Here is a 57,671-nt window from a genome sequence, read left to right as displayed (position 1 = left end):
CTGCAGGTCCAGGTTCGCGAGATCGTCGCAGGCCGAGTGGTAGCAGGGGTCGTACGCCTCCCCCCGCCGTCCCGCCGTAGCGCGCCGCCTGCTCGGGGGTCTTGACGCCCTCGGCGCCGGTGAACAGGCCACCGGACGGGATGCCGGCCGACGCGAACGCGTCGTAGTCGCTGCGGCCGTCGAACTCGGTGTCCTCGTGCGCCAGCCCGCGGGCGTCGTAGAACTCCTCGAAGAGCCGCTCGATCGCGCCGGACTCCGGCGTCACGAAGCCCTCGGGCGCCTCGAAGTCCGAGCCGTCACCGTCGTAGACGAAGCGGGCGAAGTTCGGCGAGCCGACCATGTCGAAGTTCAGGTAGGAGCCGATGCGGGCGAGCTCGTCCTCGGGCAGCGAGTCGACGTAGTGCTGCGAGCCGACCAGGCCCAGCTCCTCGGCACCCCACCAGGCGAACCGCACCGGGTGGTCCGGCCGGGTCTTCCGCAGGTTCTCGGCGACCTCGAGGATCGCCGCGCTGCCGCTGCCGTTGTCGTTGATCCCCGGGCCCTCGGTGACCGAGTCGAGGTGGCCACCGACCACGACGACGCCGTCCGGGTCCTTGCCGGGCAGCTCGGCGACGACGTTCTCGGTGGTGCGCAGCTCGCTGACGGCCTGCAGGTCGATGGCGAGCGTCGTCCCCACCAGGGTCGGGCCGAGGGCCGCGGTGGTGTCGAGGACCGGGATGCCGACGGGGGTCCCGACGGTGCCGCCGATCAGCCCCTCGCGGTCCGGCGCCGCGCCGTCGTTGAAGATGACCGCGCCGGCCGCCCCGGCGGCCTCGGCGTTGGCCGCCTTGACCCCGAAGTCGCAGGTGCCACGCTTGATCAGCGCGATCGCGCCGGCGACCTCGGGGCCGAAGTCGGCCGCCTCGCAGCCGCTGTCGGCGCCGGCGATGTCCACCGCGACGGCGACCGCCTCGACCGCGCCGGAGCCGGAGAGGCTCATGTCCTGGAAGTCGGTGCCGTAGGCGTACGTGGCCGGCGCCGGCGCCGTCTGGCGCAGCGTCGGCTCCGCGGTGAGCTGGTAGAAGGGGAACTCGAACTCCTGCCGGTGCACGGTGTAGCCCGCGGCCTCCAGCCGGGACTCCACGTAGTCCGCGGACGCCGTGTAGCCGGTGGTGCCGGATGCGCGGTTGCCGTCGTGCGCGTCGGCGATGCCCTGGAAGGCCGCGAGGTGCTCCTGCACCCCCGCGACGGTCACGCACTCCAGCAGCTTGTCGATGCTGTTGTTGGTCCGCTGCTCGCACGCGTTGCCGCCGGCCTGCGCCGGCCCGGCGGCGACGATCGCCCCGGTGGCCGCCAGCAGCCCGGCCGCGGAGGTGGCGACGAGCCGCGCTCGGCGGCTCGGACGGGCATGGGTCATGGGGTCCCCCGGGGATCGTCTCGTCGGTCGCGCTCGTACGGACGGCTCAACGAGCCCGGCGCGCGGGGGTGACGGACGGAGTGCCCCCGGTCGGGTTCGAACCGACACTCGGACCCTTTTAAGGGGTCTGCCTCTGCCAGTTGGGCTACGGGGGCGGGCGGGCCGCGGTGCAGGGCTGCACGCTAGCGCCGCTGCGGGTCAGCCGGCCGACCCGGCCAGCTCCGTCGCCCGGGCGAGGACGGCGTCGAGCATCGGTTCGGTCAGCTTCCCGGTGAAGGTGTTCTGCTGGCTGACGTGGTAGCTGCCCAGCACGGTGAGCGGGCCGCGGGTGCCGGTCAGCTGCACCTCGGCGCCGTGCCCGAACACCGGCCGCGGCCGCGGGATCGCGTAGCCGGCCGCGGCGAGCACCGGCCAGAGCGCGGTCCACCCGAAGCCGCCCAGGACGACGACCACCTGCAGCCGGGGCAGCAGGTCCAGTTCGCGGGCCAGCCACGGCGTGCAGGTGTCGCGCTCCTCGGGCGTGGGCTTGTTGTCCGGCGGGGCGCAGCGCACGGTCGCGGCGACGCGGACATCGGTGAGCTCGAGGCCGTCGCCGACGTGCGTGGACGTGGGCTGGTTGGCCAGGCCTGCCCGCCACAGGGCGGCGAAGATCCAGTCGCCGCTGCGGTCGCCGGTGAACACCCGGCCGGTGCGGTTGCCGCCGTGGGCCGCCGGCGCCAGGCCGACGACGGCGATCCGCGCGTCGGCCGGGCCGAGGCCGGGCACCGGCCGGCCCCAGTAGTCCTCGTCGCGGAAGGAGGCGCGCTTGACCCGCGCGACCTCCTCGCGCCAGGCCACCAGGCGCGGACAGGCGTAGCAGCCGGAGATGCGCTGGTCGAGGACGGTGAGCTCACGGGTGGCCCGCGCCGACCGGACCACCCCGGCGGGCGTCCGCGTCACGGGGAACCCCCCGGCGTCGACGGCCACGGTTCAGCCCCGGGCGAGGCGCAGCGCGATGCCGTCGAGGATGTCGTGCTCGCTGACCACGACCTCGTCCATGCCGAACTCGTCGACGATGACCCGCAGGATGAGCGCGCCGGCGCCGATCACGTCGACCCGCCCGGGGTGCATGACCGGCAGCGCGGCCCGCTCCGTCCGCGGCATCGCGAGCAGCGACCCGCTCACCCGCCGCACGTCGGCGGCCGGGATGCGCGACCCGTGGATGACGTCGGCGTCGTAGGCGGGCAGGTCGAGGGCGAGCGCGGCGACGGTCGTGACCGAGCCGGCCAGACCGACCAGGCTCACTGCCTCGGCGACCGGCACCTCCTCGGTGACCAGGGCCAGGGCGGCGCGGATGTCGTCGACGGTGGCCTGCACCTCGGCGGGCGACGGCGGGTCGCCGTGCAGCCGCCGCTCGGTGAGCCGAACGCAGCCGATGTCGACCGAGCGGGCCGCGCGCAGGCCGTCCCCGTCGCCGAGGACGAACTCCGTCGACCCGCCCCCGATGTCGACGACGAGGAACGGGGGGCGGGGCGCGGCCGAGCCGTGCGCCGCGGCGGCCGTCTCCAGCGACGCCGTCGCCCCCAGGAAGGAGAGCTCGGCCTCCTCGCGGCCCGGGACGACGTCGGGGAGCCGGCCCAGGGTGCTGAGCACCATCTGCTCGAAGTCGCTCCGGTTGGCGGCGTCCCGGGTGGCGCTGGTCGCGACCATGCGGACGTCCTCGGCGCCGAGCTCGCGGGCGGTGGCCGCGTACTCGGCGAGCACGACGCGGGTGCGCTCGATGGCCTCGGGCGCCAGCCGGCCGGTGGCGTCGACGCCCTGGCCGAGCCGGACGACCTCCATCCGCCGCACCAGGTCGGTGGCGCCGCCGGTGGGCGGCACGTCGGCGACGAGCAGCCGGATGGAGTTGGTCCCGCAGTCGATGGCGGCGACCCGGGTCACGCGTCGTCCCCCGGGCCTTCGGGCAGCGCGCACGGCCCCTTGGCCCACCACTCCCCCATCTCGGCGACCGCGCGGTCGCCGATCGGGTTCACCCCGGGGCCGGCGGCCAGCGCGTGGCCGGCCAGGGCGTGCAGGCACTTGACCCGGTCGGGCATCCCGCCGGCCGTCATGCGGGTGGGCAGGACGTCCTTGGCGTCCCGCTCCGCGAGGTAGGCCTCGTGCGCCGCCCGGTAGCCGGCGGCCAGCTCCTCGTCGGTGGCCAGCTCCTCCTGCCACTCGCGCATCCGGCCGGCCGACTCCAGCCGGCTCGCGGCCGCCGACGCCCGCGGGCAGGTCAGGTAGTACAGCGTCGGGAACGGGGTCCCTTCCTCGAGCCGCGGTGCGGTCTCGACGACGTCGGGCTGCCCGCACGGGCAGCGGTGCGCGACCCCCTCCAGGGCGCGGGGCGTCCGGCCCAGCTGCCGCTCGACGACGTCGCGGTCGGCCGGGGTGATCGGCTCGCTCACTCCTCGGGCTCCTCGGGCAGGTCGCCGTCGGCGCGGGCCACCGACTCCATGAGGCCCTCGAACCAGGGCTGCTGCTCGGCGGGTGCGGCCGCCTCGTCCAGGGTGCCGGCGTCGCCCTCGACGGCCTTGCCGTCGACGACCACGACCAGCCGGTCACCGGGCAGCACGTAGGTGAGCCGCTCGCGGGCCTGCCGCTGGGTCCACGCCGGGTCGCGCTGCTGCTCGATCTGCGCCTCGAGCTCGGCGCCCCGGCGGTCCAGCTCCCGGCCCTCGGCCGTGAGCTCGGCGATCTCCTGCTGCCCCTCCATGTACTGGCGGACGGGGCCGGCCAGGGTGAGGGCGAGCAGCAGGACCAGCGCGAACAGCAGCACCGCCCGGCCGGTGAGCGGCGGGCGGCGGCGGGCGGTCGGCGTGGTCGTGGGCCGGGCGGGCCGGCGCGCGGCGCGGCGCTCCCCCGGCCGGCGGGTGGGGTTCGGCGTCCCCGTCCGCAGCCCGGTGCGCACCGGACGGGTCGTGTGGACCCGCGGTGCGCGACCGGTGCTGCGGGAGCCGGGCGGCGGTGTCCCGCCGCGCCGGCCGCGGACGCTGCTCACGACGGCCCGGTCAGCCCCGGGCCAGGCGCGGGAACGCGGCGGCGCCGGCGTAGCGCGCGGCGTCGTCGAGCTCCTCCTCGATGCGCAGCAGCTGGTTGTACTTGGCGACCCGCTCGCTGCGGGCCGGGGCACCGGTCTTGATCTGCCCGCAGTCGGTGGCGACGGCGAGGTCGGCGATCGTGGTGTCCTCGGTCTCGCCCGAGCGGTGGCTCATCATGCTGCGGTAGCCGTTGCGGTGCGCGAGGTTGACCGCGTCGAGGGTCTCGGTGAGCGTGCCGATCTGGTTCACCTTGACCAGCAGCGCGTTGGCCGCGCCGCGGGCGATGCCGTCGGCCAGGCGCGCCGGGTTGGTGACGAAGAGGTCGTCGCCGACCAGCTGCACCCGGTCGCCGAGGGCCTGGGTCAGCGAGATCCAGCCGTCCCAGTCCTCCTCGTCCAGCGGGTCCTCGATCGAGACGATCGGGTAGGCGTCGACCAGGCCGGTGTAGTACTCGGCCATCTCCGCGGCGGACAGCTGCTTGCCCTCGAAAGCGTAGGAGCCGCCGGAGTGGAACTCGGTGGCGGCGACGTCCAGGGCGAAGGCGACGTCGGTGCCGACGGTGTACCCGGCCTGCTCGACGGCGCGGACGATGAGGTCCAGGGCCGCCCGGTTGCTGGACAGGTTCGGCGCGAAGCCACCCTCGTCACCGAGGCCGGTGGACAGGCCGTCCTTCTTCAGCACGGCCTTGAGCGCGTGGTAGGTCTCGGTGCCCATGGCCAGCGCCTCGGCGAAGGTCGCCGCGCCGATCGGGGCGATCATGAACTCCTGCACGTCGACGTTGCTGTCGGCGTGGGCGCCACCGTTGAGGATGTTCATCATCGGCACCGGCAGCAGGTGCGCCGAGGGGCCGCCGACGTAGCGGAACAGCGGGAGGCCGGCGGAGTCGGCCGCGGCGCGGGCGACGGCGAGGCTCACGCCGAGCAGCGCGTTGGCGCCCAGGCGGGACTTGTCCGGCGTGCCGTCGAGGTCGATCAGCCGCTGGTCGACCAGCCGCTGCTCGCTGGCCTCGAAGCCCAGCAGCTCCGGCCCGATGACGTCGAGGACGCCGTCCACGGCCTTGGTCACGCCCTTGCCGCCGTAGCGGCTGCCGCCGTCGCGCAGCTCCACCGCCTCGAAGGCGCCGGTGGAGGCACCGCTCGGCACCGCCGCGCGGGCGATCGTCCCGTCGTCGAGGGCGACCTCGACCTCAACGGTGGGGTTTCCGCGCGAGTCGAGGATCTCCCGCGCGCCTACGGCATCGATGCTCGGCACGGGGGGCAGCCTAACCAGGAGACCTCTTCCGTCACGACAGCCTCGCCCGACGCCCGACCCGTCGGGGGGACCGATCACGATCCGTGAGCGCGTGGCACCCATCACGACCCCCGATCGAGGGACATCGGCCCGGATCGCTACTCACAGCGACGGTGCGTCGGTCAGCCTTGGTCGTCGGCGGCTCGGGGGAAGACCGTCGGCACTGGGGGAACAGCAATGCCATCGACCGCTGCGGCCGTGCTCGCGCCGCACCGCGGAACGCCGACCGCCGGCTCCGTCCGGCCGTCCGCGACCGTTCCGCACGCCCGCCGGGCGCCGGCGGGACCGCCCGCGCCCACCGTCACGGTGCTGGTGCCGGCCCACGACGAGGGTGCCCGCATCCTCGCCACGCTGGCCGGCCTCCGGGAGCAGACCCTGCGCCCGGACCGCGTCCTCGTCGTCGCCGACAACTGCTCCGACGACACCGCCACCCTCGCCCGGGCGGCCGGCGCCGAGGTCTACGAGACGGTGGGCAACCGCGACAAGAAGGCCGGGGCGCTCAACCAGGCGTGGGCGCTGCGGTTCCGGCGGGCCGCGGTCGGCGATCGGCGGGGCACCGACCGGCGCGGGTTCGACCGCCGCACGTCGGCCCTGCCTCTCGACGCCCCCGACCGGCGGTCCGGCGGACGGCGGCAGCAGGCGCGACGCGGTGTGATCGCGCGCCGCCGGTACACCGGCCCGGTGCGCCCCGACCGCAGCGACGACTCGCTCGTCGTGGTCCAGGACGCCGACTCGACGCTGGACCGTGGCTTCCTCGCCGGCGCGGCGCGGCACATCCGCCGCGACGAGCGCATGGGCGCGGTCGGCGGCACCTTCCGCGGCGACCCCGGAGGCGGCCTGGTCGGCCACCTCCAGCGCAACGAGTACGCCCGCTACGCCCGCGACGTCCGCCGGCTCAAGGGCAAGTGCCTGGTGGTCACCGGCACCGCGGCCATGTTCCGGGCCGGCACCCTGCGCCGGATCAGCGAGGCCCGGCAGAACGGTGAGCTCCCCCGCGGCGACGGCGCCGGCGGCATCTACGACACCACCGTGCTCACCGAGGACAACGAGCTGACCTTCGCGATCCTGCACCTGGGCTACACGGTCCTCAGCCCGCAGGAGTGCACGCTCACGACCGAGGTGATGCCCACCTGGCGGGCGCTGTGGCACCAGCGGCTGCGCTGGAAACGCGGCGCGGTGGAGAACTGCTTCCAGTACGGCGTCACGTCGATCACCTGGCGGTACTGGGGGCGGCAGCTGCTCACGCTGGCCGGCGTCCTGGTGACGCTGCTCTACCTGGGCTCGCTGGCGGCCTCGCTGGCGGTGTCCGGCTCCGTGCGGGTCGAGCCGTTCTGGCTGGCCGTCACCGGGATCTTCGTGCTCGAGCGCGTGGTCACGATCGCCGACCGCGGCTGGCGGCACATGCTCCTCGCCGCCAGCATGTACGAGCTGCTCTACGACGTCTTCCTCCAACTGGTCCACGCCAAGGCGTACCTGGACTCGGCGCTGCGTCGCGAGAGGAGGTGGTAGGCACCATGTACGACAACCCCTCCGCTCCGCTCGCGGCCGGTGGCTCGGGCTCCGTGCTGGCGTACACAGGCTTCGACAGCCTGTGGCTCGCCCTCGCGGCGTTCGCGCTGATCGCCGTCGGCACCGCGATCCTGCGGATCGTCCCGCGTTCTCAGGCCTGATCCCCTCCGGCCCGGACGCCGCGCGTCCGGGCCGGAGAGCGCTCAGCTCCCCGCGCCCCGCTCCTCGGCGGCCGCGTCCAGCTCGCCCGCGTACCGGCGCACCGCCTCGCGCAGCGCGTCCTCGACGTCCCAGCCGCGCGCCTGCGCCGCCGTCACCACGCCGAGCAGCCGCTCCCCCAGCTCCTCGGGGCTCCGGTCGGGGAGGTCGGCGACCTCCGGCGTCGGCAGCCCGGCCCGACCGGCGCGACGGACCAGCGCCGCACCCCACGAGCTCGCCGGCTGCGACCGGGAGACCCCCTCCGTCGGCGAGCGACGCTGCTTCTCCTGCTGCTTGATCTCGTCCCACCCGGCCTCGACCGCCGCCACGTCGCGCGGGCCGGCGTCCCCGAACACGTGCGGGTGCCGGCGGACCAGCTTGTCCACCAGGTCGCCGGCGACGGCGTCCACGTCGAACGCCCGTGCCGGGTCCGCCTCCGCCGCCACCCGGGCGTGGAAGACCACCTGCAGCAGCACGTCGCCGAGCTCCTCACGCATCGCGACCGGGTCGTCGTCGACGATCGCGTCGTAGGCCTCGTGCGCCTCCTCCAGCAGGTAGCCGCGCAGCGACGAGTGCGTCTGCTCGGCGTCCCAGGGGCAGCCGCCGGGCGAGCGGAGCCGGTCCATCACCCGCACCACGTCGAGCAGCCGGGCGCCGGCCGGCTCGGGCGGGGCGGGGACCACCTCAGCGCCGGGCAGCGCGGCCGGGTCGTCGGTCAGCAGGACGACGGCGTCGGGCCGTGCCTGCGCGGCCGCGGCGTCCGGGACCTCGCCGACCTGCCGGCCGGCCGCGCGCAGCACCGCAGCCGTCGCGGCCGCGCCGGGCACGGCGACCAGTGGCCGGTCGGCGAGCGTCTCCCAAGCGGCCGGTCCGAGCAGACCGGGCAGACGGGGGCTGACGACGACGACGCGGGCGACGGGCACCGGGTCAGTCTCCGGGAGCCGCCGGCTGCACCTCGGGCGGCCCCGACACGATCTCGACGACGCCGCCCTCGTTGCGCACCAGCCGTCCGTCGTCGTCCAGCACGCCGTAGCGCGGGTTCACCGCGAGGTCGAGGTCGGCGCGCACGCGGGCGACCACCTCCGCGCCGGCCGCCTCGGCCTCCTGCCCGGCCCGGCCCCGCAGCTCGTCGCGCAGCTCCTCGAACGGCGGGAACACCTCGCCGGTCACGAACCCGACGACGACCCCCAGGTCCTGCACCGGCACCGTGAACCCGGTGCCGGGCGCGGCGGCGGTGAACTGCTCGCGGAGCACCGGCGGCAGGTCCTCGGGGGCGCGGCGGGCGAGCGCGGGCAGGGTCGCGTCGCCGGGGTACCGGGCGGCCACGGCGGCGTACCCGTCGGGCGCGGCGGTGAGCTCGGCGAGCACCGCGGCCGCCGTCGCCTCGTCGGGCACGGTCACGTAGCCGATCTCCAGCTGCGCGAACTCCTCGCGGGCCTCGCCGTAGAGCTCGCGCAGCGCGTCGTCGTCCGTGCCGGCGGCGCCCTCGGCGGCGGCGACCTGCTCGCGCACCAGCTGCTGGCGGATCGTCTCGGTCACGTCGGTCCGGCTCACGCCCTGCGCGGCCAGCTCGGCGTAGACCTGGTCGGGGTCGTCGTCCCCCATGAGCTCGTCGATGCGGTCGCGCACCTCGTCGTCGCCGACGGCGAGGTCGTAGCGCTCCTGGACCTCGGCGTAGACCTCCCGCTCCACGAGGAAGCCGAGCACCCGGCGGGCGAAGTCCGGGCGGCTCCGGTCGGCGAACGCGGCCACGCCCTCGTCGGCGATCCGCTCGTCGATCCCGCGCTGGAGCTCGGTGACGGTCACCCGCGCGTCCCCGACGTAGGCGGCGACGTCCGGCGAGGTCCGGCAGGCCGCCAGCGCGGGCAGGGCGAGGGCGAGGGCGAGCCCGGCGGCCGCCACCCGGGGAGCGCGAGGGATCAGCACGCCGGGAGACTCCCACACCCGCCCGACCCCGGGGCAGACATGGCCGTTTCTGCCCCGGGGTCAGGAGGCGGCGGCCACCGGCTGCTCGAGGACGGCGGTGAGCGTCGCGCGGAGGTTCTCCAGCAGCGCGACGTCGCGCACCGGCGTCCGCCGGTCGGGGCCGACCGGCATCTTGAGCACGATCGTCTCCACCGCGGCCTTGTAGGACGCGCCCTCGGCGAGCCGGGCCAGCCGCATCTGCTTGGACTCGGGCAGCACCACCGGGCTGATCCGGATCGCCCGGCCCTGCAGCGAGACCTCGGTGATGCCCAGCGCCCGCATCGCCACCCGGAACCGGGCGACGGCGAGCAGGTTGAGCACCGGGGCCGGGGGCGCGCCGTACCGGTCGGTGAGCTCGTCGAGCACCGCCTGCGCCTGCTCCTCGTCCTGGATCGAGGCCACCTTGCGGTAGGCCTCCATGCGCAGCCGCTCGCCGGGCACGTAGTCGTGCGGCAGGTGGGCGTCGATCGGCAGGTCCACGCGGACCTCGACCGGCTCGGCCGGTGCCTCCTCGCCGGTGACCTGGGAGCGGTAGTCGGCGACCGCCTCGCCGACCAGCCGGACGTAGAGGTCGAAGCCGACGCCGGCGATGTGCCCGGACTGCTCGCCGCCGAGCAGGTTGCCCGAGCCGCGGATCTCGAGGTCCTTCATGGCGACCGCCATGCCGGCGCCCAGGTCGGTGTTGTTCGCGATCGTGGTCAGCCGGTCGACCGAGGTCTCGGTGAGCGTGCGGGTCGGGTCGTAGGTGAAGTAGGCGTAGGCCCGCTCCCGCCCTCGGCCGACCCGGCCGCGGATCTGGTGCAGCTGGGAGAGGCCGAAGGTGTCGGCGCGGTCGACGATCAGGGTGTTGGCGTTGGGGATGTCCAGGCCCGACTCGATGATCGTCGTCGCGACCAGGACGTCGTACTCCTTCTCCCAGAAGCCGACCATGATCCGCTCGAGCTCGTGCTCCTTCATCTGCCCGTGGCCGACGGCGACGCGGGCCTCCGGCACCAGGGCGCGGATCTTCGCGGCCGCCTTGTCGATCGACTGCACGCGGTTGTGGATGACGAAGACCTGGCCGTCGCGCAGCAGCTCGCGGCGGATAGCGGCGGCCATCTGCTTGTCCGCCCACGCGCCCACGTAGGTGAGCACCGGGTGCCGCTCCTCGGGCGGGGTGAGGATCGTCGACATCTCGCGGATGCCGGTCAGGCTCATCTCCAGGGTGCGCGGGATCGGGGTCGCGGACATCGACAGCACGTCGACCGCCGTCCGCATCGTCTTCAGGTACTCCTTGTGCTCGACCCCGAAGCGCTGCTCCTCGTCGACGATGACCAGGCCGAGGTCCTTCCACCGGGTCGTGGGCTGCAGCAGCCGGTGGGTGCCGACGAGGATGTCGATGTCGCCGGCCGCCAGCTGCCGCAGGATCTCGGTGGTCTCCTTCTCCGACTGGAAGCGGGAGAGCACCTTCACCGTGACCGGGAACTGGGCGACCCGCTCGGAGAAGGTCTTGAAGTGCTGGTTGGCCAGCAGCGTCGTCGGCACCAGGACGGCGACCTGCTTGCCGTCCTGCACCGCCTTGAACGCGGCCCGGATGGCGATCTCGGTCTTCCCGTAGCCGACGTCGCCGCAGATGATCCGGTCCATCGGGACCGACTGCTGCATGTCGGCCTTCACCTCGTCGATGGCGGCCAGCTGGTCGGGCGTCTCCTGGAACGGGAAGGCGTCCTCGAGCTCGCGCTGCCAGACGGTGTCGGGGCCGAAGGCGTGGCCCTGCGACGCCATGCGCGCCGAGTAGAGCCGGATCAGCTCGCCGGCGATCTGCTTGACCGCCTTGCGCGCCTTGCTCTTGGTGTTCTTCCAGTCCGCGCCGCCCAGCTTGGACAGCGCGGGCGCCTCGCCGCCGACGTAGCGGGTGAGCTGGTCGAGGGAGTCGGTCGGCACGAACAGCCGGTCCGGCGGCTGGTTCCGCCGGCCGGGCGCGTACTCGACGATGAGGTAGTCGCGCTGCCCGCCGTTGACCGTGCGGCTGATCATCTCGATGTAGCGGCCGATGCCGTGCTGCTCGTGGACGACGAGGTCCCCGGGCTGCAGCTGCACCAGGTCGACGGCGTTGCGCCGCCGGGCGGGCATCTTCACCGCGTCGCGCATCGACGTGCCGCGCTGGCCGGTCAGGTCGTGCTCGGTGAGCAGCGCCAGCCCGACGCCCGGGAAGGCGAACCCGGCCTCGAGGTTGCCCTGGGTGACCGAGGCCAGCCGCGGCTCGGGCGCGGTCTCGATGCCCGGCACGAGCGCGGCACCCAGCTCTGCCTCCGCGAACTGGTCGGCGGCGCGCTGGGCGGGCCCGGGGCCGGCGAAGGTGACGACGACCCGCCAGCCCTCGCGCTGCCAGCCGCGCATCGTCTCGACCGCCTTGGGCACGTCGCCGGCGAACCGGTCGACCACCGTCGCGTCCAGGTTGATCACGCCGTCGTCCGCCGTGTCATCAGCTGTGACCGTGAACGACCCCGTCGTCCACCACGGCAGGCCGCGCCCGCGGGCAGCGCTCTCGACGTCGGCCAGGTCGCGGAAGGAGGAGGCGCCGAGGTCGAGCGGGGCCTCCCCCGCCTCCGCGGCTGTGGCCCACGACGCGGCCAGGAACTCCTCGGCGGTGCGCACCAGGTCCGCCGAGCGGCTGCGCACCCGCTCCGGGTCGGCGACGAGCACGTGCGTGCCGGCCGGCAGCAGGTCGGTGAGCAGCTGCATCGCCTCGTCACCGATGAGCGCGGGCGTCAGCGACTCCATGCCCTCCACTGCGATGCCCTCGGCGAGCTTGCCCAGCACCTCGATGAGACCGGGGTGCTCGACGGCCAGCGCCGCGGCGCGGGCCCGCACCTCCTCGGTGAGCAGCAGCTCGCGGCACGGCGGGGCCCACAGCCGGTCGGGGCGCTCGTCGAGGGAGCGCTGGTCGGCGGCGGAGAAGTAGCGCAGCTCGTCGACCTCGTCGCCCCAGAACTCCACGCGGACCGGGTGCGGCTCGGTGGGCGGGAAGACGTCGAGCAGACCACCGCGGACGGCGAACTCGCCGCGCTTCTCGACCAGCTCGACGCGGGTGTAGGCGGCGTCGGCCAGCGCGCGGGCGACGTCGTCGAGGTCGGCGGCGTCGCCGGGCTTCAGCTCCACCGGGACGAGGTCGCCGAGGCCCGGGGCGAGCGGCTGGAGCACGCTGCGCACGGGCGCGACGAGGACGTCGATCGTCCCGTTCTCGCCGGGGTGGGTGAGGTCGCGCAGGACCGCCAGGCGGCGGCCGACGGTGTCGGCGCGGGGGCTGAGCCGCTCGTGCGGCAGCGTCTCCCAGGCCGGGAAGGTCGCGACCCGGTGCTCGGGGAGGAAGCAGCGCAGCAGGTCGGCGGTGACGTCGGCGTCCCGCTCCCCCGCCGTCACCAGCAGGACCGGCACGCCGGCCCCCGGCTCCCGGGCCGCGAGCGCCGCCGCGACCAGCGGCTGCACCGGCGGCGGCGCCGTGACGGCGAGCTCCGCGCTCCCCGCCGCCGCCACGACGCGCGCCATGCCGGGATCGCTGAGGACGACGTCGAGCACGCCGCGCAGACTCACGCTGTATCTCTCTCCTGGGATGCGGGGCCGCACCGCTGCCGCCCGAGTGCGGCGCGGGGCCCGATTCCCAGGTTAGACGGCGGGGCCGACACCCGCCGGGGCGCGGCGGGCCGCCCGGGTCAGCGGACGGGAACCGCCCCGGCGAACACGGCCGGGAACCGGTAGCCGTCGACGTCGACGGACAGGCTCACGGCACCGAGCTCGCCCTCGGGGATGGCGAAGGCGTAGACGCCGGTGGCCGTGGCCCCCGGCGCGAGCACGCCGCCGAGGTCGACGGTGTCGCCGTCGTACAACGGGCTGGCCTGGGTCCCCGGGCCGTAGGTCGCCTGGACCACCACGGCGTTCAGGTCCAGCGGCGCGCCGCTGCCGTTGGTCAGCTCGACGGTGAACACCGTCTGCGGCTGACCGGCCCGGGCGCCCGGGCCGCTGCCCCGGGTCACGCCCTGGGTCGCGCCGACCACCCGGACGGAGGCGCCGTCGGACCACTGCGCCGGCCGCGCGAAGTCGGCCGGCGCCGCCTGGACCGTGCGCGCCGACTCCGGCACCCCCTGCCGGATCACGACGTCCGCGGCCACCACCTCCGTCGCCGGCGACTCGACCGGCTCCGTCGGCGCCGGGAGGGCGTCGGGATCCGGCGTCGGCTCCTCGGTCCCGGGCGCCGAGGTCACCGGGGCCGGGGCAGCCGGCGCACCCGCCGTCCGCGCGTCGTCGTCGTCCGTCGTCGTCAGCACGAGGACCAGCGCGGCGAGCAGCATCACGACCAGGGCCGGGAGCACCCGGCGGAGCAGCACGGCGCGGGTCACGGGAGCACCCGGGCGAGGAACGTGGCCACGCGGACCTCGACCGGAGCGGTGGCGCTGCCGGACAGGTACGTGAACAGGCCCACGCTGCCGGGCGCCTGCAGCGCCGCGGTGGTGTCGGTGCGGGTCAGCGTCGGCGCGACCGGCTCGGCCGTGCCCGCCTTCCACACCGTCGCCGCGAGCTCCGTGGTGCCGGTGCCGGCGACCCGGACGCGCACATCAAGCTCCGTGCCGGCGGTGTAGGTGAGGCCCGGGACGAGCACCTCGGCACCGATCAGCACGTCGTCGCTGGTGCCGGACAGCCGGACCATGCCCACGCGCACGCTGCCGTCGGCCAGGACGCGCACCCGGGCGCGGTACTCCTGGTTGGCGGCGACGCGGCGCCCGATCACGTAGACGCTGGAGCCGCCGCCGGTCGGCACGGAGCCCAGCGACAGCCGGGTCTGCACCTCCGTCCGGGTCTGGGACACCCCGCCCACGAACGAGCCGGTGTTGGTGCCCTTGACCGAGGCGAGGACACCCGCGCCGCCGCTCACCGACTGCCGGGCGGCACCGGCCGCGACGGTCCAGGCGCCACCGACGTCGGCGGTCCCGAGACCGCCGGTCACCGACCGGTCGAACTCGTCGGCGACGAGGGGCTGCTCGGTCGGCGGCTCCTCGACCGGGGGCTCCTCGACCGGCGGCTCCTCGACCGGCGCGGTCACGGTGACCGGGCGGGTGGTGGTGGCGGTCGCGCCGTCGTCGTCGGTCACCGTCAGCGTCACCGTGTAGGTGCCCGCGGCGCCGTAGGTGTGCGTCGCGGTCGCTCCCGAGCCGGCCGGCGTGCCGTCGCCCCAGTTCCAGCTGTGGGAGGCCACGGTGCCGTCGGCGTCGGTGGAACCGGTGCCGTCGACGGTGATCCCGAGCCCGGCCGGGGTGGCGGTGAACGCCGCGACCGGGTCCTGGTTCACCACCGGCGCGGGCGCGCCGACCGGGGCGACCCGGAAGGAGGTGAACCGCACCGCGGAGGCGGCCGTGTTCGACGTCGGCCGGTAGGCGGCCAGGCCCACGCCGCCGGGCGCCTGCAGCGCCGCGGTGGTGTCGGTCCGGGTGAGCTGCGGCGCGGTCGGCTCCGCCGTGCCGTCGGCCCACACGGTCGCGCGGATGTCGGTGCTGCCGGCCCCGGTCACCTGCACCCGGACGTTGAGCAGGGAGCCCGGGGCGTACCGCAGACCCGGGACGACGATCTCGCCGCCCGGCCAGGACTCGGTGCCCGAGATCCGCGACAGGGCGAGCCAGACCTGGCCGTCCGCCGCGACCCGCACGCGGACCCGGTACTCCTTGTCGGCCGCCACGCGGCGGCCGCTGACGTAGACGTAGGTGCCGGCGGCGCCGGTGGGCATCGCGGCGAGCCGGAACGACGTCCGCACGTCCGCCGAGGTCTGCGCAACCCCGCCCAGGTAGGCGCCGGTGTTGTTACCGGCACCCGGCAGGCCCAGCTCGCCCACGCCCGGCGTCACCGACAGGCGCGCAGCACCGACCGCGGCGGTCCAGGGGCCACCGGTGTCGGCGGTCCCGAGACCACCGGAGACGGTCCGGCCGAAGGCGTCCGCGGCGACGACACCGGCCTCCGGGGGGACGACGACGGGCGGTGCCGTCACCGTGACGTCCCGGGTGGTCGTGCCGGTCGCGGCGTCGTCGTCGGTGACCGTCAGCGTGACCGCGTAGGTGCCGGCAGCGGCGTAGGTGTGCGACGCGGTCGCACCGGTGCCGGCCGCGCTGCCGTCGCCCCAGTTCCAGGAGTACGAGGCCACGGTGCCATCGGCGTCGGTCGACGCGGTCGCGTCCACCGCCACCGTCAGGTCGGTCGCCGTCGAGGTGAACGCCGCCGTCGGCGCGGCGTTCGGGGCCGGGGCGGTGGCCAGCGCGAAGTGCGCCGCCACCTGCTCCGCCGTCAGCGTCGACGGGTACACGGCGAGCTCGTCCAGCGCACCGGCGAGGGCGGGGCCGGCCGGGGCGTTCGGGACGCCCGAGACCACGGTGCCGCCGCCGAACATCCAGTAGCCGGAGGCGACGCGGGTGTTGGCCCGCGTCATCGTCGGGTCGTTCGCCACCGGGGCGCCGTCGACGTAGAGCACGGTGCCGCCGGTGCCGACCGTGGCCACGAGGTGGTGCCACCGCCCGTCGGTGACCGGCTCGGTGCTGCGCACCGTCTTGTAGGTCGTCGCCCGCGGAGCGGTGCTGGCGCGGGAGGAGAGCCCGAAGGACACCCGTCCGCCGTCGTCGACGTACAGCGCCCGGTCGGTGTTGGCGATGTCGCCGGCCGGCAGGTCCCTGCCGTACTGGGCGATGACGCCGCCGGTGGTCGACGTGGTGCGGACCCAGGCCTCGACCGAGAACGCGGTGCCGGGCGTGGTCACCGCGACCGCGGTGGAGGCCAGGCCGGCGGCCGTGCCGTCGGTGGTCACGGCGGTGTTCCCCGGCACGGCGCCCTCGGCGCCGCGGCCCACGCCGGACCCGGTCGTCAGGTTCGTGGTGCCGGCGTGATCGAAGGAGGTGGTGCCGCTGGGCTCACCCACCCGCCAGTACTGCACCGGGCCGTCGGCCAGCACGCCCCGGGCGTAGGCGCTCGTGGCGGTGGCGACCTGGGCCGCGTTGGACGGCGAGCTGGTCACCGTGTTGCCGTACGGGTCGGTCACGACGACGCGGTAGCTCACCGTGGCGCCCGCGGGCGCGGTGTCGGTGAACTGCTGCACCGGCCGGTTCCACCACGCGGACTCGACGGTGGCGGTGTGCACCGGCGTGGTGCCGCCGTCGCGGAAGACCTGGTAGGTCAGCGTCGAGTCGTCCATGTCGTACGACGACGGGTAGCGGACCTCGACCTCGCCGGCGGTGACCGACGTGGCCTGCGGCCGCATCTGCGCGGCGGTCAGCTCCGGGCCGCGGTCGTTGGGGGCCACGTTCGGACGGGCGAAGCGGACCAGGCCGGACTGGGCGCGGCCGTTGACGGAGGTGAACTCACCGCCGAAGACGACGTAGTCGCCGGCCCCGGTCACCGACCACGGGCCCTGGAACTGCTGGGTGTAGGTGCCCGCGTTCAGCGTCGGCCAGAAGTGCAGGATCGTCGGGCTCGGGCGACCCTCCCAGCTGGTGTAGCGGGGCAGGTCGGTCGTCGCCTTGAGGAGGCCGGTCGCCGCCACGGTCATCGCGACCGCGCGCTGCCACGTCCGCGGGTTCGGGTCGGGGAAGCTGCCGGCGGTCTCGCAGTCGTGCGCGTGGCTGGCGTTGTAGAGGACGGTGCCGTCGGCCCACGTGTCGTACGGGTCGCCGTGGCAGTCGCTCATCCACACCAGGTCCAGCGTGGTCGGGTCGAACGCGACGACGCCCTCGACGTTGCCGATCTGGAAGGCGTAGACGCTGGCGTAGGCCACGCCGCCGTACATCTTCAGGCTCCAGGCGCCGGCCGGGTCGCCGGTGTTGTTGATGCCCCAGGGCTGCGACTTCGCGTCGCCGCCGGCGGTGTCCACGGAGGCGATCGAGTACGCGGTGATGCCGTTGACCTGGCCGAACTGACCCGCGAGCACGACCCGGGTGCCGGTCGGGTCGACGACGATGCCGCGGACGGTGTTGTTCGCCGTCGGCGCCCAGCTGGTCAGGGCGCCGTTGGCGGCGTCGAAGGCCGCCAGCCGCGTGCGGGACTGGCCGCCCGCGGTGGTGAAGTTGCCGCCTGCGTAGACCGTGGAGCCGGTGACCGCGATCGAGTACACGGCCTGGTTGGTCGTCGGGGCGAAGCCGGGCACGAGCGCGCCGGTGGCGACGTCGAAGGCCGCGATGTGCCCGCGGGCGATGCCGTCGACGGTGGTGAAGTCACCGCCGACGTAGATGCGCGACCCGTCGGGCGAGGCGACGACGATGCGCCCCTGGCCGTTGAGCCGGTGGTCGAAGCCGGGGATCAGCGCGCCGGTGCGGATGTCGAAGGCGAGCAGGTTGGCCCGCGGGGTGCCGGCGCCACCGCCGGCCGGCGTCGCGGTGGTGAAGCTGCCGGTCGCGTAGACGGTGGTGCCGACGGTGACCATCGACCAGACGACCCCGTTGGTCTGCACGGTCGGCAGGGCGTCCGCGGAGACCGTGTCGGGGAGCGGGACCGGCGCGGGCTCGGCCGCGGAGGCGGGTGCGGGCACCGCCAGCCCCAGGGCGATGAGGGCGCCGGCGAGCGCTCCGGCCACCAGGGCGGAGAGGGCCCGTCGGCCCTGCCCGCCGCGCACGACGCCTCGCTGCATGTCCTTCTCCCCGATGAGGTGGTGCACGACCGGCCTCCTGAGCGGAGAGCCGGGGTGCCGGCGCGGAGCCGGCGTCGGGCCTTGCGGCCGGAGCAGATGATGACGGAGCGTGACCACCGGTCAAGGTGCGGTGTCACCTGGGAGGGGCGCTACGGGCGCGAACTCACCCGTTCGTGAGCGCCCGGGGCAGCCGGTCGGTCAGGAGCTGAGCGCCCGGGCGCCGCGCCCGGTGGGCGTCTCGGCCTCGATCGCGGCCAGCGCCTTGCGCAGCAGGGTGCTGGAGGTGTGCATCGTGTACGGGAAGTACTGCACGGTCACGCCGACCTCGGCGAAGTCCCGCTCCAGGCGCTCGCCCTTGGGGGTCCCCCGCCAGTCGTCGCCCTTGAAGATGACGTCGAAGCGGACCTCGCGCCAGGTGTCGATCTTGTCCGGCACGACCTCGGCGTGGACGTCGTCGACGAACCGCAGGCTGCGCACGATCTCCATGCGCTCCGCGAGCGGGATGACCGGCGCCCCGGCCCTTGGTCAGGACCAGCATCTCGTCGGAGACCACGCCGGCGATGAGGACGTCGCAGTGCGCCGCCGCGTGCTTGAGGATGTTGAGGTGGCCGACGTGGAACAGGTCGTAGGCGCCCGGGGCGTACCCCACGACGGGTGCGGTGGCCCGCGGCTGGTCCGGCATCGACATTCTTCTTCCCCCGATTCGTCACGCTGGGCGACCGTCTCGGCGCGAGATGCCGGTCGTCCAGCGGGTGCCTTCGGAAGATAGGCGAGTTCTGGTCACTCCCCGTGAGATCGGCCGGGGATTCACCCTCCCTGGGGACGCCGGCGGGCGACCCGTCGGTGGAACCGCCTCCCGACCCCGCCCCATGGGGTGAGGGACCCCCGCCGACCGGGTCGGAGGAGCCCTCCGGCGCCCTAGCCTCGGGCGTGCGGCGCGGACCATCGCGCCCTCGAGTGACCCGCCGGGCTTCCGGCCGGCGTGGACGAGGAGCACGGGCATGGAACTCCGGGACTACCTGACGGCCCTGCGCCGGTACTGGCTGACGTGGACGGGCGTGGCCCTCGCGGCCGTCGCCCTCGCCGCCGTCGTGGTGCTGAGCGGCTCCCCCACGTACGAGGCCCGGGCGTCGGTCTTCGTGGCTCCCGCCTCCTCGGAGAGCGGCACGAGCGGCGCGCAGTTCATCAAGCAGCGCGTGACCAGCTACCCGGACGTGGCGCGCAGCGAGGCGGTCCTGGGTCCGGTCATCCAGGACATGGACCTGACGACGTCGGTGGCGCAGCTGCGCGCCCGCGTCTCGGCGGACAGCCCGCTGGAGAGCTCGCAGATCGACATCACCGTGACCGACGAAGACGCGGACGACGCGGCGGCGATCGCCAACGCCGTCGCCGACGAGTTCCGCCGCGTGGTCGAGCAGCTGGAGACCCCGGCCGAGGGCGACTCGCCGGTCAGCCTGACCGTCACCGACCCGGCCAGCGCCCCGACCACCCCGGTCTCCGCCCAGCCCGCCCTGCTCCTCGGGCTCGGCCTGGTCGTCGGCCTCGGGCTGGGGGCCGCCGTGGCGGTGATCCGCAGCCGCACCGACACCCGCCTGCACGACGAGGACGACGTCCGCGGCGCCTGGGGGCCCGGCGGCGAGGACCTCGTCGTCCTCACCGCCACCGGGCGGCGCCGGTCCCGCCGGTTCGCCGGGCGCCCGTCCGCCCTGGTCGCGCGGCGGCTCGCCGCTCCGACCGGCAGCATGCCGGTGCGCGCCGTCGTCCTGGGCGTGGACACCGAGGACGACCACCAGGTCGCCCGCTCGTTCGCCGACGAGGTCGCGGCCGAGCTGGTCGACGGCGGCGTCCCTGCGAACGTGACCGGTCCCGTCGGCGGCCCGGCCAAGGCGGCCAAGCCGTTCGAGGTGCAGCTGGCGACGGCGACCACCCGCGTCCCGCTGTCGGAGTGGCGGATCATCGGCGAGCGCTACGACGGCGTGATCCTGGTGGCCCCGGCCGGCCGGGTCGACGCCGCCGGACCTGAGCGAGATCCGCGCCCTGCTCACCGCCGCGGGCGCCCTGCCGCTCGCCGTGGTCCTGCTCCCCCGCCGCCGCACCGGCCTGGCCGGCGCCCTGTCCGGCATCCCGGCCACCCCCGAGACCGCGGCCGGCGCCAACCTGGTCCGCACCCGCGAGAAGGCCGCGCTCACCAAGAGCTGACCTCGGCAGCAAGTGTTGATCAGGGTGCCTACATCGGGGCCGTCCCGGCCGGCGATTGGCTCTGCGTCAGCGTGCTCTCGCTTCGGGCGGGGGCCGGGCAACGGCGTGGTCGGCGTGTCGAATGAGTGGTCCGCGAAGGACGAGGCGGCACGATCGAGCGCGTGACTGCGGCAGACGAACCCGGCGTGGGGGCCACTTCCTCGCGGATGGAGGAGATCGCGTCGGGACTTCGGTCGTCGAGGACCTCCACGTTCGAGGCGGCGGTCCGGGCGGCGGTCGAGCTCGGCGCTGAGGGCGACAGGCTGCTTGCCGGCCTGGACGGTCTGCGCGGCTGGCGGCCCGTGGTTGTCGTGGCTGCGCTCGGTGAGGTCGATGGCCCTCACGGTGGCGCCGTGTTGCGGCGCGCCATCGCTTCGCGAGGTCGCGGCACCTCCGATCTGCGCTGCGCGGCGCTGCTCGCCCTTGCCAAGCGCGAGAAGGCCAGTGCCAGCGCGGAGCTATCCGAGGCGGTGGGCGACGCCGATGCGGCTGTCCGTGACTACGCGGTGATGAGTCTGGCCGCCGTCGGCGACGGGCGCGCCTGGTACGCGGTGCTCGCTCGGCTGACGGCAACGCTCGGGCGTACGCGCAAGACCGAGGCTGGCGATGACCTGTCTCCGGTCGTGCTCGCCGTGGTCTACCTGCTGCGGCACGTCGGTGAGGATGACGGCCAGGCCGAGGCGGTGGTGTCGCTGCTGCGGCGGCGCTGGTCGCGTCTCACCGACCGGGAACGGCGCTGGTTCGGTCAGCACTGGCCAGCGGTTGTGCCGGGTTCCTCCGGAGCAGGCGAGCCCGCGCTGCCCGACCCGGCGGCCCTGCAACGGTGGCTGCTGGACGATCCGCTGTTCGCGGGGCCAGTACTGGTCTGAGGGTCGCGAGCCCGTGCGGCCGCACGTCATCAGCGCCCGTGGGGTCAGCCGGTGCGCGCGAACCGCAGCGGGCGCCGGCGTTTCGGCGTGGCGGGGTGGTGCGGTCGCCTCGGCACCGGGTTGCCGTTGGCGTCGAGGACGGTCACGGCCAGGCTGGCCAGCCGGGCCTGGCGGCGCTTTAGGCACCAACGATCAACACTTGCTGCCGAGGTCACCAAGAGCTGAGCGCGCACCCGCGGCCCGTGTCCTCGAGCTGCGGCTGCCCGGTGGGCGTCCCCGCGCCGTCAACGCGGTTTCGTCACACCCCGTTCCTGTGGCGCAGGAGATCCTCGTAGCGGTCGCCGAGTCCGCGCAGCCGCCGGTGCTGCCGCGTGCCCCACACCACCGCGCACGCCACCACGGCGACGTGGCCGGGCACGAGGAAGAGTCGTGCGTCGGTCACGACGGCGAGCCAGCCACCGACCCCGTACAGCGAGACGGCGACGAGGGTCGCGCCGCGGAGGGACAGCCGGAACGGCTCGTCGGCGTCCCGGAGCTCCACGCGGAGATGGTCGTCCTCGTGCCGGGGCGCCACCACTCGTGTCACCCGCTGGGGACCGGTGACTCCGGCGCCTCCAGGCTGAAGAGGGCGGTCAGTCCGGCCACTCCTCCAGTGATGAGCCGAACCCACACCCCGAGCGCCAGCAGCTCCTCCGCGCTGACAGCGCCGGATCCCTCGCCGCCGGGACCGTGCCAGACCGGCAGGTCCGCACCGTGCTCCGGGAACAGCGTGAGTCCCGGCCGCCGCTCCTCGTCGTCCTCCGCCACCGGCCCGGCTGGCGCGGCGACGGCCGCGGGCCGACGGCGGAGTTGCGGTCGCCCGCCACGGCGTGTCCGGCCGTGTCGCCGCACCGACCCAGCAGTCGGCAGAGAACAGGTCAGGCGGGCAGGGCGCCGTTCCGCTCGTCGTCCGCCAGCCGGGCGCGGGAGCCGCCCTCGGCGAGCAGGGAGACGGCCAGCAGCACCAGCAGCGCCGGCGTCGCGTCGAACAGGCCGCTCTCCAGGACGCTGCGGCCGACGACGAAGATCAGCAGGCCGAGGAAGAGGATGCGGTGCGACCGCGGCGCGCGGCGGGTGCCGCGCACGATCCACAGCAGCCACACGGCCGCCACGGCGAGGCCCACGACGCCGGCCTGCACCAGGAGCGAGACCCAGCTGCTGTCCAGCGGCTGGGTGTCCCAGTACTGCCCGCGCACCCGGATGATCTTCACCGACAGGCCGCCGCCGAAGTACTGCTGCCAGGCGGAGTCGGCCCAGGTCAGCGACGCCCGCCAGGCGATGAAGCGGGAGTCCAGCGTGCTCGACCCGTCGCCGCCGCGGGCGGCGAAGCCGGCGACCGCCCCGGTGGCGACCACGGCGACCACCCCGACGACGGCGAACACGAGGCCCGAGAGGACCAGCCCCACCCGCGGGCGCCGGATGTGGGCGGCCATCACGACCAGCGCGAGCAGGAGCACCGCGAGGCCGGTGCGCGACCCGGTCGCCCACACGATCCCCAGCAGGAGGACGACCGCCAGGAGGCCGGCTCCGCTCAGCGCGTCGAGCACCAGCCGCCAGGCCAGGACGACGACGGCCACCCCGGCCAGCAGGGCCAGGTCGTTGGGATCGATGGCGGGCACCCCGCCGGCGAGCCGTCCCTCGGCGACGAAGCTCGGCAGGCCGCTGAGCGCGGCGACGCCGGCGATGAGCCCGCAGGCGCCGGCGATGGCGGTGAGCACCTGGACGCCCGGAGCGGCGCGCAGCAGCAGGACGACGGTGGTCGCGAGCACGGCCACCCGCACGGCGATCACCCCGCCGGCCACCGCGTTGCCCGCCGTCACCGCGCCGAGCACCGAGGCCCCCAGCCACAGCCCGACCCACCAGAGCGTGCCCGTGCCCAGCGGGCGGCGCGGCCCGGACTGGGCCAGCAGCAGGGCGAGGCCCAGCGCGAGCAGGCTGACCGCCGCCTTGGCGAGGACGACGGGGTCCAGCGAGCCGGAGAAGTACTCGCCGCGCCGCCAGGTCACCGCCCCCAGGACGACGAGCAGCGCGACGAGCCGCACCCGCGCGGCCACGCCGTCCCGGAGTCGGGGAGCGACCGCGCTGTCCGGGCGACCGGACGCGGCGAAGGCCGCGGCCAGCCGCTCGCGGACCGGGGACCCCGGGGTGCCGGTCATCAGACGGTCACCGGCTCGGGCAGCGCCGGGGCGCTGCGCTCCCACGGCGCGAGGACCGACCGGCGGACGGCGAAGGCGGTGAGCAGCGGGCCGAGGGCCAGGGCCAGCGGCGTCCAGCCGGCGCCGTCGTCCCCCATCACCACGAGCAGCGCGACCACCGCCAGGAGGGAGGCGAACTCCAGGGTCCGGAACGCCAGCACCCGCCGCTGCCGGCCGTGCACCGAGGCCAGCGACGAGTACGGCAGCAGGGTGGCGCTGGCCGCGGCGTACACCGACCAGCCGGCGACCGCGCCGAGCGGGACGTCGTAGCCGCCGCCGGTGAGCAGCGGGCCCAGCCAGGGCAGCGCGACGAGCGCGACCGCGCCGATCGCGGCCACGCCGAGGGTCAGCCCGAGCGCGGCGCGGTCGGCGGCCCGGAGGCCCGCCGACGGGCCCTGGACGCGCAGCGCCACGAAGTGCGGGAGCAGGAACGAACCCATGCCGGCGACCAGCACCAGGGTGGGCGCGGTGTAGACGCGGGCCACCTCGAGCGGGCCGTAGGCGGCCGCACCCGCGGCGCCGATGACGACGATGCGCAGCAGGGTGAGCATGGCCGGCCGGATGGTCTGCGCGAGCGCCCGCCAGACGCCGAAGGAGGCGACCTCGCGCAGCGCCGGGCGCCGCCACGGGCCGCGCGGCCGCTCGTGCGCCGGCAGCAGCAGCCAGGCGACGACGGCGGCTCCGGCCTGGCCGACCAGCACGGCGAGCACGAAGGAGGTCAGGGTGAGCGGCCCGGAGGCGGCCGCCGCGACGAGGACGCCGAGCGCGAGCACGAGGCTGCTGCCGTCGACGAGCGTCAGCGACCAGAACCGGCCGGTCGCCATGAGCAGCCGGCGCAGCGTGTCCTCGAGGATGAAGGCCGCCGTGGCCAGCCCGAGCAGCGGCCCGACCCAGGCGGGGACGACGTCGGTGGCGGCGGCGAGCACCGCGCCGACGAGCGCCGCGACACCCGGGACGAGGACGGCGCCCACGTGCAGGCCCGCCCGGAGGTCGGGCCGGTGCCGGTCCAGCACGGTCAGCGAGTCACCGACGAGCCCGCTGCAGACGGCGGTGGCCAGGACCATCGCCCCGTAGACCAGCGAGAAGGTCGCCAGGCCGGCGGCGCCGAGCTCGCGCGCGGCCACGACCTGCAGCGCGAGGCCCGCGACCGCCTGACCGGCCTGCCCGGCCAGCGCGCCCGCCGCGGGACGACGCAGCAGTCGGAGCACACCTCTCACCAGGACATCCTCCCGGTCCGGCGGCCCGTATCGGCCGGTCCGGGCGGGGCGGTCACCCCAAGGGGGCAGCCGGGACGCCGACGGCCCCCCGCCCCGGATGCCCGGGACGGGAGGCCGTCGGTGCGTGCGGTGGATCAGGCGACGGGGGTGACCCGCACCTCGGTGAAGCGGACCTCGACCGGCGCGGTCGCGCTGCCCGAGAGGTACCCGCCGAGGGTGATCCCACCGGCGACCTGGAGCGCCGCCGTGGAGTCGGTGCGCACCACCGTCGGCGTCGTCGGCTCCGGGGTTCCGGTGGCCCACACCGTCAGCGACAGGTTCGTCGTGCCGGTGCCCGAGGCCACGACCCGCACGTTGAGCTCGGTGCCCGGCGTGTAGGTGAGGCCGGGCAGCAGCGCCTCGGAACCGATCAGCACCTCGTCGGTGCTCCCGGTCAGCTTGACCAGCGACACGCGGACGCTGCCGTCGGCCAGGACGCGGACCCGCGCCTTGTAGCCCTGGTTGGCGTCGAGCTGGCGGGCGCCGACGTAGACCATCGCCCCGCCGCCGGTGGGCACCGACGACATGGTGAAGGCGGTGCGCACGTCGGCGTCCGTCCGGCCGATGGGCAGGATCGACCCGGTGTTGGTGCCCTTGCCCATGGCGAGGACGGCGGCACCGCCGGACACGGACTGGCGGGACGCGCCGGCCCACGCCGACCAGACGCCGCCCAGGTCGGCGGTGCCCAGGGCACCGGTGACCGCCCGCTCGAAGGCGTCGGCCGCGACCGGCGCCGGGGTGCCGGGCTGCTCCGGGGTGCCGGGCTGCTCGGGGGTGCCGGGCTGCTCGGGCGCCGTGACGGTGACCGTGCGCGTCGTGGTGCCGACGGCACCGCGGTCGTCGGTCACGGTGAGCCGGACGGTGTAGGTGCCGGCCGCGGCGTACGGGTGGCCGGCGGTGACGCCGGTCCCCGTGCTGCCGTCACCGAACTCCCAGGCGTAGCTCGCGACGGTGCCGTCGGAGTCGCGCGACGCCGAGGCGTCCACGGCCACCGAGAGACCGGTGACCACGGTGCCGAACTCCGCCGTGGGGGCCACGTTGGCCGGCGGGGTGACCGGCGGGGTGACCGGCGGGGTCACGGGGAGCGCACCGATCGGCGACGCGGTCAGCTCGGCGAACCGGAGCTCCACCGAGGCGGTGGCGCTGCCCGAGAGGTAGCCGCCGAGGCTGATCGACCCGGGCACCTGGAGGGACGCCGTCGAGTCGGTGCGCACCGCGGTCGGCGTGGTCGGCTCGGCCGAGCCCGCCGCCCACACGCTCAGCGACAGGTCGGTCGTGCCGGTGCCGGACGCCTGCACCCGCACGTTCAGCCGGGTACCGGCCGTGTAGGTCAGCCCGGGCACGAGCACCTCGGAACCGATCAGAGTCTCGTCGGACGAGCCGGCGAACCGCACCAGGGCGGCCCGCACGCTGCCGTCGGCCAGGACGCGGACCCGCGCCTTGTAGGCGGTGTTCGTGTCGACCTGACGGGCACCCACGTAGACCATCGCCCCGCCGCCGGTGGGCACCGACGACAGCGAGAAGGACGTGCGGACGTCGGCGTCGGTCTGGCCGATCGAGCCCAGCGCGGAGCCGGTGTTGGTGCCCTTGGCCATGGTCAGGACGGCGTCGCCGCCGGTGACCGACTGCCGCGAGGCACCCGCGTACGCCGTCCAGGGACCACCGGCGTCGGCGGTGCCCAGACCACCGGTCACCGACCGGTCGAAGGCGTCGGTGGCGAGCATCGAGCCGGTCACGGTGATCGAGCGCTCGACGGAGCTGGTGGCGCCGTCGTCGTCGGTGACCGTGAGGGTCACGGTGTACGTGCCGTCCTCGGCGTACTCGTGCGTGGCCTGCGCGCCGCTGCCGGTGGCGCCGTCGCCGAACGCCCAGGCGTAGGAGACGACGGTGCCGTCGGTGTCGGTGGACGCCGCGGCGTCGAAGACCCCGGTGCGGCCGGAGCCGGCGATGCTGAACGCGGCCGTGGGGGCCTCGTTCGGCGGCGGCGCGACGACGCTGACCGTGCCGGTGCGGGTGTCGGTGGCCCCGCGGTCGTCGGTGACGGTGAGCTGCACCTGGTAGGTGCCGGCCTCGCGGTAGGTGTGCGCCGGCGTCGCGCCGGTCCCGCTGGTGCCGTCACCGAAGGTCCAGGCGTAGGAGGCGATGGTGCCGTCGGTGTCGGTGGAACCGGTCGCGTCGAAGGTCGCGTCCAGGAACGACGCCGTCGAGGTGAAGGCGGCCGTCGGGGCGACGTTCGCCGCCGTCCCGGTGCGGCCGACGGCCTCGTGCGCGGCGATCCGGTCGGCCGGCAGCGCGGTCGGGTAGATCGCGACCTCGTCGATCGAGCCGGAGAAGGTCGACGACCCGCTCCACACGTTGTCGGCACCGATCCGCCAGTAGCCGTTGTAGGCCTGCGCCGACGTGGTGTCGGTGCGCCCGGCCACCTGCTTGCCGTCGACGTACAGGACCATGCCCTGCGCGCCGAGCGTGCCCGCGACGTGGTGCCAGGCGCCGTCGTTAACCGCGGTCGGGCTGGTGACGACCCGGGTGCTGCCCGGGTAGACGCCGAAGTTCACCCGGCCGTTGGTGTCGAGGTACAGGTGGCGGTCGTAGCTGCCGCTGGTGGTGGTGGCCTGGTCGCCGAAGCCGACGAGCCGGCCACCGGCGCGCGAGGTGGTCTTGACCCAGGCCTCGACGGTGAACGTCTGCGGGCCGGGGACGGCCGCGCGGGTCGAGGCGAAGGCCGACCAGGTGCCGTTCAGGCTGACCGCGGTGTCGCTGTCCCCGCGCAGCGCGCCGGCCTGGCCGCGGCCCACGCCGGTGCCCGCGGTCATGTCCAGCGGACGGCCCAGGTTGTAGGCGGCCGTGCCGGAGGCCTCGCCGAGCGACCAGTGGTCGCTGGCGCCGTCGGCGCGCACCACGTCGGCGTACGGGCGGGCCGCGCCGCCGGTGGCGACGGTGGCCGTCGTCCAGCCGGAGGTGGCGACGTTGCCCGACGGGTCGGTGGCCGTGACGCGGTACCGGTGCGTGCCGGCCGCCAGGCCGGTGTCACCGACGCCGATGGTGGGCTTGTTCCACCAGCTCGACGCCTGGGTCACCGTGTGGATCGGGGCGACCTCGTCGTCCCGGTACACGCGGTAGGTCAGGTTCTCGTTGTCCATGTCGTCGGTGGTCTTCCACGCGACGCGGACCGCGCCGGCACCCACCGCGGTGACCGTGGGCTCCATGCCGGTGGCGGCGGGGCCGGTCGTGTTCGGGGCGATCGACGGCAGCGCGAAGCGGACCAGGCCCTGCTGGTTGGTGCCGTTCACCCGCGGGAACTCGCCGGCGTAGGCGACGTACTGCTCGTTGCCCTCGACGGTCCAGCCGGCCTGGTACTGGCCGGTGACGCTGCCCTGGGAGAACGAGGGGTACCAGTGCAGCAGCGCCGGCGCGGGCTTGCCGCTGAAGTTGGCGTTGGTGAAGCCGCCGACGATGGTCCGGGTCGGGGTCAGGCCGAACGCGTTGCCGTGCTTCCAGACCTGCGACGGCGCGGAGTCCGCCCAGCCGCCGATGTAGTCGCAGCGGTGCATGTGCGAGGCGATGTAGAGCACCTGGCTGGTGGCGAAGTTGTCGTAGTTGTCGCCACGGCAGTAGGCCGCGAACCGGAGGTCACCACCGTTGGCGTTCGCCGCGAAGGTGCCCTCGAGGTTGCCCGGGCCGCCGAAGTCGTAGGCGCTGCCGAAGACGGTGTCGCCGGTGGCCGACAGGCCCCAGATCGCGGAGCTGGAGCCCTGGTTGGTGATCAGCTTGTTGACGGCGAACGGCCGCGTCGCGCCGGTGACCGCGTCGAGCGCGCCGACGCCGGTGGCCGCGGTGCCGTTCAGGCTGGCGAACCGTCCGCCGGCCACGACCTGGGCGCCACCGCTGGTCACGACGAGCGCGAGCACCTCGTTGCTGCCCTTGGTCGCGGAGGCACCCGGGACCGGGGCCCACGGGAGCAGCGCGCCGGTGGACGCGGAGACCGCGGCGAGCTTGGTCCGGCTGGCCCCGCCGACGGCGGAGACGCTGCCGCCGAGGTAGACCGCCGAGTCGGTGGCGGCGAGCGCGCGGACCTGGCCGCTGACGCTGGGCCGGAAGTCGGTGGCCAGCTGGCCGGTGGCGGTGTCGTAGGCGGCGATCCGGTTGCGGACCTCGCCGTTGGCGCGGGTGAAGTCACCACCGACGAAGATGCGGCGGCCGTCCGGGGTGGCGGTGATCGCCAGCGCCTGGCCGTTGAGGTCGGGCGCGAAGGAGCTGATCAGCTCACCGGTGCGGATGTCGTAGGCGAGCAGGTTGTTGCGGACGACCTGCTGCGTGCCGGCGCGGGCGCCGGCGGGGCGCGCGGTCGCGAACTTGCCGGCCACGTACACCGTGTTGCCGACGACGACCTGGTCCCAGGCGACGCCGTCGATCTGCACGGTGGGCAGCGGGTCGGCCGTCACGGTCACCGGCGTGGCCGGGTTCGCGGGGTCCAGCGGCGCGGAGTCCGCCGATGCGGCCGGTGCCATGAGGCCGACGGCCCCGCTGACCAGGAGGAGCGCCACTCCACCCGAGATCGAGCGCCGGGCAGTCCCCGGAGCACGTGCCGTCATCGTCTTCCCCCATGGCTCAGCCGCGGGGAATCCCCATGATCCCCCCGGACGGGCCGACACTAAGCGTGACGATCACGCTCACGCCAGGTTGCGACCGTCACCCGATCAGGTGCATCGGCGCAGGTCAGCGGCTCGTAGCCCGATCACGCCCTGTGCAGGACGGCGGCATTTCTCACCGTGCGTGACGGTCCGCTCCCGGGCCGCGACGGATCCCCGGTGTGTCATCTCGCGCCGGCCCGCCGGGCCCGGAAACGGCGGCGGCCCGCACCGGCCCCCGTGCGGGGGCGGGTGCGGGCCGCCGGGACGTGCGCGCTCACCCGGACGAGGGGGTGGCCCTCCCCGGGAGGGGACGGCGGACCCGCACGGAGTGCCGCACCATGCGCGCGACGACGTGCACCGTGGTGTCCCCCGGGCTGACGTAGCAGCGGGGCAGGGTGAACCGGTCGCCGGGCTCGTAGTCACCGGTGACGCAGGCGTGGTCGTACCCGGCGGCGCGCACGGCCTCGGCGGCGGCGTCGTCGTAGCTCCCGTAGGGGTAGCAGAACCCGGGGACCTCGGCCTGCAGCACGTCCTCGAGCACCCGCCGGCTCTCCCCCACCTCGGCCGCCAGCGCCCCCGGCTCCGCGCCGGCCAGCCGCGGGTGGGTCATGGTGTGGCTGCCCACCTCGTGTCCGGCCGCCGCGACCGCGCGCACCTGGTCGGCGTCCACGATCGGCAGCCGCGGGCCGTCGTCCCACTCGTTGACGCCGCCGAGCCGGCCGGCGACGACGTAGAGGGTGCCGGCCATCCCGTACCGCTCGAGCAGCGGGACGGCGTGGTCGAGGAAGTCGGTGTAGCCGTCGTCGAACGTCAGCCCGACCAGCCCGCGGGCGCGGCCCTGCTCCTGCGCGCGGAGCAGCTCGCCGAGCGGGACGCCGCGCAGCCCCAGCCGGGAGAGCAGCCTCAGGTGGCGGGCCAGCCGGTCGGGGTGCACGCGGAGCGCGTGCGGATCGGGCGCCGTCGAGGGGCTGATCGAGTGGTACATGAAGACCGGCGGGGTGACCGTGCGGTCGCGCCCCTCGGTCGTCGGTCCTGCGTGTCCGGGCACGGGGATCCCTCCTGGGACGTCTCTAGGGGGCGGCGACGACGGCGCGGTCGTCCCCGACCAGCGCCCGCAGCTCGCCGACCAGCTCGTCGCGGTAGCGCTCGGGGGCGTGCCGGCGGCGCGCCTCGTCGGCGTCGGCCAGCGCGGCCCGGGCGTATCCGGCGCGGTCGGCGACCACCCGCTCGACGGCGTCGGCCCACGCGCCGACGTCCCCCGGCGGGAGCGCCTGCACCGAGGCGCTAGCCGGCGGCCGCCTCGCGCAGCCCGCTGGAGTCGCTGACCAGCAGCGGGCGGGCGGCCAGGACTGCCTCCACGGTGGTGAGGCCGAAGGACTCCTCGGCGATCGACGGCACGAGGACGACGTCGGCAGCCCGGAGGTGGTCCCACACGTCGGCGCGGAAGCCGAGAAAAGCCACCCGGTCGCCCAGGCCCGCGGCCGCGACGGCCGCGTGCAGTTCCTCCTCGAACCACTCGTAGCCCTCGAAGACCGAGCCGACGAGGTCCAGCCGCGCGTCGACGCCGCGGCGCACCAGCTCCTCGAGCACTGCGACGGCGACCTGCGGGCCCTTGCGCGGCGACAGCCGGCCCACGACGAGCAGCCGCAGCGGGCCGTCGGTGCCCGCGTGCGCGGAAGACGCCTCGCCGGGCGCCGTCACGGCGTTGTAGACGACGGCGGCGCGCCTCCGCAGCCGCGGCGCGACCTCGCAGAGCACGTCGAGGGTGAACCGGCTGTTCGCGATGACCCGGTCGGCCAGGACCGGCGCGAGCGCCATGCCCCGGCGCAGCAGCCGCGGCTGCGACGCCTCCGCCTCGTGCACGTGGCACAGCGAGGGGCTGCCGGCCAACCGGGCCAGCAGCGGCCAGGACGGCAGGGTGAGGGTGTTGACGTAGACGCCGTCCCGGCCGTGCCGGCGGATCAGCCGGACGGCGGGCAGCGCGCCGCGCACCGCGTCGGCCACCAGCCGCAGGAAGCCGCGCGGCCGCATCGCGGCGTTGCGGAGCACCGGCATCCGGCACTGCACGACCCGCAGGCCGCGCGCCTCGAGCTCTTGGACGAGCGGCCCCGGGCCGGGCAGGACGACGGTCACGTCGAACGCCGTGGCCAGCGAGGACGCCGAGTCCAGCAGCACCCGGTCGGCGCCGTAGAGCTCGGCTCCCGGGTGGGCGACGAGCACCCGCCGGCGGCCCACGGTCAGGCCCCGGAGCCGGTGAACACCATGAACGGCGCGCCGGCCTGGTACCCGACGGAGAGGGTCACGAGGTCGCGGTCGCCGGCGGGCACGGTGAAGACGTACACGCCCTCGGCGCTCTCCCCCGGCTGCAGGACGCCGGAGAACGGCGCGGTCGACGGGTCGTTGATCGGCGAGGCGGGCAGCTGCTCCTCGCCGTGTGCCAGGTCGACCGCCACGCCGTCGAGCGGCACCGGGCCGCCGGTGCCGTTGGTGATCCGCACGGTCACCCGCAGCGCCGGGCCGGAGATGTTGCCCGGGCCGACGCCCGTGGCGTCGACCGCCTCCAGGGAGACGACGTCGGCGACGACCCCGTCCCCGGCAGCGGCCTGCTCGTCGAACCCGACCGGCGCCAGGGTCGCCGGGAGCTCGGTGGCGTCCTCGGTCGGTCCGGCGGGCTCGGGGGTGACCGGCGCGGGCGCCAGCTCCGGCGGCGCGCCGGAGGTCAGCGGCGCCTCCGTCGCGTCGGCGTCCTGACCGGACGCGCTCATCGTCCCGTCGTCGCCCGGCGCGAGCGCCAGCCCGACGGCGACGAGGACGGCGACCAGCAGCGCGGCCGCCCCGGCGACGACCAGCCGCCGGCGGCGATCGCCGCCGGAGATGCGGGAGAGCAGCGTCATCGGGGCAGCCTCGTCATCTCGGTGAACCACTTGATCGAGGCGAGGGCGAGGAAGCCCGCCGCCGCGAGGAACAGGAGCGTGTAGGCCGGGACGAACAGCCCCGGCGCGCCGTACAGCACGAACAGGCAGGCCAGCAGGCCGTAGTCCGTGGGCAGCGTGAGCAGCGACCGGCCGATGCCGGCCGGCTGCGCGGTGGGCTGGGCCCGGGTGGCGACGCCGTGCTGCGCGCGCAGCGCCTCGTTGAGCATCGTGGCGAAGTAGGTGACCGCGTCGACCAGGCAGTAGCCCAGCGGCACCAGCAGGACCACCGGGTCGACGACGTCGAAGCGGTAGAGGCCGATGACCAGCGCGAGGTGCAGCCCGGAGGACTTCACCGCGTCGACCATGTGGTCGAGCCACTCCCCGGCCGGCGAGCCCCCGCCGCGCAGCCGGGCCAGCTGGCCGTCGGCGGCGTCGAAGGCGTAGCCGAGCACCAGGCACGCGGTCAGGACCAGGCCGAGGGTCCACGACGGCTCGACGGTGGCCAGCAGCACGAGCGCCGTGGCGGTGAAGACGGCGCTGATGCCGGTCACCGCGTTGGGCGTGAGCCGCGCGTGGAAGGCGACCGCGGCCAGCAGCCGGCCGAGCTTGCGGTTGACGAAGCGGGAGTACGCGGGTGCGCCGGCCGCGCCCTTCTGGGCACCGGACAGCCGGCCGAGCGTCTCGCGCAGGCTCTCCTCGGGCCGCGGCGGGGCGAGGGTGCTCACTGCTGCGCTCCGCGGATCGGGATGACCGGCGTCGTCGTCCCCGGGTGCGCGACCGGGTTCACGACCGGGGGCACGACCGCGGTCGTGGTCCGCGGCTCCGGGATGCGCAGGGGGGCCGGCACCGCCGTCGGCAGCCGCCGGCCGTTCGGACGACGGGTCGGGAAGTCGCGCCGGGCCAGGGCGAGGGCCAGCTTCTCGTAGCCGGTCGCGACCTCGTCCCAGTCGTAGCCGGCGGCCAGGTCGCGGGCCCGCTTCCCGGCGATGCGGATGCGGCGGGGCTCGGCCTCGGCGGCGTCGACCAGGGCGGCGACGTCGGCGGGGCTGGTGAAGTAGCGACCGGCGTCCTCGACGACCTCGCGGTTGAAGTCGCAGTCGAACGCCAGCACGGCGGTGCCGGCGCCGATGGCGCGCAGCAGCGAGGGGTTCGTGCCGCCGACGCAGTGGCCGTGCAGGTAGGTGTAGGCGTTGGCGTAGAGCTGGTCGAGCTGCTCCTGGTCCCAGACGCCGCCGAGGAACCGGACCCGGTCGTCGGCCGCGGCGTGCACCTGCGCGGTGTAGGCGTCGGAGTAGGGCGCGGAGCCGACCACGACCAGCGGCTTGGTCGCGCCGCTGCGGGCGTAGCCCTCGACGATCACGTCGACGTGGGTTCTCGGGCTCGAAGCGGGCGACCACCAGGTGGTACTCCCCCGGGGTCAGGCCGAGCTCGGCCAGCCGGTCGGCCCCGGGCTGGATCAGCGGGGCGCCGTAGGTGAGCAGCGTGGTGGGCGCGCCGAACTCGTGCCGGTAGTAGTCGGCGATGCCGACGGCGTCGGCGATCAGCGCGTCGGACCAGCGCACGGCCAGGGCTTCCGCGGCGCGGTAGTACCGCTGGCCGACCGGGCCCCACTTGGCGCGCTTCCACTCCAGGCCGTCGACGTGCGTCGCGACCGGGATCCGGGCGGCCCGGAGCGCCGGCAGCAGCGGCGAGTTCGCGGCGTTGAAGACGAACGCGGCATCGGTGCGGTGCCCCAGCAGGTGGCCGACCGACAGGGCCGAGTGGCTCAGGGTCTCCAGCGCCCGCTTGTGCGCGGCCGGCAGGTGCACCAGCTCCATGCCCAGGTAGCGGTCGGGCCGCTCGGTCTCGTCCCGCCCGGTCCGGCAGTAGACGACGACGCGGTGCCCGCGGTCGGCCAGCCGGCGGCCGACCTCCTCGACGGCGGTCTCGAAGCCGCCGTACCGGGCGGGAACACCTCGGGTGCCCAGCATGGCGATGCGCATCGTGGTCCGTCCGTTCGCTCGTCCGCAGCCGGTGGATGCGGCCGCTCCGGCGCGCTGTCACGCACCGCGAATCAAGGATCGCGGCCCGTAGCCGCGCGCGCGTCGTTCCGGCGGACGCCGTCACCCTGCGGGGTGACCCCCGGACGGGGTGGGTCAGTAGGCCCCGGAGCGGTTGAGGACCGCGCGCGTCGTCTTCCAGAGGATCAGCATGTCGAGGGCGAGCGACCAGTTCTCCACGTACCGCAGGTCCAGGCGCACGGCCTCCTCCCACGGCAGGTCGCTGCGGCCGGAGATCTGCCACAGGCCGGTGAGGCCCGGCTTCACCAGCAGCCGGCGGCTGACCGACGCGTCGTAGCGGGCGACCTCGCCCGGCAGCGGCGGCCGGGGGCCGACGAGCGCCATGGTGCCGCCCAGCACGTTGAACAGCTGGGGCAGCTCGTCCAGCGAGAGCCGGCGCAGCCAGCGGCCGACCGGGGTGACCCGCGGGTCCTCCCGCATCTTGAACAGCAGGCCGTCGGAGATGTTGTCCGCGCGGATGTCCTCGAGCCGCTTGTCGGCGTCGACGACCATGCTGCGGAACTTCAGCATCGTGAAGGCCTGGCCGTTGATGCCGACGCGCTCCTGGCGGTACAGGGCGGGCCCGGCGCTGGTCAGCCGGACGGCGAGCGCGATGCCGACGAGCACCGGCGAGAGGAGCAGCAGCGCGAGGCCGGCGGCGCAACGGTCGACGGCGCCCTTGACCATGCGCCGCCAGCCCTCGAAGCGGGGCTGCTCGACCGAGAGCAGCGGCAGGCCCTCGAACGGGCGGATGTGCAGGCGGGGGCCGGCGACCTCGATGAGGCCGGGGGCGACCAGGAGCTCGACACCGCTGCCCTCGAGCTGCCAGGACAGCTGGCGCAGGTACTGCGCGGCCGTCTCGCTGGCCGAGGTGACGGCGATGGTGTCGGCACCCAGCCGGGCGGCCAGCGCGACGACGTCGTCCAGGCCCTCGACCGGCACGTCCACCAGGCCGGCGACGCGGGCGCGGTCGGCCGGCGTCACGCAGAGACCGACGACGTCGAGGCCGGCGTAGCTCTCCCGGCGCACGCGGTCGGCGAGCTCCAGGACCGCGCCGCCGCGGCCGACGACGATGACCCGCTTGCCGCAGCGGCCCCGGGCACGCAGCCGGCGGAGGTAGGTGCGCGCGGCGTAGCGCGCCACGAGGGTGGTGAGGGTCAGCGCGGGGACGCCGACGACGACCAGCGCGCGGCTGAGGTCCAGCCCCGCCGCGTAGGAGACGAAGCCGGCGACGGCCAACAGGACCAGGCCGGCGCGGCCGACGGTGCGGTACTCGTCGCTGCCGGTGCCGAAGACCCGCTCGGCGTGCGCGCCGCAGGCCCAGAGCAGCAGCGGCCAGGCCGGCACCAGCGCGACGGAAGCCCAGAACAGCGAGGGCTCGGGCGGCAGCCCCTCGGGGCGGGTGAGGACGACGCCGGCGCCGATGGCGGCCGCGGCGAGGGCCTCGAAGGCGGCCAGCGCGAGGGCGTAGGTGCGCACCCAGGGTGCGGTGGCGATCCGGGTGAGCGGGCGGGCCGGCGTCACGGTCGTCTCGCGACGCGGGGCCGGGATGAGGTCCAGCCCGGTGCTCAGCGCTTCCTTGTCCACCAACACGTGTGCTCCCCCGTTACGCAGTGTGATTGCGTCAACACACGAGGGGTGCGGCCGTCAGGCCGACGAACAGGACGTTCTCCCCCGAGTGCAGTCCTCGATGCGCGGACAACACTCACAGTCCGTCACCGGCAGGGTCAACACGGACGGGGCCTCTTCACCCTTTCGGGAGCACGGAGAGTGACCGATCGGCGAGCTGGGCGGCTCAGCTGCGGGGGTGGACCTCGTTCTGCGCGGCCTCCAGGCCGCGGGCGAGCAGTGACTCTGCGGCGTCGGCCGCGTCGACGAGCAGAAGGTCGAGCTCCTTGCGCTCGGTCGCGGAGAAGTCCTTGAGCACGTAGTCGGCCGGGTCCTGGCGGCCCGGGGGGCGGCCGATGCCGACCCGCACGCGCAGGTAGTCCTTGGTGCCCAGAGAGCGGGTGATCGAGCGCAGGCCGTTGTGGCCGCCCTCGCCGCCGCCCCGCTTGAGCCGCACGACGGCGAAGTCGATGTCGAGCTCGTCGTGCACCACGACGAGGTCGGTGGCCGGGAGCTTGTGGTAGTCGAGCAGGCCGCGCACCGGGCCGCCGGACTCGTTCATGTAGGTGAGCGGGCGGGCGAGGACGACGCGGCGGCCGGCCAGCCGGCCCTCGCCGCTGACCGCCCGCGACCGGGCGCCCTTGCCCGGCGAGAGCCGGATGCCGGCGCGCTCGGCCAGCAGGTCGAGCACCATCGCGCCCACGTTGTGCCGGTTGCCGGCGTAGCCGGGCCCGGGGTTGCCCAGCCCCACGACGAGGAAGGGCCCCTCGCTCGGAGCGGACGCCGCAGGGGCGCCGGCAGTGCCGGCGCCCCCGCGGGTCGTGCTGTCGGTCAGCGGAGGCCTCAGTTGTCCGCGGACTTCTCGGCCGAGTCCATCGACTCGCCGCTGCCCTGGTCCTGCGGCTCCGGGACGACGTCGCCGTCGGCGTCGGACTCCTCGCGCTCGATGCCGGCCTCGGCCTCGGCCTCGGCGAGCTCGGCCTCCAGCGCCTCGGCGGTCGGGGCGCCGAGGAAGCCGATGACCAGCGCCTCGGGGTCGGTGATCAGCGTCGAGCCCGAGGGCAGGACGAGCTCGCCGGCGGTGATGTTCTGCCCGGCGGCGTGGCCGGTGATGTCGACCTCGATGGCCTCGGGCAGCTTGGTGGCGTCGGCCTCGATGGAGACGGTGTTGAGCTGGTGGTTCGGGATCGAGTCGGGGGCCGGGTCGCCGACGATGACGATCGGCACCTCGACGGTGGTCTTCTCGCCGCGGCGGACCAGCAGCAGGTCGACGTGCTCGTGCTGGCGGGTCAGCGGGTCGCGCTGCACGGCCTTGGTGAGGGCGAGCTGCTCCTTGCCCTCCAGGACGACGGTCAGCAGGACGTTGCTGCCGCCGTTGCGCAGGGCCGCGGCGAACTCGCGGGCCGGCAGCGACAGGTGCACGACGTCCTGGCCGTGCCCGTAGAGGACGGCGGGGATGCGACCCTCGCGGCGGGTGCGACGCGCGCTGCCCTTGCCGAACTCGGTACGGGTCTCGGCGTCGAGCCGGAAGTCAGCCACGGTGATGTGCTCCTAGGTATCGGGTCTGTGCGGGCCAGGCGCGAACGCACAGCACCCCGGAGAGCACAGCACGTCGATAACGGAACGCTGGGCGTTCCCTCGCCGGGCAACGCGAGCCAGGGTACGCGACTGGCGACGACCACCGCGCAGCGGTCCGTCCGAGCGGGGGCCCGGAGGGCCCCCGAGGACGGACGTGCCGCAGGACGAAGACGCCGGGACAGGAGCTGCCCCGCGAGGCCGTCGCGGCGAGCGGGGCCCGGAGGGTCCCCGAGCCACGGCGGGTACGCGCTCAACTCAGCCGGGGAACGGCTCCTGGCCGCGGTCGGAGCGCGGAGCGCGACAGATCAACTAGCTCCGTCGAACAAGGAGGTGACCGAGCCGTCCTCGAAGACCTCCTTGATCGCCCGGGCGAGCAGGGGGGCGATGGAGAGGACCGTCAGCTTGTCGAAGCGGCGGTGCTCCTCGATGGGCAGCGTGTTGGTCACGATGACCTCGCTGACCTTGCTGCTGGAGAGCCGCTCGACCGCGGGGCCGGAGAGCACGCCGTGCGTGGCGGCGACGATGACGTCGGCGGCGCCGGCGTCGAAGAGCGTCTCGGCGGCCTTCACGATCGTGCCGCCGGTGTCGATCATGTCGTCGACCAGGATGCAGACGCGGCCCTCGACCTCGCCGACGACGCGGTTGGCGACGACCTCGTTGGCGACCAGCGGGTCACGGGTCTTGTGGATGAAGGCCAGCGGCGTCCCGCCGAGCTTGTCGCTCCAGCGCTCGGAGACGCGGACGCGGCCGGAGTCCGGGGAGACGACGGTGATGTCGCGGTCGCCCCAGCGCTCCTTGACGTGGTTGATCAGCAGGTCGAGGGCGAAGAGGTGGTCGACCGGGCCGTCGAAGAAGCCCTGGATCTGCGCGGTGTGCAGGTCGACGGTCATCAGCCGGTCGGCGCCGGCGGTCTTGAACATGTCGGCGACCAGGCGCGCGGAGATGGGCTCGCGGCCGCGGTGCTTCTTGTCCTGACGGGCGTAGGGGAAGAACGGGGCGACCACGGTGATCCGCTTCGCGGAGGCGCGCTTGAGCGCGTCGACCATGATCAGCTGCTCCATGAGCCAGGTGTTGATCGGCGCGGTGTGGCTCTGCACCACGAAGGCGTCGCACCCGCGCACCGACTCCTCGAACCGCACGAACAGCTCGCCGTTGGCGAACTCGTAGGAGGCGGTCGGGGTGGGGGTCACGCCGAGGTGGCCGGCGATCTCGCCGGTCAGCTCGGGGTAGGCCCGGCCGGAGAAGAGCATCAGGCTCTTGTTGGTGGTCTGCCGGATGGCGCTCATCGGGTCTGCTGCCCCTCGTCGTCGTGCGCCCCGGGGTCGGGGGCGTCCGCTCGCCCTTCCGCGGCTGCGGCGGCCTCCGCGGCCGGGGATCCCGGCCGTCGGCGTCGGACCCACCCTGCCACATTTCGCTGGGTGGCCCGCGCCACGCCCATGGCCCCCGGGGGGACGTCGTTCGTGATGACCGACCCGGCCGCGGTGTAGGCGCCGTCGCCGATGGTGACCGGCGCCACGAGCATGCTGTCCGACCCGATCCGGACGTGGTCCCCGATGGTCGTGCGGTGCTTGGCCACGCCGTCGTAGTTGACGAAGACGGTGGCGGCGCCGATGTTGGCGCCGCGGCCGATGGTCGCGTCGCCCACGTAGGAGAGGTGCGGCACCTTCGACTCCTCGCCGACCTCGACGTTCTTGATCTCGACGAAGGCGCCGGCCTTGCTGCCGCGGCCCAGCCGGGTGCCCGGGCGCAGGTAGCTGAACGGGCCGACGGTCGCGTCCGGCCCGATCTCCGCCCCCAGGCAGTGCGAGCGGACGACGCTGGCGCCGGCCTCGACGGTGCAGTCGACCAGCGTGGTGTCCGGGCCGACGACGGCGCCGGTGGCGACGGTCGTCGTCCCGAGCAGCTGGGTGCCCGGCTGCAGGACGGCGTCGGCGGCGGCGGTCGCGGTGACGTCGACCCAGGTGGTCTGCGGGTCGACGACGGTGACCCCGGCGCGCATCAGGTCGTCGAGCACGCGGTCGTTGAGGGTGCGCCGCCGCTCGGCCAGCTCGCGGCGGTCGTTGCAGCCCAGGACGTCGTCGGGGTCCTCGGCGCGGACCGCGGCGGTCGGGGCGCCCTCGGCGACCAGCGGCGCGAGCGCGTCGGTGAGGTACTGCTCCCCCTGCGAGTTCGCCGTCCCGACGCCGGCCAGGACGCGGCGCAGGGTGGCGGCGTCGGCGACGTAGACGCCGGCGTTCACCTCGCGGATGGCGCGCTGCTCGGGGGTGGCGTCGCGCTCCTCGACGATGGCCTGCGGGGCTCCGCGGCCGTCCCGGACGATGCGGCCCAGGCCGGTCGGGTCGTCGACCTCGGCGGTGAGCACGGTGAAGACGCTGCCGGCGGCGTCGTGGGCCTGCACGAGGTCGCCGAGCGTGCGGCTGGTCAGCAGCGGCGAGTCCCCGTTGACGACGAGGACCGACCCGTCGAGCTCGGGCACCGCGGCGAGGGCGACCTCGGCGGCGTGCCCGGAGCCGAGCTGCTCCTCCTGCACGACGGCGACGGCGCCGGGCGCGACCTCGGCCAGGTGCGCCGCGACCTGCTCGCGCCCCGCCCCGACGACGACGACCGTGGTGCCCGCCGCCAGCGGCGCGGCCGCGGCCAGCACGTGCCCGAGCAGGCTGCGGCCACCCAGGGTGTGCAGCACCTTCGGCGTCGAGGACCGCATGCGGGTGCCCTGGCCGGCGGCGAGGACGACGACGGCGGCGACGCGCGGCGTCCCGGCGGGAGCGGACGGCGGGTTTTCCTGCGGGGGCACGGGTCTCCTCCAACGGTGACGGCACGGCTGCTGGGGGACTCGGACTCGAACCGAGACTGCACGGCTCCAAAGGCCGGCGGGCTGCCGATTACCCCATCCCCCACCCGCGGCGCCGTCGCGGACGGCGTCGCGGAGGTGCCCGAGCGGACCGGCACCCGGGTGCGAGCCTAAGGGCCGCGCTCCCCGCGGGGGCACCGGCGGCGGCGGCGCGGTGCGTCCCGACCCACCGGACCAGCGGGTTCGCGGATCCGCCTACGGTGCCGTAGGTTTTCCGGCACATCGCCCGGAGCTCGCCGGTTCTGCCACCGCGCCCGAGGCGGATCACCACAGCACAGGAGTCCTCTTGTCAGCTCCCGCCCTCACCCGACCGACGGCCCCGCCCCGCGCCGAGCCCTACGCCGGGTTGCCGGACAACGCCATCGGCCGGCGCAAGAGCACCCTCGAGATCGTCACGCTCTACGTGATCGTGCTCGTGCCCTTCGTGGCCCTGGCGGCCGTCATCCCCGCGGTGTGGGGCTGGGGCATCTCCTGGCTGGACGTCGGCCTGGCGGTCGGCTTCTACTACCTGTCGCTGCTCGGCGTGACCGTCGGCTACCACCGGCACTTCACGCACGCCTCGTTCAAGAGCGCCCGCCCGCTGCGCCTGGGGCTGGCCGTCGCCGGCTCGATGGCGATCCAGGGCCCGGTCAACCAGTGGGTGGCCGACCACCGCCGGCACCACGCCTTCGCCGACCGCGCGGGTGACCCGCACTCCCCCTGGCGCTACGGCACCGACCTGCGCGCGCTGCTGAAGGGCATGTTCCACGCCCACCTGGGCTGGCTGTTCGACCGCCGCAAGACCAACCAGGCCCGCTACGCCCCTGACCTGCTCAAGGACGCCGGCCTGGTCTTCATCAGCCGCACCTTCGTCGTGTGGGCCTTCCTCAGCCTGGCGATGCCCGCCGTCCTCGGCGGGCTGATCACCGGCAGCTGGGCCGGTGCCTGGTCGGCGTTCTTCTGGGCCGGCCTGGTGCGCGCGGCCCTGCTGCACCACGTCACCTGGTCGATCAACTCGGTCTGCCACGTGGTGGGCAACCGGCCGTTCGTCTCCCGCGACCGGGCGACGAACTTCTGGCCGCTGGCGATCCTCAGCGGCGGCGAGTCCTGGCACAACCTGCACCACGCCGACCCGACGTGCGCCCGGCACGGGGTGCTGCGCGGCCAGATCGACATCAGCGCCCGCGTCATCTGGGTGTTCGAGAAGCTCGGCTGGGCCTCCTCCGTCAAGTGGCCCGACCCGGTGCGCCTGGCCGCCAAGCGCCGCGTCGAGGCCCCGGCCGCGTCCTGAGCACCGACCCCGGCACCGACCTCGGGCACCCGCCCGGGGCCGGCCCGGGTGCGCACGGCACCCGCGTCCGGGTGCGCATGACCGGCGCGCAGCGCCGGGAACAGCTGCTCGACGTCGCCCGCGAGCTGTTCGGCCGGCGCGGTTTCGTCGCCACCTCGATCGAGGAGATCGCGGCGCACGCGCAGGTGAGCAAGCCCGTCGTGTACGAGCACTTCGGCGGCAAGGAGGGCATCCACGCCGTCGTCGTCGACCGCGAGATGCAGCTGCTGCTGGGCCGCTTCACCACGGCCCTCTCCGCCCCGGGGCACCCCCGGGAGCTGCTGCAGCGCGCCGCGCTGGTGCTGCTGGAGTACATCGAGTCCGACACCGACGGCTTCCTCGTGCTCACCCGTGACGCCCCGATCACCAGCGGCGTGGGCGGCTACTCCTCGCTGATCGGCGAGGTGGCCCGCAAGGTCGAGCACATCCTCGGCGGGCACTTCGACGCGCGCGGCTACGACCCGCGGCTGGCCGAGCTCTACAGCCAGGCGCTGGTCGGCATGGTCGCGCTGGTCGGCCAGTGGTGGCTGGACACCCGTACGCCCGACAAGAGCGTGGTGGCCGCGCACCTGGTGAACCTGGCCTACAACGGCCTGTCCCACCTCGACCCGTCCCCCGACCTGCTGGACGGTCCCGGCGCCCCCTGAGCGCCGCTCAGACCACCCGGGCGCCGGGCACCGGCCCGGTGACCGCGCGGACGGTCCGGAAGACGCCCTCCCCGGCCAGGGTCGCCGCCAGCCGGACGGCCGCGGGCTGGTCCTCCGCGAGCGCCGCGATGGTCGGGCCGGAGCCGCTGACGAGGGCACCGAGGGCGCCGGCGCCGCGGGCCGCCTGCAGCGCGCGCCGCAGCTCCGGCCGCAGCGAGAGCGCCGGCGCCTGCAGGTCGTTGGCGAGCGCGTCCGCCAGCGCCGCCGCCGGCCCGCTGCGCAGCGCGGCCAGCACCGGCTCGGCGGGCAGCAGCTGCTCGCCGTCGGGCACCCGGCCCTCGGCCCGGAGCCGGTCCAGCTCGCCGTACACCGACGGGGTCGACAACCCCTCGCCGGCGATGCCGAGCACCCAGTGCCACGACGGCCGTGCCAGCACCGGGGTCAGCTGCTCCCCGCGCCCGGTGCCCAGGGCGACGCCGCCGAGCAGGCTGAACGGGACGTCGCTGCCCAGGTGCGCGGCCAGCTCCAGCAGGTCGGCGCGGTCGGCACGGGTGCTCCAGAGCGCGTCCAGCGCGACCAGCGCGGCGGCGGCGTCCGCGCTGCCGCCGGCCAGGCCCGCGGCCGCCGGGATGTCCTTCGCGATCTCGAGCTGCGCGTCGGCGGGCACGCCGGCGTGCTCGGCGAGCAGCTCGGCCGCCCGCCAGACCAGGTTGCGCCGGTCGGTCGGGACGGCGTCCGCCCCGGTCACCCCGCCCGAGCCCTCGCCACTGACGGCGAGGCTCAGCCCCTCGCCCGGCCGGGCGGTGACGGTGTCGAACAGCGAGACGGCGAGGTAGACCGTGCGCAGCTCGTGGAACCCGTCGGGGCGCAGCGGGCCGACGGCCAGGTGCGCGTTGATCTTCGCCGGGGCCCGCGCGGTGACGACGCCGGACGCCGTCACGGCTGCACCTCGTCGGTGGCGGCCAGGCGGGCGAAGTCGGTCACCGAGAGCTGCTCGCCGCGGGTCGAGGGGTCGATGCCGGCCGCGCGCAGCCGGGTCTCCGCGGCGGCGGGGCTGCCGGCCCAGCGCGCCAGGGCCGCGCGCAGGCTCTTGCGGCGCATCCCGAAGGCGGCGTCGACCGCCGCGAAGGTGGCCCGGCGGTCGCCCTCGGGCGGGGGGCGCCGGACGAGGGCGACCAGCCCGGAGTCGACGTTGGGCTCGGGCCAGAACACCCGCCGGCCCACGTTGCCCGCCCGGCGCACCTCGCCGTACCAGGCGGCCTTGACCGACGGCACGCCGTACGCGCCGCCCCCGGGGGGCGCCGCGAGCCGCTCGGCGACCTCGGCCTGCACCAGGATCAGCGCACGCTCCAGGGTCGGCAGCAGGTCGAGCAGGTGCAGCAGCACCGGCACCGCGACGTTGTAGGGCAGGTTCGCGACCAGCGCGGTGGGCGGCGGACCCGGCAGCTCGCTGATGCGCAGCGCGTCGGCCTCGACGACGGTCAGCCGGTCGGCGAGGTCGGGCCGGCGCTCGGCGACCGTCCGGGGCAGCCGGGCGGCCAGGCGGGGGTCGATCTCGACGGCGGTGACCGCCGCCGACGCCGGCAGGAGCCCGAGGGTGAGCGAGCCGAGGCCCGGCCCGACCTCGAGGACGACGTCGTCGGGCGCCAGCCCGGCGGTGCGCACGATGCGCCGGATCGTGTTGGCGTCGTGCAGGAAGTTCTGGCCCAGCTGCTTGGTGGGGCGCAGCTCGAGCTCCGCGGCCAGCTCGCGGATCGCGGCCGGCCCCAGGAGCCCGTCGGGCGGCTCGGGGGGAGTCAGGGCGACCCGATCAGCCGAACAGCCGCGGGCCGCAGTGCCGGCCACTGGCCGGCACCGGAGCGCTGGTACAGCAGCTGCGCGCGGTAGGTCTGCTCGTCGGGGCTGGCCTGCGAGGGCAGCCCCGTGCCGCCGACGGACTGCCAGGTGCCGACGCCGAACTGGTACAGGCCGTGGTACTTGCCGGTGCTGCTGACGGCGGTGGGGCGGCCGCCGGACTCGCAGGCGGCGAGCGCGGCCCAGTTGAGCCCGTCGGCGGACGGGCTGGCGGTCGGCCGCGGCTTGGTGCCGACGGCGACCTGCTCGGTGACCGGGGCGCGGTCCACGACGGTGCTCACGGTCTCGCGGCCGGTCTCGACGCCATCGGTCACGGTGATCCGGTAGGTGACGGTCTGCTGGCCGTCGACGCCCGGCGTCGTCACCTTCTTCTCGCCGACGGTCGCCTCCGGGTTCGGCGTCTCCACCGTCTCGTGCGGCAGGGCGACGGTCTCGGTGACTTCGGTGACGGTCACCCGGTAGACCTGCAGGCGCATGCCCGCGGTCAGCGGCGTCGTGGCCTCGGCGGTGGCGCGGTCCGTGGCGCTCAGCACGATGCCCTGCTCGGCGAGCAGGTCGCCGGCCGTGGCGGCGGTGGTGGTGACGACGCGCTCCTGGCCGTCCACGGCGAGGACGACGTCCTTGGGCGTGGTGACCTCCAGGCTCATCCCGTCCAGCGGCAGCCGCTCGCTGCGGCTCGCGGAGAGGACCAGGCCGTCGGCGCGCAGGCCGAGCTGCTCGAGCGCCTCGTCCACCGACAGGGCGGTCACGTAGATCTCCTGCTCGACGCCGTCCACGGTGAGCTTCAGCGGGCGGGCGCGGGTGAGCAGGACCGTGTCGCCGTCCGCGACGGCCGCGTCGACGGCCGGCAGCACGACGTCGTGGGCCGCGGGCTCCAGGCCTGCCTCGTCCAGCACCTCGGCCACCGTGTCGGCGTAGGTGCCGACGCGCGAGGCCTGGCCGTCGACCGTGAGGACGATCGACTTCTGGGCGACGAAGAAGGCCAGCGTTCCGCCCACGAGTCCGAGCAGGACGAGGGCGAAGAGGCTGAGTCGGAGCGAGCGGCGCACGGCACATCCAGGGGTTCCGGGACCCGGGCAGGAGGACGTGGGCACGCCGCCGGTGGACGGCGCGCCCGCTGCAGTCCGCATCCGGGTCGGCTGCTCGACCGGAACCTGCGGTTCCGGTCGGGCGCTCGGCCCGGGGCGGCCTCCACCCCGGCTGATCACGACACGATAACGAGCACGGTGCGTGGTGCAACGGTGCGTGATGAGTGAATCAGACCGTCGCCATGTCGCTATGTGGACGCGCCGACACGTTCTGTGACAGCCGTGCCGGGATCAGGAACTCGGGACCGTCGCTCGTCGCTCTGCCGGGGTGAGCAAGCGCACAGCGTGGGATCCAGCCGTTCGGGGCACACACGCCCGCCCGTCAGCCCGCCAGCGCCCGGGCCCCGGCACGCACCGGTCGCAGCCACGTCACCAGGAAGAACGCGACCGCCAGCCCGGACGACAGGGTGCAGAAGCCGCCGGCGACCAGCCCCACCGGCAGCAGGTCGAAGTGCTCGGTCACCCGGTCGCCGCGGTCGATGCCCGCGGTGAGCAGCAGCGCGCCCAGCGGCAGCAGCGCCAGCACGCCCGTCGCCGCCGAGACCAGGTGCGCCGTCCAGGTGCGCAGCGCCTCGTCCACCGGCACGTCGGCGCCCGCGGCCGGCAGCGGGCGCACGACCGCCCGCAGCAGCGCCAGCTCGGCGAGCACCCAGGCCACGCCCGGCACCGCCACCGCCGTCCCCGCGAACGCCGCGCCGACCTCCTCGCCCGACCACAGCCAGGCCGCCGTCGCGATCACCGCGACGACCTCCAGCCGCATCGTCCACACCAGCCAGGCCGAGATCAGCTCCGCCCGGCGCGGCCGCCGGTGCGGCTGGGCCACCGCCCAGCGCGGCCGCGGCCGGGTCACCTCCGCCAGCAGGACGCCGGCCAGCAGCCCGAGCACCAGGATCGGCACCCACAAGAAGACCGACGACTCCCCCACCAGCACGAGGACGCCCACGATCCCGGCGATCCCCAGCAGCAGGCCCAGCCGCCGCCAGCGGCGCCCGTGCTGCGCCTGCTGGGTCAGCGCCGCCGCGCCCTCGGCCGTCGGTTCGACCAGCTCCACGGACCCGCCGGCCACCGCCCGCCGGTCGGCCGCCCGCGCCCAGGCACGCGACAGCAGCACGCCCGGCACCAGCAGGGCGATGAACAGCACGACGGCGATGAGGCGGCCCACCCTGTCATTGTCGCCCTCCGGGCGACACCGCGGCCACGTGCCGTTCCCCTGCGCCGCTGAGCCGCCCCCGTCCCTCCTCTGGGGACCCTCCGGGCCCCCGTCGTCGGGACCGCTCCGCGGGTTGCTCCCCGTCGTTCCTCGGGGGACCCTCCGGGCCCCCGCTCGTCACGACCCGCTGACGCGAGGTCGGCTCAGGTGCCGGTCTCCCACGAGCCGAAGACGCGTTCTGCGTTGCGGGTGAGCTGGTGGCAGAGCTCCTCGAGGTCGGTGCCGGTGACCTCGGCGAGGGCGCGGACCGTGTGCGGCACCAGGCGGGAGGCGTTCGGGCGGCCGCGGTGCGGGACCGGCGTGAGGAAGGGCGAGTCGGTCTCGACCAGGAGCTGCTCGGCCGGGGTGAGAGCGGCGGCCTCGCGCAGGTAGCCGGCGTTGCCGAAGGTCAGGGTGCCGGCGAACGACAGCACGAAGCCCCGCGCGACGCAGGCCTTCGCGAACGCGGCGTCACCGGAGAAGCAGTGGAAGACGGTGTGCTCGGGCGCGCCCTCGTCGTCCAGCACGCGGAGGATCTCGTCGTGGGCGTCCCGGTCGTGGATGACCAGGGCGACGCCGTGCTCCTTCGCGATCCGGATGTGCGCCCGGAACGACGCCTCCTGCGCGGCCCAGCCCTCGGGGCCGGTGCGGAAGCGGTCCAGGCCGGTCTCCCCCACGGCCCGCACCCGCGGCAGCGCGGCCAGCCGGTCGATCTCGGCCAGCGCCTCGTCGGTCGCCTTCCCTGCCCCCGCCTCGTTCGGGTGCAGCGCCACGGCGGCCAGCACCGACGGGTGCCGCGCGGCCAGGGCCGCCGACCAGCGCGATGAGGCGACGTCGACACCGACCTGGACCAGCCGGGTCACGTTCACCGCCGCCGCGGCCGCGATCTCGGCGTCCACGGCGGCGTCGGACGCCCACTCGCCGTGCTCGTCGTCCGCCGGCCGCTCCCCCAGCACGATGTCCAGATGCGTGTGGCTGTCCAGCGCCGGCGCCGGCAGCGGCTCCGGGGACGGCGGCGGCTCACCGCGCCGGTTGGCCCGCGACGAGGCCGACCGGCTCACGCACGCCCCCCGAGGGCAGAAATGGCCATTACTGCCGTCACGCGGAGCCCTCTTCGAGGCGGGCCAGCTCCTCCTCCACCACCGAGTCGTCGAGCTTCTTGAAGATCGGCGTCGGAGCGCTCAGCGGGCTCCCCGACGGCAGCGGGCGCGAGCCCCACGTCGCCGCGGCGCCCGCGTAGTCGCCGGTGATGATCGGGTAGGGAGAGCCGTCGTCGAGATCCGTGGTCTCCACGATCTGCGGCGCCGGCGACCACACGCCCTCGCCCCCGAGCAGCTCGTGCACCTTCTGCGCCGAGTGCGGGAGGAACGGGGTGAGCAGCGCGTTGCAGTCGCTGATCGCCTGGAGGGCCGTGTGCAGCACGGTGTCCCGGCGGGCCGGGTCCTCCTTGAGCTTCCACGGCGCCTGGTCCGACAGGTACTTGTTCGCCTCGCCGACGACGCGCATCGCCTCGGTCGCCGCGGCCTTCTGCCGGTTGCGGCCGAGCAGTTCGCCGATCGGCCCGAACGCCGACGACGTCGAGGCCAGCAGCGCGCGGTCGGCGTCGGTCAGCTCGCCCGGCGTCGGGATCGCGCCGACGTTCTTCGCCGCCATCGACACCGTGCGGTTGACCAGGTTGCCCCAGCCCGCGACCAGCTCGTCGTTGTTGCGGCGGACGAACTCCGACCAGGTGAAGTCGGTGTCCTGGTTCTCCGGGCCGGCGGCGGCGATGAAGTAGCGCAGCGCGTCGGCGTCGTACCGGGCGAGGAAGTCGCGCACGTAGATGACGACGTTCCGCGAGGAGGAGAACTTGCGGCCCTCCATGGTGAGGAACTCGCTGGAGACCACCTCGGTCGGCAGGTTCAGCCGGCCGTAGGAGCCCGGCGTCCCGCCCTTGTCGCCCTCGCCGTTGTAACCGAGCAGCTGGGCCGGCCAGATCTCGGAGTGGAAGACGATGTTGTCCTTGCCCATGAAGTAGTAGGCGTCGGCGTCCGGCGACTGCCACCACTGGCGCCAGGCCTCCGGGTCCCCGGAGCGGCGAGCCCACTCGATCGACGCCGACAGGTACCCGACCACGGCGTCGAACCAGACGTAGATGCGCTTGTCGGGCCGGTCGCGCCAGCCGTCCAGCGGCACCGCGACGCCCCAGTCGATGTCGCGGGTGTAGCTGCGCGGCTTGAGGTCCTCGAGCAGGTTGACGCTGAAGTTGAGGACGTTCGAGCGCCAGTTCTTCCGCGTCGCCAGCCAGTCGCCCAGCGCGCGGGTGAACGCCGGCAGGTCGAGGAAGTAGTGCTCGCTCTCGACGAACTTCGGCGTCTCACCGTTGATCTTGCTGACCGGGTTGACCAGGTCGGTCGGGTCGAGCTGGTTGCCGCAGTTGTCGCACTGGTCGCCGCGCGCGCCGTCGTAGCCGCAGATCGGGCAGGTGCCCTCGATGTAGCGGTCGGGCAGGGTGCGCCCGGTCGACGGGCTGATCGCGCCGAGCGTCGTCTTCGGGAACACGTAGCCGTTCTTCAGCAGGCCCAGGAAGATCTCCTGGCTGACGGCGGCGTGGTTGGCCGTCGTCGTCCGCGTGAACAGGTCGTAGCTCAGCCCGAGGGACTGCAGGTCGTCGACGATCACCCGGTTGTTGCGGTCGGCGATCTGCCGGGGCGTCACGCCCTCGGCGTCGGCGGCCACGGTGATGGGCGTGCCGTGCTCGTCGGTGCCGCTCACCATCAGCACCCGGTTGCCGCTCATCCGCTGGAAGCGGCTGAAGACGTCGGAGGGGACTCCGAACCCGGAGACGTGGCCGATGTGCCGCGGGCCGTTGGCGTAGGGCCAGGCGACCGCGGTCAGGATGTGGCGATCACTCACGGCACAACAGTACGGAGGCCCGTCCACCCGGTTGCCCGGGCAGTCGGGTCAGTGCGCGGTAACGGTCGTGGAGGCGATGTCGCCCGGGCCCAGCGGGTCGTCCACCGGGCCGACCAGCGCGAGGGCGCCGAGGGCCAGGCCGATGACGGCGAGGGTCGCCGTCGCCAGGCCGCGGTGCGCGACCGCGGGGTCGGGACGCCGCTCGACGACGCGGGGACCGGCCGCCAGCCACGCCGCCACCGACGGCGAGCCGGCCAGCAGCAGCTTGCCGACCGGGACCGACACGGCCAGCAGGAGCGCACCCGGGAGCGCGAGGGGCAGGGCGACGGGGACGAGGAGCGCCGCGACGCCGAGCAGCGCGACCAGCGCCAGCTCGCCGACGGCGACGCCGACCAGCATCCGGCGACCGGAGCCGTCGACCACCGCGGCGCCGCTGCCGGCCGCCAGCACGATCCACGCCGCCAGCAGGAGCAGGCCGACGGCGACGACCGGGCCGGCGGGGCGCGACGGCCCGCCGAGCAGGCCGTCCAGCCCGTGCAGCGCGACCGCGAGCAGGGCGACGGCCTCGACGACGGCGAGGGCGCCGGTGAGCAGGGCGGTCACGGGCGGGCGGCGCCGCGCCGTGCCGGTGCCGAGGGGGCGGAGCGGGAGCGCGAGACGCGGGCCCGCGAACGCACCGCGCATGCCGTGCACGTCGATCGCCACGCCGAGCTCCCCTGACCGGTCCGAACTGTCCCCGGAGGGCTCGTCGCGTTCCCGCCCGTGCTGGAGGGCCGCAGCGCCGGGCCCCACCCCGACGGGTGAGCCGCCCGCTCGCCCCGCGCGGCGCGCCTACGCTGCGGACGCCCGGTCCCGAGGAAAAGCCCGATGAGCAGCGCCGGCACCCCGCCCCCGCCCCCGCCGTCGACCCCGCCGCTGCCCGACCGCGCCGCCGGCCCGGAGACGACCGACGGGCCGCCGAACCCCCGCCCCCGCCCGGCCGGCCGCGAGCCGCGGACGCCGACCCGCGCCCCCGGCACCCCGGCCGTCGTCGACTGCGCCGTCTACGTGGACGGCGAGCGGCAGGCCGCGGTGGAGCCCGAGGAGGCCCTCCACGTCGCGGAGCGGACCGGCGGCTTCGTGTGGCTGGGGCTCTACGAGCCGACCGAGGACGAGCTCGCGGCGATCGCCCGGCGCTACGCGCTGCACCCGCTGGCCGTGGAGGACGCCGTCTACGCCCACCAGCGGCCCAAGCTGGAGCGCTACGACGAGGCGCTGTTCATGGTGCTGAAGACGGCGACCTACGTGGAGCACGAGGAGCTGACCGCGACCAGCGAGGTGGTGGACACCGGCGAGGTCATGGTCTTCCTCGGGCCGCGCTACGTGATCACCGTCCGGCACGGGCACCACAGCGAGCTCGGCGACCTGCGGCACCGGCTGGAGGAGCAGCGCGACCTGCTGTGCCTGGGCCCGGCCGCCGTCCTCTACGCCGTCGCCGACCTGGTGGTGGACACGTTCGTCGACGTCGCCGGCGCGGTCGAGGACGACGTCGACGAGCTCGAGGCCTCGGTCTTCAGCCCGTCGCGGACCGACGACATCGGCCGGCTGTACCAGCTCAAGCGGGAGCTGATGTCGCTGCGCCGGGCGGTCTCCCCGCTGGAGGTGCCGCTGCAGAAGCTGGCCGAGCGGGAGATCGATGTCGTCCCGCAGGCGATGCGCTCCTACTTCCGCGACGTGCTCGACCACGCCATCCGGGTGCGCGACCAGGTGGCCGGCCTCGACGAGCTGCTCACCTCGATCCTCCAGGCGTCGCTGGCGCGCACCTCGATGGCCGACAACGAGGACATGCGCAAGATCTCCGCCTGGGCCGGCATCATCGCCGTCCCGACCGCGATCGCCGGCATCTACGGGATGAACTTCGAGCACATGCCCGAGCTCGGCACCCGCTACGGCTACCCCGTCGTCCTCCTGGTGATCCTGGTGTCCTGCCTGCTGCTGCACCGCGGCTTCAAGCGCAACGGCTGGCTCTAGCCCGGCCGCGAGAGTGCATTTCGCGGGCCCATCCCGCGGGGATGAGCCCGCTTTCCGCACACTCACGCCACGAGGGCCGCGGCGACCCTCGCGATGAGCTGCGCCGGGTGGCGCAGGTCCTCGGCCGTCACGAAGACGACCCGCCAACCCGCAGCCGTCAGCCGGTTGAGCCGCGCGCGGTCCTTCGCGAACTGGCCGGGCTCCCCGTGCCACCGCCCGTCGTACTCCAGAGCGATCCGCTGCTCGGGCCAGGCGAAGTCGACGCGCGCCACGAAGCGCCCCCGGTCGTCGACGACGCGGTGCTGGGCGATCGGCGCCGGCAGCCCGCTCCGGCGCAGGAGCAGCCGCACGCGGGTCTCCGGAGGAGACTGGGCCAGCCCGTCCGCCAGCGTGCACGCCGTCCGCGCCCGAGCGGCACCACGGCCCCGGGCGACGGCCGCGAGCGCCCGGACCCGGCCCAGGTCCGCCTGACCGCTGTCGACCATCCGGTCGACGGCGACGACGGCTGCGTCCCCGGACAGCAACCCGGCGAGGCGGACCGCCGTCGCCTCTGGCGAGGTCACCGGCATGCCGTGACGCGAGGCCCGCTCAGCCGGCGGGAGAGCGGCGCGACGCACGCTCAGGCCGGGCCTGCGGACCGGGTGCGACCGCGGCGGGACCGTGACCTCGACGTCGTCGTCCGCGGCGGCGAGCTCCACGCCCCAGAGCACCGCCGCGCTCCTCCCGCTCACGACGGCGAAGGGCAGGAGGACGCACGCGGCGCGGGCCCGCACCTCGTGGGTCAGCGTGACGTCACGGTGCAGGTAGACGCCTCGGAACACCGCCCGCCAGGCACTGCTGCGCAGCTGATCGGGGGTGAGCAACCCCTCGTCGACGGCCCACCAGCCGAGGAACGGCTCCGCGGTGAGCAGCGCGGGGGGCTGCGACGGCGTCCGGGACACCGGGACACCCTGGCGGGCCCGGCACCCGGGGCGTGCCCGTCATCCACAACCCGCCGCGAGCGTGCAGTTGTCGGGGCCATCCGGCGCGGATGGGCCCGCGCAGCGCACTCTCGAGCGCTGGGGGCGCGGGTCAGGCGCCCTTGTGGGCGACGACGGCGTCGTAGACGTCCCGGCGGGGCAGGCCGGTGCGCTCGACGACGGCGCGGATCGCGTCCTTGCGGGTCGCGCCGGCCGCCTCCTCGGCGGCGACCTCCGCCGCGAGCTCGGCCGGCGTCAGCGTGACGGCCCGAGGAGGCGCGCCGCCCACCACCAGCGTGATCTCGCCCTTGACGCCGTCGGCGGCCCAGGCGGCGAGCTCGGCCAGCGTGCCGCGGCGGATCTCCTCGTAGGTCTTGGTGAGCTCCCGGCACACCGCGGCAGGACGGTCCTCCCCGAGGACGGCGGCGGCGTCGGCGAGGGCGTCGGCGAGGCGGTGCGGCGACTCGAAGAAGACCATCGTGCGCGGCTCGCCGGCCAGCCCGGTGAAGCGCGCCCGGCGCTCACCGGCCTTGCGCGGCAGGAAGCCCTCGAAGCAGAACCGGTCGACCGGCAGCCCGGAGACGGCCAGCGCGGTGGTCACCGCGGACGGGCCGGGCACCGAGGTCACGGCGATGCCGGCGTCGATCGCCGCGCGCACCAGCGTGTACCCGGGGTCGGAGACCGACGGCATGCCCGCGTCGGTGAGCAGCAGGACCGTCGCGCCGTCGGCCAGGGCGCTCATCAGCCCGGGCAGCCGCTGCTGCTCCACCGACTCGTGGAAGGTCACCACGCGGCCGGTGAAGGTGACGCCGAGGTCGGAGGCCAGCCGGTGCAGGCGCCGGGTGTCCTCGACGGCGAGCACGTCGGCGGTCTCCATCACCGAGCGCAGCCGCGGTCCGACGTCACCGGGCTGCCCGAGGGGCGCGCCGCCCAGCACCAACCGACCTGTCACCCCGGCAGCCTGTCACGGCGGGCCGAGCCGGCGACCCACCTACCCTGGCCGGCATGGCGCTGCTGGCACCCGAGCGGGAGGAGCACGAGGCCTCCCGGCCCACCCCGGACGCCGCCCGCTGCGGCCGGCTGCTGCGCCCGCGCCGCGACCGCACCCCGCCCCTGCCCCGGGACACGCGGCTGTCCTGGCTGCTCACCGGCCTGCTGGGTGCGCTCACGCTGTGCAGCCGGCTCGTCGGCATCCGCTACCCCGCCGACCGGTTGTTCGACGAGGCCTACTACCCGCCCGAGGCCGCGGAGCTGCTGCGCTGGGGCTACGAGTACAACCGCGGCTACACCTTCATCGTCCACCCGCCGCTCGGGAAGTGGCTGATCGCCGTCGGCGAGGCGCTGTTCGGCAACGACTCGTTCGGCTGGCGCCTCCCGAGCGCGGTCGCCGGCTCGATCGCCGTCGTCGTCCTGGTCCGGCTGGCGCGGCGGCTCACCGGCTCGACGCTGCTGGGGCTGCTCGCCGGCCTGCTGCTGGCGCTCGACGGCTTCTCGTTCAGCCTGTCCCGGATCGGCCTGCTCGACATCTTCCTGCAGGTCTTCGTCGTCTCGGCGGTCGCCTGCCTGGTGGTCGACCGCGACCGGGTGCGGGCGCGGATCCGCGTCGCGGGCGAGCGGGCGGCCGGCGGGTTCCGCCTCGGCCCGCGCGGCTGGCGGATCGCCGCCGGGTTCCTCTTCGGCTGCGCCTGCGCGGTCAAGTGGAGCGGCATCTGGTTCCTGGTGTTCTTCGCCGTCCTCTCGATGTTCTGGGACCGCGCGGCCTGGCGGGACGCCGGCTCGCGCACACCCACCCGCGCCGCCGCCCGGTACGGCCTGCCCGGCGGGCTGTGGGCGCTGGCGGCGGTCCCGGTGCTCACCTACCTGGCCAGCTTCACCGGGTGGTTCCTCGGCGAGTCCTCGCAGGGCAAGGCGTGGGCCCAGCAGAACCCGGACACCGCGTTCCCCTTCGTCCCCGACGCGCTGCGCTCGCTGTGGCACCAGCACGCCGAGTGGCTGCGCTTCCACAACGGCCTGTCGACGCCGCACCCGTGGGAGTCGGGCCCGTGGTCGTGGCTGGTCAACGGCCGGCCGATCCTGCTGTGGAACCCGCAGGGCCTCACCGACGACGCCGGCGAGCCGGTGGTGCGCTACATGCTCATGGTCGGCACGCCGACGCTGTGGTTCCTCTTCGTGCCCGCGATGGTCTGGCTCCTCTGGCGGGTGGTGGCCCGGCGCGACCCGGCCGCCGGGGTGGCGACGACGGCGATCGCCGCGGGCTGGCTGACCTGGCTGGTCAACACCGACCGCACGATGTTCATCTTCTACCTCGCACCCGTCGTCCCCTTCCTCGTGCTGGCGATCACGCTGCTGCTGCAGGACGTCATCGGCCCCCGGCAGGGGCAGCGGCGCACCGTCGGCCTGGCGGTCGTCTGCCTCTACGTGGCGGTGGTCGCGGCCACGTTCGTCTTCTTCCTGCCGGTGCTCACCGGGGAGCCGCTCAGCAACGCGGAGTGGCTGCGGCGCATGTGGTTCCCGTCCTGGTTCTGAGGCGACGGCCGCCGCACGCCCCTACCGTGGCGGTGACCACTCCCCGGGAGAGGACGACGATGACCGACGCGCCCGACCGCCCCTCCGTGCTGACCGCCGTGGACGGCGACGTCTGGCGGATCACCCTGGACCGGCCCGAGACCGGCAACGCCCTCACCCCGGCCCTCGCCGCCGAGTTGCTGGCTGCGCTGGCCGCCCGCCCGGAGGACACCCGGGTGATCCTGCTGCTGGGCAACGGGCCGCGCTTCTGCGTCGGCGGTGACGTCGGCTCCTTCGCCGGAGCCGACGACCCGGGACCGTTCGTGGGGCAGCTGGCGCACGACTGGCACGAGGTGATCCGCGCGATCCTCCACAGCCCCGTGCCGGTGGTCGCCGGGGTGCAGGGCGCCGTCGCCGGGGCCGGTGTCGGGCTGATCGGGGCCTGCGACCTGGTCGTCTGCGCGCGGACGACGAAGATCCGCCCCGCGTACGGCGCGATCGGCTTCACCCCGGACGGCGGCACCTCGTGGGCGCTCAGCCGCTCGCTCGGCGCCCCGCGGGCACTGGACATCCTGCTGAGCAACGGCTCGCTCACCGCCGCCGAGGCGCACCTCACCGGGCTGGTGGCGCGCCTGGTCGAGGACGAGGAGCTGCGGTCGACGGCCGAGGCGCTGGCCGCGGAGATCGCAAACGGACCGATCCGCGCGATGGTCCGGACGCGGGCGCTGGTGCGGAAGGCCGCCACGCGCACCCTCGAGGAGCAGCTGGACGACGAGGCGCAGCTGATCGCCGAGTCCGCCGACGACCCGGAGGGCCGCGAGGGCGTGCGGGCCTTCGTCGAGAAGCGCCGGGCAGACTTCCGCAGCGCGACCTGAGCGGGCCGGAACGCACGAACGCCGCCGGGCGGAGGCCCGACGGCGTTCATGGCGTAATGGGTGGAGCTGAGGGGAGTTGAACCCCTGACCCCCTCGATGCGAACGAGGTGCGCTACCGGACTGCGCCACAGCCCCTTACGCGATGCCAGCTTACCGCCCCGGCTCGCCGGTGCCACCACCGGGGCGGCAGCGGCGAGCCGGGGACGGCGGGTGCCTCAGAGGTTGGCCACCCGGCGCGGCTGGTACTCGTCGATGTCGGCGAAACCGAGGTCGTCGTCGTCGAGCCCGACGACGGCGCTGTTCTGCCAGCCGACCGGAGCCGGCGTGCGGGCGGCGACCACGCGGCCGCGGAACTGGGCGACCGGCGCGAGCGGGACGCTGGGGTGCGGCAGCTCCGGCAGCGCCTCGGCGGCGACCGTCTCGTGCACCTCGGGGGCGGTGCGCGGCGCGGGGGCGGCGACCGGTGCGGGGCGGGCCGCGGTCCGCAGTGCCTCGCGGGCGGCGGCCCGGGCGGCGCGACGGGCGGCGAGCCGCTCGCGGCGGGCCACCTTGCGCAGCACCAGCACGTAGCCGACGACTGCGAGGTCGAGGACGACCTGCACGGTCCACAGCCAGGGGCTGTAGACGACGGCGCCGACCAGCGCGACGAGCGCGAGGGCGACCAGCCCACCGAGGGTGCGGCGGCGCAGCGCGTGCACGTCGACCTTCAGCTCACCGCTGGTGAGCAGGGCCGTGCGGTCGATGGACACCCGCTCGGTCTCCGCGTGCACCACCGGGTCCGCCGCGCGGCGCCGCTGCAGCGTCCGCCCGGAATCGGCACGCCCGGTCCGGTCGTCCTGCGCGTCGCCGCGGGTCACCACCATGGGCACCAGCACGACGAACCAGAGGACGACCAGAGCTGCCAGCAGCACGCCTGATCCCATTTCGAACACCACCTGTCACATGAGTCACTCGCGAGGGCGAGGTTATGCAGACGCCCCCTCCGAACGAGGGAGGCGCGCGGCGTGTCGCTGATCGGTCGTGTGACTGGTGTGACGGCGCCGCGGCGTGTCGACACGGGAGAGGCGGTGACCGTCCCGGCCGCGTGCTATCGGCGCGGGCTCAGCGGCCCGCGCGGTCCCGCCAGCGCGCGAGCGCGCCGCCGGGCAGGTCGTCGGCGAGCAGCGCGTAGGCCAGGTGGTCCCGCCACTCCCCGTCGATGTCCAGGTAGCGGCGCAGCACGCCCTCGCGGGTGAAGCCGAGGCGCTCCACGAGCCTCTGGCTGGGCCCGTTCTCCGGGCGGATGTCGGCTTGCAGCCGGTGCAATCCGACCGGTCCGAAGGCGTGGTCGCACACCAGGGCGACGGCGAGCGAGGCCATGCCGCGGCCGGCCACCTCCCGGTCGATCCAGTAGCCGAGCCAGCCCGAGCGCAGCGCGCCCCGGACGACGTTGTCCACCGTCACCTGGCCGGCCAGCCGGCCCTCGACCCGGATGGCGAACGGCAGGGTGATCCCGGCCCGCGCCCGCCGCGCCAGCGCGGCCCGCATCGCGCGGTAGGCCGCCGGGCTGTGCCGCACCCCCCAGGACTGCGCCGACGTCGGTTCCCAGGGCCGCAGCCAGTCCTCGTTCGCCGAGCGCAGCCGGCTCCACTCCCCCGCGTCGCGGCGGCGCAGCGGCTCCAGCTCGACCGGCCCCCACGCCAGCCGCGCGGGCCAGCCCGGGTGCAGCGCGGGGTCCAGGTCAGCCCCCGAGGAGCAGCGGCATGACCGTGACCAGGCCGCCCGCGGCGACCTCGGTGACGTCCTCGTCGACCACGATGAGGCAGTTGGCCCGCGCCATGCGGGCCAGCAGCGCGTCGGTGCCGTCACCCACCGGTTCGACGACGTACCCGCCGTCGGGGTGCCGCATGACCGTGCCGTGCAGGTACTGCCGGTAGCCCAGCGGGGAGACCAGCGCCTGGCCCGCCACGGCCTGCACGGTGCGGCGGAACAGCTGGCGCTTGCCCAGCATCAGCCGGATCGCCGGGCGCACGAACACCTCGAAGGCGACCAGGGCGGCCACCGGCTCCCCCGGCACGCAGATGACCGGGACG

At 75.1% G+C, this 57,671-nt stretch carries 49 protein-coding genes, 3 tRNA genes and 2 pseudogenes (2 of these 54 only partly in view); 9 read left to right on the top strand and 45 right to left on the bottom strand.

Annotation, left to right across the window (positions count from 1 at the left end; genetic code table 11):
- The 7 genes from JKP75_RS23295 to eno all read right to left on the bottom strand — a co-directional run.
- A protein-coding gene (locus JKP75_RS23295; RefSeq protein WP_200492747.1) for a M20/M25/M40 family metallo-hydrolase crosses the window boundary here: on the bottom strand, positions 1–1,396 show its 5' portion. Its footprint begins 260 nt before the window's first position; the window shows 1,396 of its 1,656 coding nt (coding positions 1–1,396); the start codon lies at positions 1,394–1,396; the stop codon falls past the left edge of the window.
- 81 nt (positions 1,397–1,477) lie between these two features.
- Positions 1,478–1,551, bottom strand: a tRNA-Leu gene (locus JKP75_RS02675).
- A 43-nt stretch (positions 1,552–1,594) separates the two neighbouring features.
- Complete coding sequence (locus JKP75_RS02670) at positions 1,595–2,335, bottom strand: uracil-DNA glycosylase (RefSeq protein WP_309229457.1); 741 nt, start codon at positions 2,333–2,335, stop codon at positions 1,595–1,597.
- 30 nt (positions 2,336–2,365) lie between these two features.
- Positions 2,366–3,316: a Ppx/GppA phosphatase family protein gene (locus tag JKP75_RS02665; protein ID WP_200489303.1), complete on the bottom strand. Its 951-nt coding sequence runs from the start codon at positions 3,314–3,316 to the stop codon at positions 2,366–2,368.
- On the bottom strand, positions 3,313–3,822 hold the full coding sequence (locus JKP75_RS02660) for a DUF501 domain-containing protein (RefSeq protein WP_200492746.1): 510 nt from the start codon (positions 3,820–3,822) through the stop codon (positions 3,313–3,315). Before JKP75_RS02660 ends, JKP75_RS02665 begins: the two co-directional genes overlap by 4 nt.
- Positions 3,819–4,325, bottom strand: a complete 507-nt coding sequence (locus JKP75_RS02655; protein ID WP_309229456.1) for a septum formation initiator family protein — start codon at positions 4,323–4,325, stop codon at positions 3,819–3,821. Before JKP75_RS02655 ends, JKP75_RS02660 begins: the two co-directional genes overlap by 4 nt.
- A 100-nt stretch (positions 4,326–4,425) precedes the next feature.
- The gene (eno, locus tag JKP75_RS02650) at positions 4,426–5,706 is read right to left on the bottom strand and encodes a phosphopyruvate hydratase (RefSeq protein WP_200489304.1); all 1,281 of its coding nucleotides are present in this window, start codon (positions 5,704–5,706) and stop codon (positions 4,426–4,428) included.
- 345 nt (positions 5,707–6,051) lie between these two features.
- Between eno and JKP75_RS02645 the strand changes: the two genes are divergently transcribed.
- The gene (locus JKP75_RS02645; RefSeq protein WP_200492744.1) at positions 6,052–7,254 is read left to right on the top strand and encodes a glycosyltransferase family 2 protein; all 1,203 of its coding nucleotides are present in this window, start codon (positions 6,052–6,054) and stop codon (positions 7,252–7,254) included.
- A gap of 5 nt (positions 7,255–7,259) precedes the next feature.
- Positions 7,260–7,415: a hypothetical protein gene (locus JKP75_RS02640; RefSeq protein WP_200489306.1), complete on the top strand. Its 156-nt coding sequence runs from the start codon at positions 7,260–7,262 to the stop codon at positions 7,413–7,415.
- 42 nt (positions 7,416–7,457) lie between these two features.
- Here JKP75_RS02640 and JKP75_RS02635 read toward each other — a convergent pair whose 3' ends face one another.
- The 7 genes and pseudogenes from JKP75_RS02635 to JKP75_RS20235 form a co-directional block, all read right to left on the bottom strand.
- The gene (locus JKP75_RS02635; protein WP_200489307.1) at positions 7,458–8,375 is read right to left on the bottom strand and encodes a MazG family protein; all 918 of its coding nucleotides are present in this window, start codon (positions 8,373–8,375) and stop codon (positions 7,458–7,460) included.
- A 4-nt stretch (positions 8,376–8,379) separates the two neighbouring features.
- Positions 8,380–9,378, bottom strand: a complete 999-nt coding sequence (locus tag JKP75_RS02630; RefSeq protein WP_200489308.1) for a peptidylprolyl isomerase — start codon at positions 9,376–9,378, stop codon at positions 8,380–8,382.
- Positions 9,379–9,438: 60 nt separating this feature from the next.
- Positions 9,439–12,990, bottom strand: coding sequence for a transcription-repair coupling factor (gene mfd, locus JKP75_RS02625; protein ID WP_200489309.1), 3,552 nt, complete (start codon positions 12,988–12,990; stop codon positions 9,439–9,441).
- A 119-nt stretch (positions 12,991–13,109) separates the two neighbouring features.
- Positions 13,110–13,793 carry a hypothetical protein gene (locus JKP75_RS02620; protein ID WP_200489310.1) on the bottom strand — a complete coding sequence of 228 codons (684 nt, stop codon included), beginning with the start codon at positions 13,791–13,793 and terminating at the stop codon, positions 13,110–13,112.
- On the bottom strand, positions 13,790–18,076 hold the full coding sequence (locus tag JKP75_RS02615; protein ID WP_200492743.1) for a PKD domain-containing protein: 4,287 nt from the start codon (positions 18,074–18,076) through the stop codon (positions 13,790–13,792). Before JKP75_RS02615 ends, JKP75_RS02620 begins: the two co-directional genes overlap by 4 nt.
- A gap of 171 nt (positions 18,077–18,247) precedes the next feature.
- A complete protein-coding gene (locus JKP75_RS20240; protein ID WP_242473242.1) occupies positions 18,248–18,535 on the bottom strand; it encodes a hypothetical protein in 288 nt (95 codons plus the stop codon).
- 76 nt (positions 18,536–18,611) lie between these two features.
- A pseudogene (locus JKP75_RS20235) lies at positions 18,612–18,731 on the bottom strand (adenylyltransferase/cytidyltransferase family protein); the annotation flags it as partial.
- 319 nt (positions 18,732–19,050) lie between these two features.
- Here JKP75_RS20235 and JKP75_RS23290 point away from each other — a divergent pair.
- Together JKP75_RS23290 and JKP75_RS02600 are read left to right on the top strand one after the other, a co-directional pair.
- Positions 19,051–20,373, top strand: a complete 1,323-nt coding sequence (locus JKP75_RS23290; protein WP_200492742.1) for a YveK family protein — start codon at positions 19,051–19,053, stop codon at positions 20,371–20,373.
- Positions 20,374–20,409: 36 nt separating this feature from the next.
- Entirely contained in the window at positions 20,410–21,156 is a 747-nt protein-coding gene (locus tag JKP75_RS02600) for a hypothetical protein (RefSeq protein ID WP_200492741.1), read from the top strand.
- 298 nt (positions 21,157–21,454) lie between these two features.
- Here JKP75_RS02600 and JKP75_RS02595 read toward each other — a convergent pair whose 3' ends face one another.
- The 18 genes and pseudogenes from JKP75_RS02595 to JKP75_RS02510 all read right to left on the bottom strand — a co-directional run bounded on the left by JKP75_RS02595 (position 21,455) and on the right by JKP75_RS02510 (position 40,314).
- Complete coding sequence (locus JKP75_RS02595; RefSeq protein WP_200489315.1) at positions 21,455–21,697, bottom strand: hypothetical protein; 243 nt, start codon at positions 21,695–21,697, stop codon at positions 21,455–21,457.
- 41 nt (positions 21,698–21,738) lie between these two features.
- The gene (locus JKP75_RS02590) at positions 21,739–21,963 is read right to left on the bottom strand and encodes a hypothetical protein (protein ID WP_200489316.1); all 225 of its coding nucleotides are present in this window, start codon (positions 21,961–21,963) and stop codon (positions 21,739–21,741) included.
- A 110-nt stretch (positions 21,964–22,073) separates the two neighbouring features.
- Positions 22,074–23,351, bottom strand: coding sequence for an O-antigen ligase family protein (locus tag JKP75_RS02585; RefSeq protein ID WP_200489317.1), 1,278 nt, complete (start codon positions 23,349–23,351; stop codon positions 22,074–22,076).
- Entirely contained in the window at positions 23,351–24,607 is a 1,257-nt protein-coding gene (locus tag JKP75_RS02580; protein WP_200489318.1) for a hypothetical protein, read from the bottom strand. The genes JKP75_RS02585 and JKP75_RS02580 overlap by 1 nt, the downstream gene beginning before the upstream one ends.
- A gap of 134 nt (positions 24,608–24,741) precedes the next feature.
- The gene (locus JKP75_RS20220) at positions 24,742–29,154 is read right to left on the bottom strand and encodes a PKD domain-containing protein (protein WP_304504623.1); all 4,413 of its coding nucleotides are present in this window, start codon (positions 29,152–29,154) and stop codon (positions 24,742–24,744) included.
- A 397-nt stretch (positions 29,155–29,551) separates the two neighbouring features.
- A complete protein-coding gene (locus JKP75_RS02570; RefSeq protein WP_200492739.1) occupies positions 29,552–30,325 on the bottom strand; it encodes a polysaccharide deacetylase family protein in 774 nt (257 codons plus the stop codon).
- 22 nt (positions 30,326–30,347) lie between these two features.
- Positions 30,348–30,554, bottom strand: coding sequence for a hypothetical protein (locus tag JKP75_RS02565; RefSeq protein WP_200492738.1), 207 nt, complete (start codon positions 30,552–30,554; stop codon positions 30,348–30,350).
- A 7-nt stretch (positions 30,555–30,561) separates the two neighbouring features.
- Positions 30,562–31,497, bottom strand: coding sequence for a glycosyltransferase (locus JKP75_RS02560; RefSeq protein WP_200492737.1), 936 nt, complete (start codon positions 31,495–31,497; stop codon positions 30,562–30,564).
- A gap of 17 nt (positions 31,498–31,514) precedes the next feature.
- On the bottom strand, positions 31,515–32,171 hold the full coding sequence (locus tag JKP75_RS02555) for a hypothetical protein (protein ID WP_200489320.1): 657 nt from the start codon (positions 32,169–32,171) through the stop codon (positions 31,515–31,517).
- A complete protein-coding gene (locus JKP75_RS02550; RefSeq protein ID WP_200491218.1) occupies positions 32,168–32,917 on the bottom strand; it encodes a CDP-alcohol phosphatidyltransferase family protein in 750 nt (249 codons plus the stop codon). Before JKP75_RS02550 ends, JKP75_RS02555 begins: the two co-directional genes overlap by 4 nt.
- The gene (locus JKP75_RS20215) at positions 32,914–33,552 is read right to left on the bottom strand and encodes a glycosyltransferase (RefSeq protein ID WP_309229674.1); all 639 of its coding nucleotides are present in this window, start codon (positions 33,550–33,552) and stop codon (positions 32,914–32,916) included. Before JKP75_RS20215 ends, JKP75_RS02550 begins: the two co-directional genes overlap by 4 nt.
- A 163-nt stretch (positions 33,553–33,715) precedes the next feature.
- Positions 33,716–34,162: pseudogene (locus JKP75_RS20210) on the bottom strand (DUF1972 domain-containing protein); the annotation flags it as partial.
- Between the two features lie 165 nt (positions 34,163–34,327).
- Complete coding sequence (locus tag JKP75_RS20205) at positions 34,328–35,824, bottom strand: sugar transferase (protein ID WP_309229455.1); 1,497 nt, start codon at positions 35,822–35,824, stop codon at positions 34,328–34,330.
- Positions 35,825–36,026: 202 nt separating this feature from the next.
- On the bottom strand, positions 36,027–36,590 hold the full coding sequence (gene pth / locus JKP75_RS02530; protein ID WP_309229454.1) for an aminoacyl-tRNA hydrolase: 564 nt from the start codon (positions 36,588–36,590) through the stop codon (positions 36,027–36,029).
- 92 nt (positions 36,591–36,682) lie between these two features.
- A complete protein-coding gene (locus JKP75_RS02525; protein ID WP_200489322.1) occupies positions 36,683–37,378 on the bottom strand; it encodes a 50S ribosomal protein L25/general stress protein Ctc in 696 nt (231 codons plus the stop codon).
- A gap of 344 nt (positions 37,379–37,722) precedes the next feature.
- Positions 37,723–38,703, bottom strand: a complete 981-nt coding sequence (locus JKP75_RS02520) for a ribose-phosphate diphosphokinase (RefSeq protein ID WP_200489323.1) — start codon at positions 38,701–38,703, stop codon at positions 37,723–37,725.
- Complete coding sequence (glmU, locus tag JKP75_RS02515; RefSeq protein ID WP_309229453.1) at positions 38,700–40,211, bottom strand: bifunctional UDP-N-acetylglucosamine diphosphorylase/glucosamine-1-phosphate N-acetyltransferase GlmU; 1,512 nt, start codon at positions 40,209–40,211, stop codon at positions 38,700–38,702. The genes JKP75_RS02520 and glmU overlap by 4 nt, the downstream gene beginning before the upstream one ends.
- A 30-nt stretch (positions 40,212–40,241) precedes the next feature.
- Positions 40,242–40,314: transfer RNA gene (locus JKP75_RS02510), tRNA-Gln, on the bottom strand.
- Between the two features lie 240 nt (positions 40,315–40,554).
- Here JKP75_RS02510 and JKP75_RS02505 point away from each other — a divergent pair.
- Positions 40,555–41,538, top strand: coding sequence for an acyl-CoA desaturase (locus JKP75_RS02505; protein WP_200489324.1), 984 nt, complete (start codon positions 40,555–40,557; stop codon positions 41,536–41,538).
- Between the two features lie 77 nt (positions 41,539–41,615).
- Positions 41,616–42,224 carry a TetR/AcrR family transcriptional regulator gene (locus JKP75_RS02500; RefSeq protein ID WP_200489325.1) on the top strand — a complete coding sequence of 203 codons (609 nt, stop codon included), beginning with the start codon at positions 41,616–41,618 and terminating at the stop codon, positions 42,222–42,224.
- Positions 42,225–42,231: 7 nt separating this feature from the next.
- Here JKP75_RS02500 and JKP75_RS02495 read toward each other — a convergent pair whose 3' ends face one another.
- From JKP75_RS02495 to JKP75_RS02465, 7 genes are all read right to left on the bottom strand, one after another.
- Entirely contained in the window at positions 42,232–43,164 is a 933-nt protein-coding gene (locus JKP75_RS02495; protein WP_200489326.1) for a 4-(cytidine 5'-diphospho)-2-C-methyl-D-erythritol kinase, read from the bottom strand.
- Entirely contained in the window at positions 43,161–44,069 is a 909-nt protein-coding gene (gene rsmA / locus JKP75_RS02490; protein ID WP_309229452.1) for a 16S rRNA (adenine(1518)-N(6)/adenine(1519)-N(6))-dimethyltransferase RsmA, read from the bottom strand. The genes JKP75_RS02495 and rsmA overlap by 4 nt, the downstream gene beginning before the upstream one ends.
- Complete coding sequence (locus JKP75_RS02485; protein WP_200492736.1) at positions 44,021–45,127, bottom strand: resuscitation-promoting factor; 1,107 nt, start codon at positions 45,125–45,127, stop codon at positions 44,021–44,023. Before JKP75_RS02485 ends, rsmA begins: the two co-directional genes overlap by 49 nt.
- 361 nt (positions 45,128–45,488) lie before the next feature.
- Positions 45,489–46,328 (bottom strand): hypothetical protein, encoded by an 840-nt coding sequence (locus JKP75_RS02480; protein WP_200489328.1) that lies wholly within the window; start codon positions 46,326–46,328, stop codon positions 45,489–45,491.
- A 191-nt stretch (positions 46,329–46,519) separates the two neighbouring features.
- On the bottom strand, positions 46,520–47,416 hold the full coding sequence (locus tag JKP75_RS02475; RefSeq protein WP_200489329.1) for a TatD family hydrolase: 897 nt from the start codon (positions 47,414–47,416) through the stop codon (positions 46,520–46,522).
- 37 nt (positions 47,417–47,453) lie between these two features.
- Positions 47,454–49,250, bottom strand: a complete 1,797-nt coding sequence (gene metG, locus JKP75_RS02470; RefSeq protein ID WP_200489330.1) for a methionine--tRNA ligase — start codon at positions 49,248–49,250, stop codon at positions 47,454–47,456.
- A 48-nt stretch (positions 49,251–49,298) separates the two neighbouring features.
- Complete coding sequence (locus JKP75_RS02465) at positions 49,299–49,955, bottom strand: hypothetical protein (protein WP_200489331.1); 657 nt, start codon at positions 49,953–49,955, stop codon at positions 49,299–49,301.
- 162 nt (positions 49,956–50,117) lie between these two features.
- Between JKP75_RS02465 and corA the strand changes: the two genes are divergently transcribed.
- On the top strand, positions 50,118–51,260 hold the full coding sequence (corA, locus tag JKP75_RS02460) for a magnesium/cobalt transporter CorA (RefSeq protein WP_200489332.1): 1,143 nt from the start codon (positions 50,118–50,120) through the stop codon (positions 51,258–51,260).
- 62 nt (positions 51,261–51,322) lie between these two features.
- Here the strand turns inward: corA and JKP75_RS02455 are convergent, their stop codons facing one another.
- Positions 51,323–52,201 (bottom strand): hypothetical protein, encoded by an 879-nt coding sequence (locus JKP75_RS02455; RefSeq protein WP_309229451.1) that lies wholly within the window; start codon positions 52,199–52,201, stop codon positions 51,323–51,325.
- Positions 52,202–52,331: 130 nt separating this feature from the next.
- A complete protein-coding gene (gene rsmI, locus JKP75_RS02450) occupies positions 52,332–53,171 on the bottom strand; it encodes a 16S rRNA (cytidine(1402)-2'-O)-methyltransferase (RefSeq protein WP_200489333.1) in 840 nt (279 codons plus the stop codon).
- 53 nt (positions 53,172–53,224) lie between these two features.
- Between rsmI and JKP75_RS02445 the strand changes: the two genes are divergently transcribed.
- Together JKP75_RS02445 and JKP75_RS02440 are read left to right on the top strand one after the other, a co-directional pair.
- Positions 53,225–54,745 carry a dolichyl-phosphate-mannose--protein mannosyltransferase gene (locus tag JKP75_RS02445; protein ID WP_200489334.1) on the top strand — a complete coding sequence of 507 codons (1,521 nt, stop codon included), beginning with the start codon at positions 53,225–53,227 and terminating at the stop codon, positions 54,743–54,745.
- Between the two features lie 32 nt (positions 54,746–54,777).
- Positions 54,778–55,599 carry an enoyl-CoA hydratase-related protein gene (locus JKP75_RS02440; protein WP_309229450.1) on the top strand — a complete coding sequence of 274 codons (822 nt, stop codon included), beginning with the start codon at positions 54,778–54,780 and terminating at the stop codon, positions 55,597–55,599.
- A 61-nt stretch (positions 55,600–55,660) separates the two neighbouring features.
- On the opposite strand, the gene JKP75_RS02435 is transcribed toward JKP75_RS02440, so the two are convergent.
- The 4 genes from JKP75_RS02435 to glp all read right to left on the bottom strand — a co-directional run.
- A tRNA-Ala gene (locus JKP75_RS02435) sits at positions 55,661–55,734 on the bottom strand.
- A gap of 80 nt (positions 55,735–55,814) precedes the next feature.
- The gene (locus JKP75_RS02430; RefSeq protein ID WP_309229449.1) at positions 55,815–56,510 is read right to left on the bottom strand and encodes a hypothetical protein; all 696 of its coding nucleotides are present in this window, start codon (positions 56,508–56,510) and stop codon (positions 55,815–55,817) included.
- A 190-nt stretch (positions 56,511–56,700) separates the two neighbouring features.
- Positions 56,701–57,252 (bottom strand): GNAT family N-acetyltransferase, encoded by a 552-nt coding sequence (locus JKP75_RS02425; RefSeq protein ID WP_255523263.1) that lies wholly within the window; start codon positions 57,250–57,252, stop codon positions 56,701–56,703.
- 67 nt (positions 57,253–57,319) lie between these two features.
- Positions 57,320–57,671, bottom strand: the 3' portion of a protein-coding gene (gene glp / locus JKP75_RS20200; protein WP_309229448.1) for a gephyrin-like molybdotransferase Glp. 392 nt of this gene lie beyond the right edge of the window; only the last 352 of its 744 coding nucleotides appear in the window; its start codon lies off the right edge, out of view; its stop codon occupies positions 57,320–57,322.

The organism is Blastococcus sp. TML/M2B (assembly GCF_016612865.1).
Taxonomy (GTDB): domain Bacteria; phylum Actinomycetota; class Actinomycetes; order Mycobacteriales; family Geodermatophilaceae; genus Blastococcus.
Note: the sequence above shows the minus strand (reverse complement) of the source record. Positions and strands in the feature narration are given on the sequence as shown.

What these genes read in the sequence shown, in the direction of transcription:
- JKP75_RS02640 (WP_200489306.1), top strand. Translation starts at nt 7,260, where the DNA reads ATGTACGACAACCCCTCCGCTCCGCTCGCGGCCGGTGGCTCGGGCTCC.
- JKP75_RS20240 (WP_242473242.1), bottom strand. Translation starts at nt 18,535, where the DNA reads ATGGAGATCGTGCGCAGCCTGCGGTTCGTCGACGACGTCCACGCCGAG.
- JKP75_RS23290 (WP_200492742.1), top strand. Translation starts at nt 19,051, where the DNA reads ATGGAACTCCGGGACTACCTGACGGCCCTGCGCCGGTACTGGCTGACG.
- JKP75_RS02585 (WP_200489317.1), bottom strand. Translation starts at nt 23,351, where the DNA reads ATGACCGGCACCCCGGGGTCCCCGGTCCGCGAGCGGCTGGCCGCGGCC.
- JKP75_RS20220 (WP_304504623.1), bottom strand. Translation starts at nt 29,154, where the DNA reads ATGGCACCGGCCGCATCGGCGGACTCCGCGCCGCTGGACCCCGCGAAC.
- JKP75_RS02555 (WP_200489320.1), bottom strand. Translation starts at nt 32,171, where the DNA reads ATGACGCTGCTCTCCCGCATCTCCGGCGGCGATCGCCGCCGGCGGCTG.
- JKP75_RS02520 (WP_200489323.1), bottom strand. Translation starts at nt 38,703, where the DNA reads ATGAGCGCCATCCGGCAGACCACCAACAAGAGCCTGATGCTCTTCTCC.
- JKP75_RS02500 (WP_200489325.1), top strand. Translation starts at nt 41,616, where the DNA reads ATGACCGGCGCGCAGCGCCGGGAACAGCTGCTCGACGTCGCCCGCGAG.
- corA (WP_200489332.1), top strand. Translation starts at nt 50,118, where the DNA reads ATGAGCAGCGCCGGCACCCCGCCCCCGCCCCCGCCGTCGACCCCGCCG.
- JKP75_RS02445 (WP_200489334.1), top strand. Translation starts at nt 53,225, where the DNA reads ATGGCGCTGCTGGCACCCGAGCGGGAGGAGCACGAGGCCTCCCGGCCC.